The organism is Rhodanobacter terrae, from assembly GCF_042657005.1.
GTDB classification, from domain to species: domain Bacteria; phylum Pseudomonadota; class Gammaproteobacteria; order Xanthomonadales; family Rhodanobacteraceae; genus Rhodanobacter; species Rhodanobacter terrae.
Map to the genome: position 1 here is coordinate 1 of NZ_JBHSNG010000009.1, position 55,859 is coordinate 55,859.

Consider the following 55,859-nt stretch of genomic DNA (forward strand, 5'->3'; position numbering starts at 1 on the left):
GCCGGTTTCGACTGCACGACCTGCTGCCGCGGCTGACGCGCGCGATGGTGCTCTGCAAGCCTTGCCCGGAGCCGATGCTGCGCTTGGCGAGTAATTTTCTTCACTGAGGTTCGACGCTAATCAGGTTCTTTCTTCTGGCGACAATGGGCTTGATCGGACTCGCTGGGCGCGCCCAGGCAACACTGAACCAGTCGCCGCCGTCGGGAAACGTGATTTACTCTCTCACCGGCCAGACGATCAGTAGGGCCTATCAGACGGCCACAATTAATTTCACCCCCACCGGCACCACCACCAGTCTTTCGTTTGCCTTCCGCGAGGATCCTGCATTCCTCGAACTTGCCAACGTCGTCCTGGTCGATTCGACCACGAGCAGTGGGAACCTCCTGACCAACGGCGATTTCTCGCTAGGCTTGGGTGCGTCTGCGCCCCCCGGCTGGACCTATCTGAATACCTTCGGGGCCGCAGCTGGCGGCCGGGTGCTCTCCGGTTGCGGTCCGCTGGGCGGCAACTGTTATTTCGATGGCGCGGTCGGGGCCTACGACGCGATCACGCAGTCGACCTCGACCACGCTCGGTGACATCTACACGCTTAACTTCCAGTACGCCGATACCTATGGGTTTGGGACTTACCAGCCGCTCAACGACAGTAGCGGCCCGGGGATTGATATGTTCGTCTATGCCGGCGCGTTACCGACTCGGGTCGTGCCTGAACCTGGCTCGCTTGCTATGCTTGGCTTGGGCGTCATCATGATCGGCCTGCTGGGCTTCGCTGCTCGCCGTCGCGCCTGACGCCGCTTCGGTCGAGACATGGGGCGTTACCTTCATGATGAGATGGAGTTGCCGGACTATCCAATTTGCAACTCGATAGCAAGAAACGAGGATGCAGCCCGACAAATCGCTGCAGCCAACCGTCATCCCGCTACGCAGGCTACCGGCGGTTGAGATCAGGCGTTGAATGGCTGCTTGGTCGATAGTGTTGAAAAAATCGCTTTGAAAATTTGAGCTTGATCGAAGCGAGAAAATCCGGCCGCGACAATCGCTTTCTGTCCGCCTGAATAAGCAAATTTGTACAGAATTGAATTGTCACGACCGCCGCGATCCAAAATTTGGACGTCCATTCGTTAAGGCGAAGCTTTTCAACAGAATCGGCCGATATCAGACATGTCCTAATATCGAATAGCCGTCCAATACTGTCCACAGTTTGCTCTCGCAACCGTGCGGCGGTAGCGCACCGTGTGCGGGCCAGGATGGCCCGCTGCTCTACCGAGACCCTGTGCGGCGGCGAGCGCCAAGCGGGGTGGCCCTTCTCTTTGGTTATCTTTCTCTTTGGCCACGCAAAGAGAAAAGTAACTCGGCTGCCGCAGGCAGACGAAAGCTCTTCGATTTGAATTGGCCAAGCAGGGCGACGAAGCGACAGAGCATCGTCCGCTAGCAGGCTTCTACAAGGGCCTCGTCGGCAGCGCTCGCTGCATCGGGATGCCCCGACGCTGAGCACGAACCGATTGTCCCGCCCGAACAACCGCTGATCACAGCGAATACCCACTCATCACAAAGCGGCAGCTATGCGCCGCCGTCCCCGCGCAGACTCGACCGCACCACCGTCCCGTCGAGCAACACGCATGCCCCAGCGCCCGCGCACCCTGTTCGCCTGCAGCCTCCTCGCGCTGACCCTGTCCGGCACCACCGTCGTCCGCGCCGCCGACACGGCACCCACCCCAACTGAGATCTTCGCCCCCGGCACGATCTCCGGTCCCGCGGGCGTGGATTGCCTGACCTTCACGCCCGATGGCGCCACCGTGTTCTTCGACCAGCAGGCCGGATGGAACGGCTTCATCATGGAATCGCACCGCGTCGACAGCGGCTGGTCGACGCCACGGATCGCGTCGTTTTCCGGGCAGTGGCTGGACCACGATCCGGCGATGGCTCCGGACGGCTCGTTCCTGGTGTACACCTCAAACCGCGCCGACGTGCCCGGCGGGCCGGCGCTGCACGGCGGCCACCTGTGGCGGGTCGACCGCAGCGGCATTGGCTGGGGCGCCCCGGTGCGGCTGCCCGACGCGGTGAACGATGCCCCCCACATCTACGCGCCCAGCGTGGCGGCCAACGGCGAAGTGTACTACCAGCGGATGGACGAGCCCGGGCACCAGTTTCATCTTTATCGCACGGCCTACCGCGACGGCCACTACCAGCCGCCGCAGCGGCTCGCGTTGGGCGATCCGGCCGCGCACGAGCTGGACCCGGCGATCGCGCCGGACCAGTCGTTCATCGTGTTCGACGCCAACTACGCCGGCAAGGACAAGCCCGACCGGCTGTACATCGCCTTCCGCCAGGGCGATGGCTGGAGCGCACCGGTCGACCTCGGCGATGCGGTGAACCGCTACGAACCGTGGGGTTCGCACCTGAGCCCGGACGCCCGCACCTTGTACTTCACCAGCAACTACACGACGAAGGTGCACTACCCGCGCTCCTCCGCGCAGGCACGCACCGACCTTGAGCGCATGCGCGTCTGGGACAACGGCAACAACCACATCTGGAGCGTGTCGCTGGCTCCCTGGCTGGATGCACATCGCGCGATGTGATTTCGCCCCGGCCGGCGTGCCGCCACACCCTTTGCGGCCCCCACTCTTCAGGAGATTTCAGTGAATTTGCGAAACCTCGCCCTGGCCGTCTGCATCGCGGCAACGTACGCCGCATCGGCCGCCGTACCGGCGACCGGCGGCGAACTGGTAGGCCCCGGCGTCATCTCCACCGGCTTGCAGGAAACCTCGGCCGCGCTGACGCCGGACGGCCATACGCTGTATTTCATGCGCTCGGATTTTGCCGAGGCGGACGACACCATCATGGCCTCCCGGCGCAGCGGCGATCACTGGTCGACAGCGCAGGTGGCCACGTTCTCCGGCCGGTGGCACGACTCCGAGCCGACGCTGTCGCCTGACGGCAAGCGCTTGTACTTCGTTTCCAATCGTCCGCCGCATCCGGGCGATGCGCCGGTGGTGGCGCAGATGGGCGAACGGAAATTCGCCGGCACCAACCTCTGGTACGTGGAGCGGCAGCCAGACGGTGCATGGGGCCCGCCGGTGCACATCGACGGCGCATTCAACGACGGCGCGATGATCTACAACCCGTCGGTGGCAGCCAACGGCGACATCTATTTCTCCGCGCATCGCGCCGACTCGGGCAAGGCCTACCAGATCTACGTGGCCCACCGCCGCGCGCACGGCTACACGTCACCGCAGCGCGTGGAACTGGGCGACCTCGCGCACAGCCGCATGGACCCGGCCGTGGACGCGCAGGGTCGCTTTCTGGTCTATGCCGGCAACGAGGGCGATACATTGGGCAGTGCCGACATCTACATCGCATTCCGTCAGGCCGACGGCAGTTGGGGCAAGCCGCAACATCTGGGCGACGGCGTCAACAGCCCCGCGCTGGAGAACGCACCGTCGCTGGGGTCCGCGTTCGGCGAACTGTACATATCCAGCGCGCGCCGCGATGAAATGCACTTCCCGAAGCCACGCGACAACACGACCACGCTGCAGCGGCGCCTGCAATCGCCGCTCAACGGTTCACGCAACCTGTGGCGCTTTGATATCTCGGATGTGCTGCGTGCCCACGGCATCGCGCCGGCGCACGGCCCGCACCCGGCCAACGCGTCCTGAGCCCCACCGAGGAACTTGCATGAAATCACCGATCGTGGCGCTGCTGATGGTGTTCGCCGCCACTTCCGCGCAGGCGCTTGGCGCGGAATCCGCCGCCGCTTATCTGACCCCCGCGTTCCGCGACGGCGCGCTCTATGCCGACGTGTTCTCGCGCGCGATCGCCTTCGACGCCGCGGGTTTCGACGGCAGCGTGCGGCGGGTCAGCGGCTCCGCCATCTACCACAGCATCACCGGCGCGGCGGCGCATCCGCGTCTGCGGATCGACTATCACTACGACGGCCGACCGCCGGGCGACGGCATCGTCGAATTCCGCGACGACGGTGCCACCTCCTGCTTCGACGGCAAGTGCACGCCGAACACCGACGCCAGCGGACTGGCCTGGAATCCACGCCTGTGGGGCAGGCCTCCGGGCACGCTGCGGGTCGGCCAGAGCTGGATCGCAGACATCGCTGCGCCGTGGGAACTGGGCACGCCAGGAAGACAGACGGTGACAGTGATTGCACTGGATCCCGTCAGCCACAGCGTGACGCTGAAACGCGAGGGTGATGGTGACGGCGCCTATCTCGACGATCCACTCGAGACCATACTGGTGCGCGACGGTCACTCGTATTCGGTCACCGTGCAGCCCGGCCGCTCGCACTGGTACGGCTACACCACCTTCAGGGCCGGCGTGGTAGTCAGCGACGAACTGATGGTCGAGCGGCCGGTGATCCTGGTATCCGGTCAGCTGGGGCGCATCGCGGCGCGCCAGCGCGAGTACATCCTGCTCGATGCGATGCCGCCTGCGTAGAATGGATCAGAGCATCCCTAGCGCTGCACGATCACCGCGAACCAGTGCCAGCTGGGCACGCGCTGGGCGATCAGCTTGGTGCAGGTCAGCATCGGCACCGCCAGCAGCGCGCCGGGAATGCCCCACAGCCAGCCCCATACCAGCAGCCACAGCAGGATCGCGATCGGGCTCAGCCGCATGCTGGCGCCCTGGATCATCGGCGTGACCAGGTTGCCTTCCACCGCGGTGATGCCGGCGAAGGTCAGCGCCGGCAGGAACACGCCGAGGTTCGCGTCCTTCGCATACAGCATGCTCACCACGGCCAGCAGCGCGGTGGTGACGATCGCGCCGACGTAGGGAATGAAGTTGGCGAACATCGCCACCGCGCCCCACAGCAGCGGATCGGGCACCTTGTACAGCCACAGCATGCCCGAGGTGAGCGCGCCCAGGCTGGCGTTGATCAGCAGCGCAGTGAGCAGGTAACGCGACACTTCGGTCTGAATGCCGCGCACGATCGTCACCGCGTGTCGCTTGTAGGCGAAGCCGGGCGTGATCTCCACCAGCCGGCGCAGCATGGTGTCGCCGTAGATCAGGAAAAAAAACACCAGCAGCAGCACGCTGAGTACCGCGGCCAGCACCTTCGGCGTGGTCGAGACCACGTCCCAGGCACTGATCGACATGGGCGCGGGTTGGCCGGTCGTCTCCGCGTGGGTGAAATTGTTGCCGTTGACCAGGGTCTGGGTGGCGCGATTGGCCGCCTCCAGTGGCTGGGTGAGGTGCCTGAATTTCGGCACAAAACTCCTGATCGCCGCCGGTGCGCCATGAAACCAGCCGATCGCCGGCTGCGCCAGCAGACCGACACCGCTGCCGATACCGACGATCAGGCCGATCATCAGCACACTGGCAGTCAGCCAGCGCGGCAGGTGTAAACGCGCGCCGGCGGCGACGATGGGATTCAGCGCCAGCCCGAGGAAAGCCGCCAGCACCAGCGGGATCAGCAGTGCCTTGGTCAGGGTGATGGTGTACATCAGCGCCAGAAACAGCATCACGTTCAACAGTACGCGAACCGCCCGCAGATGCCGACGTATCCCGCGTGTCGTCTGCAATCCGCGCGCCAGCTGTCGCGGCGGATAGCGTGGCTCGGCTTCCCCGGGCTCAGCTTCGCTGGGCGCGGCCTCTCCGATCGGCATCGACGGCCCGACGCTGTCGCCGCCGGCGATGTCCGTATGGAGCGGTGCCGGCTCGCTCATGAGCGTCCGCCATCTTCCGTATCGGGTGCGCGCGTGTCCCGTCCGGCGCCGGCGAGGCCCGCCGCGCCCAGCTCGGCGATCAGGCGCGTGCCAAACGCCACCGCATCGGCCAACCCGCCGCTGAGCAGGGGACCCACGCCCGGCACCCGCAGCGGATGCACGTCGAGGCTGCCCAGCACGAAACCGGCGCCGGCCGCCGCGCCCACCGTGGTCAACGGATACGCATGCCCCCGCGCCAGCAGCGCCCCCGCGGGCGTACTCAACGCCTGCCGCGCCGCACTCACGCGCAACTGCGCGGCCTGCACTTTTGCGAACTGATCGAAAACGCTCACGGCCGCCCTTCCTCCTCGTTGCCCCGCCTGCTCTCCGCCTCGATCTCGGTCTCGGCCTTGCGCAAGGTGTCGCGCATCATCGCATTCCATTCGCTGCGCGTGACCGGCAGGCTCATCCAGTGCATGCAGCGGCGGAACAGCAGGATCGAACCGGACAGAAACAGCACCTGCAGCACGGCCAGCGTCAGCAACGCCCAGATCCACGAGCCGAACCATGCCGCCAGCACGACGCCGAGCAGGCCCAGCACGGTCAGCCCGAAGCCGACACCGGCCACCGTCGCGGCCAGGGCCGCCAGCAGCATCCACGACACCGCGCTGCGTGCCAGCCCCAGTTCCGCCGCCAGCAGATGCAGCTGCGCGCCGAACAGTCGCTTGACCGCGCGGCCGAGCTGACCGATCTCGGCCAGCAGCCCAGACGACGACGGCGCCGGATCCGGCGCCGCCGCTTCGCGGGGTAGTTCACCCTCGTCGTGCATTCCTTAGCTCCGCCATCGTATGGCTCAACGTCGCAGGATGCGGCCAAGCAGCCAGCCGGCGCCTAGCGCGATGGCCACCGACTGCACCGGTTTCTCGCGCACGTAGTCGCGCGCCTGTTCCAGCCAGGCGTCCGCGCGATCCATCGTCTGGTCGTAGACCTCGCGGCCGCGCTCGCCGATTTCGGCCGCCTTGTCGGTCGCGCGATTGGCGGCGTCGGCCGCCTTGTCGGTGGCGCGATGCAGGCCTTCCTCGACCTGGTCGGCCGCGCGCTCCACGGTTTCCTTGGTGCTGGCCACGACATTCGAGGTGGCCTGCTTGATCCGCTCGGCGCGCTCATCGATGCGGCTGGCGGCGATCGGTTCGGGGTTCTCTACCTGCTTGTTCATGTCTTGCTCCTGAAAGGAATCACTATGGCGCGATCGGCTTCAGCATACGACCATCAACTGGCGCGACGGAAAAACGCGATGATCGCCAGGATCAGAAAGATGATGAACAGGATCTTGGCGATGCCGGCGGCGGCGCCGGCGATGCCGCCAAAACCCAGAACGGCGGCAATAATTGCGATGACCAGAAAAACCAGGGCGTAATGGAGCATCGGGGCATCCTCTTTGTCGATGAAAGGCAGCACGCGGCAGGGCGGCCGCGTGCACCATTCACCCACAGCCCGTGCCATGCGAGCGTGAAGAGAGCCGGCGTCGCCATGCACGCGAAGCCGACGTTTGCTCAGCCCGATACCGCCGGATTGAGGCTGTAGGTGCCGATCAGCTCGGCCTCGTCCAGCACGTGGCCGACCATCGCCGCGCGCAGTTCGATCAGCGAAAAGCCCTTGACCAATCGCAGCGATGCCACGTCGAGCGCATACAGCTTGAAGTGATAGTGATGCAGCAGCGAGTCGTTCCATGGCGGACACGGTCCGTCGTAGCCGAGATACTCGCCGTCCATCTCGGGGTCGCCCGCAAACCAGCCGGTGTAATCGTTCACACCTTGCACGCTGCCGGGCGGTCCGAACGGCTCGCGCTTGCCGCGCGGCGTGATTTCGTCGCTGCAGGCACCGGCGGCGAGCTCGCCGCATTCGGCCGGGATATTCGCCATCAGCCAATGCACGAAATCCACCCGCGGCAGATCCGCCGGCACCGTGCGGCCTTCCTTGTTCACGTCGTCGCCGCTGCTAGGCACGTCGGGGTCGACGCAGGTGAGCACGAACGACCGGGTAGCCGACGGCGCCTCCTTCCACGCCAGGTGCGGGCTGCGATTGTCCGATAGCGCAAACGGCCGCGCCTGCTTGCCGAAAGCGAACTCGGCGGGAATCGGCCGACCGTTTTCGAAATTGTCGCTGCGTAGTTGCATGACTGTCTCCGTCTAACTTCAAATCTCGTCATTCCTGCGAAGGCAGGAATCGCATTTCGGTTCAACAGCGTCACTGACCACTACAGAATAGTTGGATACAGATCGCCCCATTCGGGGTTCTCACTTTCGATCAGTCGTATCTTCCAGGCACGCTTCCAACCTTTGAGCGACTTCTCGCGCAGGATCGCTGACTCCATCATTGGGTGAAGCTCGTACCACACCAACGTATGCACGCCTTAGCGGTTGGTAAAGCCCTCCACCACATCGTTCTTGTGCTGCCAGCTGCGTTTGGCCAAGTCGCTGGTAACACCAATGTAGAGAACACCGTTCTTCTTGCTTGCCAGTATGTAGACGCAGGGTTGTCGCCTGTCCATGGCATTGACTCTCGTGGGGAAAAGCTCCTCCGGCCTTCGCCGGAATGACGAAAAAAGAGCGACCCCCGCGAATATCATCCCACGGTCGTCATTCCGGCAAAGGCCGGAATCGCTTCACAATAGCGAAGCTGGTCATCGCACTTCGCAGCAACACAGGAATGACATGGACGGGCTCATGGCTTGTACGTCACCCGGTACACCGCTCCAGCCAGATCATCGCTGACCAGCACGCTGCCATCCGGCAGCGGCTGCACGTCGGCGGGGCGGCCCCAGGCGCTTTCGTTCTGTTCGAAGCCGGTGACCAGCGGCTCGTACGACAGCACCTTGTTGCCTTTCAGGCGCACCGACATCACACGGTAGCCGGATTTCCTGGTGCGGTTCCACGAGCCGTGCTCGGCGATGATGATCGCGCCCCTGTAGCTGGGCGGAAACTGCTTGCCCTCGTAGAAGCGCATGCCCAGCGAGGCCACATGTGCGCCCAGCTTCAGCACCGGCGGTACGTAGTCCTTGCAGCTCTTGCCCTTGCCGAACTCGGGATCAAGCGTGTCGCCCTGGTGGCAGTATGGATAGCCGAAGTGTTCGCCGGGGCGGGCGATCTCATTCAACTCGTCGCTGGGCATGTCGTCGCCCATCAGATCGCGGCCGTTGTCGGTGAACCACAGGTGTCCGGTACCGGGCTGCCAGTCGAAACCGACCGTGTTGCGGATGCCTCGCGCCACGTCCTCGATGTCGGTGCCGTCCGCATTCATGCGGGTCAGCTTGGCGTGGGCCGGACCCGGATCGCAGATATTGCACGGCGCGCCGATCGGCACGTACAGCTTGCCGTCCGGGCCAAATGCGATGAACCTCCAGCCGTGAGCGGTTTCGCGGGGCAGCTTGTCGGTGACCACAACGGGCTTCGGCGGATTATCCAGATGCTGCTCGATATCGCGCAGCACGTAGATACGGCTCACCGCGGACACGTACAAGTCGCCGTTCTTGAACGCCACGCCCACCGGCAGCTCCAGCCCGCTGGCGATCACGCGGACCTTGTCGGCATGGCCGTCGCCGTTCGTGTCGGTCAGCGCATAGACCTTGCCGGCGTCGTTGGAACCGACGAACACTGTGCCCTTGGCACCCAGTGCTATCTCGCGCGCATTCGGCACCTGATCGGAATACACCGCGATATGGAAACCCTTCGGCAGGCTCAGCTTGTCCAGCTGCGGCGCGGCTGCCACCGGCAGCGACGAAACAGCCAGCAACAACGACAGCAGCAAGCGCATGGCGACTCTCCTCGACCTGGGGAGCGCCCAGCGTATAACCGCAGACGTGAAGCGGGAAGCATGGCCGCTCTGCTAACGTGATGTCCTTCGCAAGGGGACGACATGAGCGAGTTGGACGATCTCACCACGCTGGTGCGCGCAGCCACGCCGCTGCTGGTGATCGAGACGGTGGACGAGCAGCGCGTCATCGAGTGTTTCCGCCACGTGATCGCGCGGGCGCTGCATCCGCTGTGGCGCTGGACGCTGACGGACGGCCTGAGCCGGCTCGACTTTGCCCAGCTCGACGGCGAGATCGCGCCGGACGCCACCGCCACGCTGGACGCGATCCGCGCGCAGGGCGAGCGCGGCATCTACCTGATGTTCGATTTCCACGGCCTGCTGCGCTACGCGATGAGCCTGCGCCAGATGCGCGAGATCGTGCAGCGGCAACGCTCGGCCGCGCACACCATCGTGCTGGTCGGCGCCAGGATCGAGTTGCCCGAGGAGCTCGAAGCGCTGGCCTTGCGCGTGCCGCTGTCGCTGCCCGACATCAAGGAACTGGCCGGCATCATGCGCGGCGAAGCAGCGGCCTGGCAGCGCGAGCAAGGCCGCAGGATCGAAGTGGACAACGACGCGGCGCGCACCATCGTGCGCAACCTGCTCGGCCTGTCCGCGCCGGATGCGCGGCGCATCGTGCGCAAGCTGATCTACAACGACGGTGCGCTCGGTCCGCAGGACCTGCCCGAGCTGATGCAGGCGAAGTTCGAACTGCTCAACCACTCCGGCCTGCTGCACTACGAATACGCCACCGCCAGCTTCGCCGACATCGCCGGCGTCAGCCGCGTGCGCGAGTGGGTGCAGCGCCGGCGCGCGGTGTTCCTCGATCCGTCCGCCACGCCGATGCTCGATCCACCCAGGGGCGTGCTGCTGCTCGGCGTGCAGGGCTGCGGCAAGAGCCTCGCGGCGAAAGCCATCGCCGGCGGCTTCGGCGTGCCGCTGGTGCGGCTGGACTTCGGCACGCTGTACAACAAATACCAGGGCGAGACCGAGAAGAACCTGCGCGACGCGCTGGCCAGCACCGAGCTGCTGGCGCCGTGCGTGCTGTGGATCGACGAGCTCGAGAAAGGCCTCGCCGGCGGCGGCGATGACGGCGGCGTGTCGCGCCGCGTGCTCGGCTACCTGCTGACCTGGATGGCCGAGCGCAAGGCCAAGGTGTTCGTGGTCGCCACCGCCAACGCGGTGCATGAGCTGCCCGCCGAACTGCTGCGCAAGGGCCGCTTCGACGAGATCTTCTTCGTCGACCTGCCGCGGGCTTCGGTACGCAGCGAGATCTTCGCGATGCACCTCGTCCGTCGCAAGCTCGATCCCGCCGGCTTCGACCTGCCGGCGCTCGCCAGCGGCAGCGAGGGTTTCTCCGGCGCCGAGATCGAGCAGACCATCGTCAGCTCGCTCTACGATGCGGCGGGCAGCGGCGCGCCGCCGGATCAGGCGACGCTGCTCGATGCGCTGAAACAGACGCGGCCGTTATCGGTACTGATGCACGAGCAGGTCGAGCAGCTGAGGACATGGGCCGCCGGCCGCTGCGTAGCCGCCGACTGAGCCGGAATCGGGCCGGCGGTGCTCGAGTCGACAAACGAGACCGCTTTCGCGCCCAGGGCCACATGTAACCCGGCAGCAACAATTCGCCGGCGACTTGGACACGCAACGGTAACGGTTCTGACTTGTGCGGGCCGAAAACTTGACCGCTTGTGCGGCACGTCTTTCGCCACCTCCCAAGGAACCTCCAATGAACCGCCCTCATGCAGCGCGACGCTCCATGCTCGCTACCGCCGTAGCCACCGCCCTGGGCCTGATGACCGCCGGCCTGTTGCCGGCCGGCGCGGCATCGGCCGCCGATGTCGCCGACGCCGCTGCCGCGACACCGCCCACCACCACGACCGGCACCATGGGCAGCAACACGCGCATCGTGCAGCTGAAGAAAGTGGAGGTGAAGGCGGGCACCGAGACAACCGGCGATCAGGCGCCGTCCCAGGCCTCGCTGGTGGCGACCGAGCCGCAGTCGATCATCGGCAGTCGCTACATCGAGAACGTGGCCGCCTCGACGGCCAACTACAGCGATATCGTGAAGATCGCGCCCAGCGTGTCCGACGTCGATCCGAACGGCCCGGGCCTGATGGAGTCGCAGGGGCTGTCGGTGCGCGGTTTCCAGAACGGCGAGTACAACGTCACTTTCGACGGCATTCCGTGGGGCGATTCGAACGACTTCACCCAGCATTCGACTTCGTACTTCATGCCGCAGGATATCGGCCAGGTCACCATCGACCGCGGCCCCGGCAGCGCGCGCACGCTGGGCAACGCCACCTTCGGCGGCACGCTGTCGGTGGACTCGAAGGACCCCGAGCCGGTGATGGGGATCAACCCGTTTTTCAGCGTGGGCAGCTTCAACACCCAGGTCGAAGGCCTGCGCTTCGATACCGGCACGATGAACCAGTACGGCGGCACCACCGCCTACTTCAGCGCCAAGAACCTCAGCTCGGATGGCTACCTGACCAACGCGGCGCTGGATCGGCAGAACTTCTTCACCAAGATCGTGCAGCCGCTGGGCGAGAACACCACGCTGACCTTCGCCAGCAACCTCACCCGGCTGCACCAGAATGTGTCGCTGGGCGCCACGCGGGCGCAGATCGAGCAGTACGGTCCCGACTACGGCCTCAGTGCCGACCCCACCAGCCAGTCCTTCTACGGTTACAACTTCGACAAGATCACCACCGACTTCGAATACCTGGATCTGGAAACCCGGTGGGACGGCTGGAACATCGGCGACAAGCTGTACACCTATGGCTATCGTCACAAGGGTTACAACGGTTCCGATCCCAACGGCGAGCAGCCCAACGGCACCGTCTACGGGCCGAACGACGTGCCGGGCCAGCGCATGCGCATGGACTATCGCTCGGTCGGCGACATCCTGCGCCTGAGCCACGACCTTGGTCCGGGCGAGATCCACCTCGGCGGCTGGGCCGATCGCCAGACCAACCACCGCCTGCAGTATGAAATCGACTGGAGCAACGGCGGCGCGCTCAACGCCGTGCCGACCAGCGCCGCGATCGATCGCCTGATGAACGACAGCCTCACCGACATGCAGACGTACGCCGAGTACGAGTGGCATGCCACCGACAAACTCGACATCACCGGCGGCGCGAAATACGTGAACTTCCGCCGCACGCTGGATGCGCAGGTGAACCAGAAGACCGGCCTGCCGATCCACTACGCGCAGACCTGGACACGGGCGCTGCCGTCGGTGGACATGCATTATGGGCTGAGCGACCACTGGAGCGCCTACGCGCAGTGGGCCAAGGGTTTCCTGGCGCCCAATCTCAACACGTTCTACACGGCCGATCCCGCGGCCAACCAGGTCAAGCCGGAGGGAACCACCAACGAGCAGATCGGCACGGCATGGAACAGCGACGGCCTGACTCTCTCGTTCGATGCCTACCACATCGATTTCAACAACAAGATCGAGAGCCGCAAGATCGGCACCGTCACCCAGTACTACAACGCCGGCGGCGCCATCTACAAAGGCGTCGAGGGCGAGGCGACGGTAGCCATCGCCGACGGCTTCAGCGTGTACGCGAACGCCTCGCTCAACGACGCCAAGGTGAAGGGCACGAACGAGTGGCTGCCCAACGCGCCCAACCGCACCGCCGCGCTCGGCCTGTTGTTCGACAGCGGTCCGTGGTCGCTGTCGCTGATCGACAAGTACGTGGGCGTGCGCTACGGCGATAGCGGCCAGACCCAGCGTTTGGGCGGCTATGCCAGCGCGGACTTTGCCGCCAGCTATGCATTCATGCATCCGCTGCAGGCAATGAAGGATGTCGAGGTGACCTTCAAGGTCGCCAACCTGGGCGACAACAAGTCGATCTATGCGCTGGCCGGCTACACCAGCCAGGACAACAACCCGCTGTACTGGACGATCCCCGAGCGCAGCTTCGAGCTCGACGTATCGGCTCACCTCTGAGTGCGCCCCGCCGTGCGATCTGCTCCCACGGCAGATCGCGCGGCGACCTTGCGCCCGCACGCACCCGACGGATTACCTCGATGAAAGACCTGCTTGCCGCGCTGGCTGCCGTCGGCGCGATCCTGTGGCTGGCTGCGCCGGCACACGCCGCGGGCCGCGGACCCGCGATCCGCCACGTGCTGGTGATCAGCATCGACGGCCTGCACGCGACCGACCTGCAACATTATCTGGCGGCGCATCCGCACTCGGCGCTGGCAACCCTGGCCGCCGACGGCGTGCGGTACGCCGATGCGCACGCCACCGTGCCTGCGGACTCCTTTCCCGGCCTGCTCGGCATGATGACCGGCGGCACGCCGGCGGTCACCGGCGTGTATTTCGACGTCAGCTACGACCGCGATCTGGCCGGCTCGGAGGCCGATTGCAAGCTTGGCCGGCAGGGCACCCGGGTGGCCTTCGACGAAGCCGCCGACGGCCGCGACCGGCGCACGCTCGATCCCGCACGGCTGCCGCACCGGCCGGGATCATGCGCGCCGGTGTACCCGCACGACTACTTGCGCACCAACACCGTTTTCAACGTCGTGCACGACGCCGGCGGGCATACGGCGTGGATCGACAAGCACCCCGTCTACGAGATCCTCGACGGCCCGGACGGCCACGGCATCGACGACTTGTACACGCCGGAGATCGGCGGCGACTACGAGGGCAGCACGGCAGCGCCGCAGGATCACATCACCGGCTCGATCCAGCGTACTGAACACTACGACAGCCTGAAGGCCGACGCGCTGCTGAACCAGATCGATGGCTGGACCCACGATCATGCCGCGCGTGCGCCGGTACCGGCCCTGTTCGGCATGAACATGCAGGCGGTCAACGTAGCCCAGAAGCTGGCCGGCTATGTCGACGCCCGCGGTGCGCCCACGCCAGGGCTGACGGATGCGCTGGCCCACTGCGACACTTTGCTCGGCCGCATGCGGCAGGCGCTGCAGCAGCGCGGGCTGCTCGACTCGACCCTGTTCGTGGTGACCGCCAAGCACGGCAACGCGCCGATCGACCAGCGCCTGTTGCGGCACGTCGAGAAGAAGGCGCTGGCACAAGCCGTCGCCGCCGCCGCGCCGCACGGGCTGGCGCAACTCACCGCCGATCAGGGCGCGCTGGTGTGGCTGCACGATCGCACCGAAGCCGCGCGCGTGGCCGCCGCACTGCGCGCCGCCCCCGCATCGCTGGGCATCCGCAAGGTCATCGCCGGTGCCGATGCGGCCCGCTATTTCGGCGCGGGCGGCAACGACTCGCGCACCCCCGACCTGGTGGTGATACCGCAGCCGGGATTCATCTACGGCAAGTCCGACGATCGCAAGCTGGCCGAGCATGGCGGCTTCGACGATGACGACACGCACGTAGCCTTGCTGCTCAGCAACCCGCAGCTGCCGCGGCGCGGCCAGAGCCTGACGATGCCGGTCAGCACCACCCAGCTGGCGCCGACCATGCTCGTCGCGCTGGGGCTTCCGGCGCAGCGCCTGCAAGCCGTCCGGGCGCTGCAGACGCCCGTGCTGCCGGAGCTGGTATGGGACAGGCCGTGAGTTCGCCGGCGGCTTCGGTGTGCCGCCGTAACAGGCAACCCTGCTTCAGGTGATGAAGCAAACCCGGCTGATACGGGTACCGATGCGCGAGCAGGTTGAGAGACACCGCAAGTGTGGGCACAGGGGCGATGCGCGGCGGCCGGTTGAAGCCCGGTCTGCTCGCGGCATGGAGCCGGGGCTACACTACGTGCGGAACCCGAATCGCACATCGGCGCGCCATCGCGCCGCGAGGCCACGCCCATGCTGCTTGATCTGTTGCAAGCACAAAGAGATTCCATTCATGCCGCATGCCGTCAGTATGGCGCGCGTCGAATTCGCGTATTCGGTTCGGTGGCCCGAGGTGAGGAACGCCCGGACAGCGATATCGATTTTCTGATCGATTTCCCGCGGGGCTATGACTTGTTCGCCCAGCGCCTGCCCCTCGCCGAACGACTGGCTGAAATCACCGGTCGACGCCTCGACCTCATTCCCGAACATGAACTCAATCGCCATCTGCGCGACACCGTGCTGAGAGAGGCGGTGGATCTGTGAGCGAGGCATGGCGGGCCTATGCGCAACATATCCTCGACGCCGTCGAGAAAATCCGACGTATCCAGCGACGCGGTGACCTGACTCAGGATGAAGTGCTGTACGACGCCACCCTGCGCAATTTGCAGACGCTGTCCGAGACCACGCAACGTTTGCCCGATGAACTCAAAAAGCCCTATCCGATCATTCCCTGGCAACAGATCAGCGGCTTCCGCAATATTCTTGTACACAACTATCTGGGCGACATCGACGCCCAGACGGTTCAGGCTATCGTGCAGCAGCATCTGCCACCATTGGAAGCCGCCGTCCGCAGCATGCTCGCCAGCTAAGCGGGCTCGGGAATCGGTCGACACCCTGGATTTCTAAAGCCGGGAGCCATTCTGGCCTGTCGACCGAGCTGAATAGCCGCCCGGTTTCGGCGTAGTCTTGGACGCCCATCGTCAGGAGGGTCGCATCATGTCTCCTCGTACCTGCAAGCTGCTCATCCCGCTGCTCGTGGCGTTGCTGCTCCCCGCCGCCGCCAGCGCCGTTACTGCCACCGCACCCGACAGCACCGCCACGGCACTGCAGCAGGCGGTGAACGGGCACTGGCGCTCGCCCGCCAACCGGGCGCGCGACCAGTACCGCCATCCGGTCGAGACCTTGCAATTCTTCGGCATCAAGCCGGACATGACCGTCGTCGAACTGTCGCCCGGCGGCGGCTGGTACACCGAGATCGTCGCGCCCTTCCTCTACGCGCACGGCCACCTGATCGAGGCCGCACCGGCGACGTCGGCGAAATTCAGTGCCAAGCTCAAGGCGGATCCGGCGGTGTACGGACACATCGCGAAAATCGTCCCGTTCGCACCGCCGTATCAAGTGAACCTGGGCGCCGACAATTCGGCCGACATGGTGCTCACCTTCCGCAACACGCATGACTGGCTCAACCACAGTCCGGCCACCCTCGATGCGGTGTTCCAGGCCGCGTTCCACGTGCTCAAGCCCGGCGGCGTGTTCGGCGTCACCGAACACCGCGCCAAGCCCTTCGCCGATGCCGTGGACAGCGCCAAGGCGCTGCACCGCCTGCCCGAGGATTACATGATCGCGCTGGCGCTCAAGACCGGCTTCCGCGTGGCCGGCGTGTCGGAGATCAATGCCAACCCCGCCGATCCGGAAGACGTCAACGTGCACCGCCTGCCGCCGGATCTGGCCGGGCCGGACGACGAGCACGCGAAGATGAAGGCGATCGGCGAGTCGGACCGGATGACGTTGCGGTTCGTGAAGCCGTAAAGGACTGGTTGCCCGCAACTCCCCATGCTGGTGCTACCTGGCCATTGTCCGCCACCGCGCCGCACACCCCGCTTCTGGATCGAACCATGCACGAACTCCCGCCGTTCCATCTCGCCTTCCCGGTGACCTCGCTGGCCAACGCCCGCGCGTTCTACGGCGACTTGCTCGGTTGCCCCGAAGGCCGCTCCAGCGACAGCTGGGTCGACTTCGATTTCCACGGCCACCAGATCGTGGCGCATCTGGCGCCAGAGGAAACACGCGCCATAGCAGCGCACGATGTGGACGGCGACAACGTGCCGGTGCGACATTTCGGCCTGGTGCTGGAGATGGACGCGTGGCAGGCACTGGCCGAGCGGTTGCAGGCGGCCGGCACGCGTTTCGTGATCGCGCCACATATCCGTTTCAAGGGCCAGCCGGGCGAGCAGGCCACCATGTTCCTGCTCGATCCCTGCGGCAATGCGCTGGAGTTCAAGGCGTTCGCGGATCGCGCCCAGCTGTTCGCGAAGTGACGCGGCGGGAACGACGAGAATGGAAGCGGAAGACTTGCCCAAGCTGGTGAGCGTGCGCATGCCGTACGGCAAATATCAGGGCCGGCTGATCGCGGACCTGCCCGGCGCGTATCTCGCGTGGTTCGCGCGCAAGGGATTTCCGAAGGGCGAGCTGGGCCGGCTGCTGGCGCTGATGCTGGAACTGGACCACAACGGCTTGTCGTCGCTGCTCGAACCGCTGCGCAAGCACTGACACCGTCGTGCGTCGCTACACTGGCGCCCGATGAATACTCGCTCGCCGCAGTTCCACGACATCGCCACCGCACTGGCCGACGAAGGCTGGTGCGTGGTGCCGGGTTTTCTTTCGGCCGCGCAGACGCAGGCGCTGGCCGACGAGTGCCTCGCGCTGCGCGACGCGCAGCGGCTGACGCCGGCGCGCGTCGGTGCATTGCGTACGGCCACGCCACTGCGGGGCGACAGCACGCACTGGTTCCAGGCCGATGCGCCGAGCGCGCCGCAGCAGGCGTTCACCGATCGCATCGACGCGTTGCGGGTGACGCTCAATCGCGAACTGATGCTGGGGCTGGTCGAATGCGAATCGCACTACGCGGTGTATCCGCCCGGTGCCGGCTACACACGGCATCTGGATCGCCTGCGCGACAGCGATGCGCGGTTGGTGTCGGCGGTGTTCTATCTCAACCCCGCGTGGCGGGTGGCCGACGGCGGCGCGTTGCGGCTGCATCTGGCCGATGGCTCCTCGCGCGACATCTTTCCGCACGCCGGCACCTTGCTGCTGTTTCTCTCGGCGCAGTTCGAACACGAGGTACTGCCGGCCACGCGCGAGCGCATGAGCATCGCGTGCTGGATGCGGCAGCGCACGCCAGGCTCGGTGTTCTGACCGCACTCAGGCCCTGTCTGCGATCGCGTTGAAGCGCGCAGCAATGTAGTCGTCGGTGAAGCTGGTCATGCCGTAGCCGCGGATGAAACCGCAGTGGCCGCCGTAGTCGGCGATGTCGAGCTCCACGTTCGGCGGCAGCTCCAGCTTCTCGAAGGCATCGACCGGGATCACCGGGTCGTCCTTGGCGGTGAGGATGGTGGCGGGGATCTGCAGCGCCTGCATGGCATCGCCTGCCACCGAATAGCCGTCCAGATACTGCTGCAACGACGGAAAGTCGGTATGCCGCAGCACCATCGCCTCGGTGAGGCCGCGCAAGTTCTGGTTCAGCTCGGACATCTCGAAATACTGGTGCTGCGGAAACGCTTTCTGCTTGGCCTGCAGCGAGTGCCGCCACTTGCGCATGAAGTAGGCCTGGTAGAACCACGGCGCGGATTCTTCCAGCGAGAACAGGCCTTCGCCGGGATCGATGATCGGGCACACCGCCAGCACATAGTTCAGCGGAATGCCGACGCGTGCGGTCTGCATCGCGGCGCGCAACGCGAAGTTGCCGCCCAGCGAGAAGCCGGCCAGCGCGATGGTGCGGGCCGGCCAGCGCTGCGCGATATCGCTGAGGGCGTGCACCACCTCGTCGATGCGGCAGGAGTGGAACAGCGCCTCGTTGAGGTTGTAGCTGTCGCCGTGGTCGCGGAAGTTCAGGCGGAAGATGTCCCAGCCGTCGGCGAGCAGGCGGCTGCCGGTCTGCAGCACATAGGTGGAATCGACGCTGCCCTCCCAGCCATGAAACAGTATGGCCAGGCCGCGGGGTTGCGGCCGGGCCCTCTGCGCGGTGTAGGCACCGGTGAGACGCACGCCGCCACCACCGTCGACCACCACTGGCTCGGCACCTTGCGTCACCGTTTGCGCGGCGCGCGGCAGCAGCATGCGGCGCACGCCGCTGGACGAAAGCATGGTCTGGATGTGGCCGCTGCGCAGCGGCCAGGGCGGACGGAAGTCCTTTCCGTACGGCAGGCTCATTCCGCCCGGTCTTCCAGCGCCGCACCGATGCGCTCGCGCGACAGCTCGGCCATGCGCCGGCGCGCGTCAGGACTGGCCGGCACCGGCGTGAGGAAATGCACTTCGGCATCCACCGGCGCCTCGCCCAGCAGGCGCACGATGTTGTGCACGAAACTCTCGTCCTCGCGAAAGCCGGTGTCGATGACGCGGCGGCCGTCGCGGGCGAAGCGCAACGCCACCGGCTGCACCGCCACCCCGGCATCCAGCGCGGCCTGGAAGATGCGCGCGTGGAATGTCTTCAGCACGCCGTGGTAGCCGGTGCCGCCTTCCGGGAACACCGCCACCGAACGGCCGCCGTGCAGCCGCTCGACCATCACCTGCATCACCGTGGACAGCGAATGGTTGCTGCCGCGACGATGGAAAATGGTGCCGCCGGTCGCGGCCATCCAGCCCACCAACGGCCAGCGCGCAATCTCGGCCTTGGCCACGAAGCAGGCGGCACGCTGGCTGTGCAGCAGCTCGATGTCTATCCACGAGGTGTGATTGGCGACGAACAGCACCGGATCGGCCAGCGGCTCGCCGAAACGCACCGAACGCATGCCGAACACGCGCAGCAATTGGGTCGACCACCAGCGGATCATCCGGTGCGCAAAGGGTTCCTTGCCATTCTCCATCACCACGTGCTGGTTCCAGCTGAGCATCAGCGAACACAGCAGGATGCCCAGCAGGATGTGCAGCAGCAGCAGCGGTACGCGCCACATGTAGCGTAGCGGGCGCAGCGGGTCGCGTTCGTAGACAGTGGCAGTGTCGATGCTCATCAGTCGGTTAGTTTAGCGTTAGTTGAAGCGGCTGCGCCGCTCAACGTTCGAGCTGGGTCAGCGGCAGCGACGGCGATCGTTTCACCGTGCGCAGCACGAAGCTGGAGTTGACATCGGCGACCCCTGACGCGTTCAGCAGATGATCGAGCAGGAAGCGCGAGAAGTCCTTGAGGTCGGCCACGTAGACATGCAGCAGGTAATCCATGTCGCCGGTCAGCGCGTGGCAGGCGACCACTTCCTCCCAGTCATTGACGTGCTCGACGAAACCCTCGATCGCCGCGCTCTCATGGTTGGTCAGCTGGACCCGCACGAACGCCTGCAGGCCCAGGCCGACCGCCTGCGGGTCGATCTGCGCCGCGTAGCCGGTGATGATCTTGTCCGCTTCCAGCCGCTGCAGTCGGCGCAGGCACGCCGACGGCGACAAGCTGACCCGGTCGGCCAGTTCCGCGTTGGTGATGCGGCCCTCGCTCTGCAGTACGGCGAGCAGGCGCAGGTCGGTGCGATCCAGTGTCGTCATGAGCAATAAACCTCCGTGACTTACTTTATTAGCGCAATTATAATGCGTTCGAGGCGGGAATTTGGTCAATAAAACAAGCTTCATGCGGGCGAACCGCCGTAAGCTTGCTGCTTGATCAGCACACACCCGCTCCGGAGCTCGCCATGGATACACCACGCAAAGTCGAACATCAGCAGACCGACCGTGGTTACGTACCGGTGTACGCCACCGGCGTAGTCGAACAGCCGTGGGCCAGCTATAGCAAGACCGATCACGAGGTATGGGACACGCTGTTCCAGCGCCAGCGCGACCTGTTGCCAGGCCGGGCGTGCAACGAGTTCATGGCCGGCGTGGAACGCTTCGGCCTGGGCGATGGCGGCATTCCCAAATTCACCGAATTGAACAAGGTGCTGGGCGCCGCCACCGGCTGGGAGGTGGTCGCGGTGGAAGGCCTGCTGCCGGACGAAGTGTTCTTCGATCACCTGGCCAATCGTCGTTTCCCGGTCAGCTGGTGGATCCGCAAACCCGACCAGCTCGACTACCTGAGCGAACCGGACCTGTTCCACGACCTGTTCGGCCACGTGCCGCTGCTGCTCAACCCGGTGTTCGCCGATTACATGCAGGCTTACGGCCGCGGCGGCATGAAGGCATTCGCGATCGGCCCCGAAGCGCTGATGAACCTCACGCGGCTGTACTGGTACACGGTGGAGTTCGGCCTGATCAACACCGACGAAGGCATGCGCATCTACGGCGCCGGCATCGTCAGCTCCAAGGGCGAGTCGATCTACTGCCTGGATTCGCCGTCGCCGAACCGCATCGGCTTCAGCCTCGAGCGCGTGATGAGCACGCGCTACCGCATCGACACCTACCAGCAGACCTATTTCGTGATCGACAGCTTCGACCAGCTGTTCGAGGCGACGCACCCGGACTTCACGCCGATCTACGCGAAGCTGCGCGAGCTGCCCGCGCACGCCGCCGGCGACGTGCTGGACGACGACCGCGTATTCACCCGTGGCGATCGCGAGGGCTGGGCGACGGGCGCGGATACCTGAGCTGCCAGTTATCTCACGTTGATGTGGGAGGGCCGGCCATAAGGCCGGCCATTACGTTTCCGGATTAGCGTCCAACCTCCTCTCGTCATGCTCTTTCTCGTCGTCCCGGCGAAAGCCGGGACCCAGTGACTTTCACCGCCTCGAAGGCGCTGGACCCGGCCTTCGCCGGGGCGACGCCGCGTATAGCTGGGGCCGGACGCTAGTCGGGTTTTGTTACCAGCCCGACTGTGCATTGATGTCGATAGCGAAAACGAATGCTCAGACGCTCTCCACTAGCCCGGAACAAATCGGGAGATCGGCCAAGGCATGGTAGACGGGCAGGCCCAGCTCTTTGGCCTGATGGACATCATCGTCCGCACCCTTGGAAGCACCATCGATCCGCAATACCGCGTCGCAACAGCGTAGTAGTCGCCGCGCTACCGGGTAGAGGAATGACTCGCTGACTACGTCGCCCAACCTTGACGAGCCAGCTTCGCGCGCCAACGGCAACGCCAGCCACTCGCCGATTACCGGAACATGGCCGCGTCGATATACAGCTAGGGCGGCTTGTTCAAGGGTTCGCAGATTGCGTGCGATCTTTGCCCGATCGCCATCGGTGCCGCTGCGATATGGACCCGCGATGAGTATCAGCTGTGGGTTCACGCCCCTCGCTCCGGCGTGACGAACAAATGCATCGCTGCGTACTGGAGCAACATGATGGTCTTGCCGTCGACGATGTCGCCGCGACGAACCATCGCCAACGCTTCTTCAAACGACAGCTCCAGCACTTCGATGTCCTCGCCTTCGGCCTCGATGCCTCCGCCTGCACTCACCTTTGATGCCGCGTCGTATTCGGCAACGAAGAAGAAAAGCTTTTCGGTGACGGATCCCGGGCTCATGAACGCCTCGAAGACTTTGCGTACCTCGCCGACGCGATAGCCAGTCTCTTCCTCCACTTCGGCCCGAATTCGCGCCTCCGGGGTTGCCTGATCAAGCAAACCGGCAGGTGCCTCGACCAGCATGCCGTCATGCCCGTTGACGAAGGCCGGAAACCGGAACTGCCGGGTCAGGACCACGCGCCGCGAGTTCGGCTGGTAAAGCAGCAGGGTCGCGCCGTTGCCACGCTCGTATGTTTCCCGCTGCTGGCGTTGCCATGACCCGTCAGCACGGCGGAACTCGAATACCGTCTTCTTCAGGAGATACCAGTCGTCGGATAGGACCCGGCTCTCGATCACCCTGACGCGTTCGGCGGTTTCGCTCATGGCACCGGATCTCTTCTGGACAAGGAGTGTCCAAGACCGTATCGTGCAATTCCGTGCAATGTCAATTATTTTCGTGCAAGCACCATGCTGACTATCCATCGTAAACAAGCCATTCTGGCCGTGCTCAAGCAAGAGGGGCAGGTCATCGCCAAAGCGCTCAGCGAAACCTTCGGTGTGTCCGAAGACACCATCCGACGCGATTTGCGTGAGTTGGCAGCTGAAGGATTGCTGCAGCGGGTGCACGGAGGCGCTCTGCCCTCGTCGCCAGCTGTTGCCGACTTTTCGCAGCGCAAGCACATCAGCACAGCGGCAAAGTCAGCCATCGCACGCAAGGCGGCTGAGATGATTTTGCCGGGACAGGTCGCGATTCTCGACGGCGGGACTACCTGCGTCGAGCTGACGCGACATCTTCCCATGACGCTTCAGGCCACTGTTGTCACACACAGCCCCAGCATTGCGGTTGAACTGGTCGACCATCCCGGCATTGAGGTGGTGCTGATTGGTGGTCGCCTGTTCAAGCACTCGATTGTGACCGTCGGCGCCGCGGCCATCGAAGCCATCGGGCATATTCGCGCGGATATCTATTTCATGGGCGTAACCGGCGTCCATCCCGTGGCGGGGCTGAGCACCGGAGATCTCGAAGAGGCGTATATCAAGCGCGCCTTGGCCGCTCGTGCTGCAGAGGTCGTGGTGCTGGCCTCGTCGGAGAAGATCAACGCCGCCTCTGCTTATGTCATCGCAGAAGCCAAGGCGGCAAATACCATCGTGGTGGAACGCGAAACGCCGGCGGCATCGACCAGGCCACTGGCGGCCCTTGGAATCAACATTCTGCGGGCGTAGGTTCGCCGCGCCGGTGCTCAGAGAGCGACTGGTTTAGCGCGGCACTGCATCCACCCACGGCTTGATGATGCCGATCCACAACAAGTAACCCTTGCGGTTCATGTGCAGGCCGTCTTCACCGAAAAGATCGGGCTGCGGGGCGCCGTCCCTGAGCATGGGCGTAAAGACATCCAGGTACGCCACGTCTTTCTGGGTTGCGGCATAGGCCCGGACCAGCGCATTCGCCTGGCGAATCTTCGGCAGCAGCACGGCGCGCGCCACGCTGGGCTTGATCGCGATGAAGGCGATCGGCACGCCCGGGTCGACCGCGCGTGCCTTGCGCACGAAGGCGGCGAAATCATCGCGTACCTGCTCGGGGCTGTTGCCTTCCTGCAAGTCGTTGTCGCCCGCGTACATGACGATAGCGCGCGCATGGTAGGGCGCCACGATGCGATCGGCGAAGAAAGTCGAGTCGCTGATCACCGAACCGCCGAAGCCGCGGTTGATGACCGTCACTTCCGGAAAGTCCGCCGCCAGCGATTTCCAGTGCTCGATCGACGAGCTGCCGATGAACAGGATGGAACCCGGTGCCGGTGCGTAGGTTCGATCGGTCGCCTCGAACGCGGCGATGGCCGAATTCCACCGCGCATGATCGTTCTCGCGTGCCTGCCCCAGCAACGGCAGCAACGCGAACAGCAGGATGATCAGTCGTTTCATGGTTACACTGACGTCTGCGGGACAAGCCCCGAGATTACCGCGGACGCGAGAGCGCCGACACTTTGAGCACCATCGCGATGTGCTTTCCGTTCCAGCGATAAATCATGTGCTCGGACTGCACGCACGGCGCCACCAGGTCCGGATAGAAAACCGCCACGCATTCGCCGGCATGACGGGCGCTGTTGTAGACGATGCCGTTGGAGCCCGCCGTGCGCAATTGCCGCGCCAGCGCCACGCTGGCGACGTAGCTGTCCGGATCCTGCGCTTCGGGCCACCCGCCACGCAGATCGTGCAGCTTGCCGGCGATGCTGGTGCGGTAGCAGCGCATCTCGACGTCGCAGGCCGGCTCGGCGGTGGCGGCAAGGAACTGCTCGCGGTGGTACACCGTTTCCTCCACCGCGGTGGCGACGCTGTGCGCGGCGTAGAACACGCCCCAGCTGCCGTCGGAGAAACGGCTGCCGGCGGGATTGAGATGGGTGAACGCGGCCATCACCGGGGTGGAACCCGGCCCGCTGATGCGGCGCTCCCGCGGCACCAGTGCCAGCGCCCCAGCCTCTTCGCGCAGGCGTGGGTTGGTCAGCGCCTCGATCGCGAACACCGCCTCGAGATCGGCCGGATCGGCGATGCGGTCGTACACGCCGATCGGCGGAAAGCGGCTGGGCACGATGCGATAGGCGTGAGTCCAGCGAATGCGCTTGATCGGTGGAGGGTTCGTCGGCATGTGGGATCCGGAGAGCGCTCTTTCGTGAAAGCCACTTCAGTCGCGATACCGCCGATTCACGGTTTTCGCCGCTCGGCGGCCATCGCGGCTGAAGCCGCTCCCACCATGCATGTCAGGCAACATCGCAGACGCGCGTCTCGGCGATCGCGACGGCGCGCTCAACCTCGCTGCGCATCCAGATACTGGCGCACCACATACAGGTCGGCGACGTTGCCCGACAGCATGCGTTCCAGCGCGGAGTGGCCGCCGAACGGCGGCGCCTGGTTCGGCTTGTGCAGCCATGCGTCGGCCTGTACCGGATCGGGGAACAGGATCTGCAGCGACTTCCAGATGCCCAGCAGGTAGCTGATCCGCTCCAGCGTGTCGCGTCCCAGGACTCCGCCCTGCTGGCGCTTCCACTTGTAGAAGGTCGACTCCGGCGGATCGCCGAGCAGTCTTCGCTGGTCGGCGATCCGCAGTTTCCACTGCTCGGCGAGCTTGAAGAACGTGCGCAGCGCCGGGTCGGCGAGCGTATTCGGCGACGCATGATGAGGCGCGGCTTCGACAACGCGGATCGAATGAGCGGTCATTGCGCATACTCTCCCTGTGTAGTTATTACTAATAATACTCCACAGATATAGTAAAGCCAACGATCCACCATTCCGGCTCAACGCCCCGGAGCGTCCTTCGCCTTCGCACAGTCGCACGCGTAGTCCGGCTCCGGACCGCCCTCGGCGATGAAACGGTCGATGCGCTGCTCCAGCACCGGCAGCGGCACCGAACCGGTCGACAGCACGGTGTCGTGGAAGTGCCGGATATCGAACTTCGCGCCCAGCGCCTTTTCCGCCTTGGCGCGCAGTTCCAGGATCTTCAGGTAGCCGAGTTCGTACGACAGCGCCTGGCCGGGCCAGCTGATGTAGCGATCGACTTCGTTGGCGATCTCGCGCGCGGACAGCGCGGTATTGACGGTGAGGTAGTCGATCGCCTGCTGGCGGCTCCAGCCCAGGTGATGGATGCCGGTGTCTACCACCAGCCGGCAGGCGCGCCACATCTGGTAGGTGAGGTAGCCGAAGCGCTGGTACGGCGTCTGGTAGATGCCCATCTCGTTGCCGAGATATTCCGAGTACAGACCCCAGCCTTCGCCGTAGGCGGAGATGTAGCTGTTGCGGCGGAATTCCGGCTGGCCATGCTGCTCTTCGGCCAGCTCGAGCTGCAGTGCGTGACCCGGATAGGACTCGTGCAGGGTCAGCGCCGGCATGTTGTACAGCGGCCTCGACGGCAGGTCATACGTGTTGACCAGATAGACGTCCGGGCCGCCGCGACCGGAGGTGTAGTACGGCGCGATATCGTCCGGCACCGGCTGGATGGTGAAACGCAAGCGCGGCAGGTGGCCGAAAAACTTCGACATCTGGCCGTCCACTTCCTTGGCCACCCAGGCACTGCGCATCAGCAGTTCCTCCGGTGTCTTCGCGTAGAACTGCGGATCGCTGCGCAGGAACTGCAGGAACTCCGCGAAGCTGCCCTTGAAGCCGCTGTCCTTCATCACCTCCAGCATCTGCGCGTGTATCTTCGCCACCTCAGCCAGGCCGATCTGGTGGATCGCATCGGGGCTGAGGTCCAGCGTGGTGTACTCGTGGATCTGCTGACGATAGAACGCGTTGCCGTCCGGCAACGCCTCGGCGGCCAGCGTGGTGCGCGCCTGCGGCACATACTGCTGGCGGAAGAACGTCAGCAGCTTCGCATACGCCGGGATCACCTCGTCGCGGACGATCTGCAGCGCCCGGCCCTGCAGCACCTGCGCCTGGTCGCCAGGGATCGATGCGGGCAATTGCTTGAACGGTGCATAGAAGCTGCTCTGGGTCGGGTCCTTCAACTCGGCCACCGCGGCAATCGATGCATCGCGCCCCTTGAGCACCTCGCGCGGCACGCTGAAACCGCGCTGCAGGCCGAGCTGCATGTTGGCGATCTGCTGATCGATGTACGCTGGAATCTGGCCTAGCCGGTCGAGGTACCTGTTGTAGTCGGCAGCGGTGCGCATGCGGTCGGCGCCGAGCTCGTAGCCGATGTCCGACCAGAACGCCGAGTCGCTGTTGAACGGCATCTGCCAGTTCTTGAATTCCTGGTCGGCCACGAAGTTGCCGATCTGCTCGCGATAGATCGCATAGTTGACCTGGTTGGCCGGCGACAGTTGCGCCACGTCGATGCCTTCGAGCTGCTTGAGCACGCCTTGCCAGTAGTCCAGCCGCTGCTGCTGGCTGGCCGCGTCGACCGCGTCGAGGCGGCCATTGTTCGGCTGCGCCTCGCCCGACGCGCTGACTCCGGCCTGGCCCGTACGCCATGCCCACTCGGTGGTGTAGATCTGCTTGAAGCGCGTGTTGCTGTCCTGCGCGCCCCAGACCGGCGCGGTCAGGAGCGCGGCGCCCAGCAGCAGCCATGGCATGCCCGTAATGATCTTCACTGCAAAAGTCTTCCTGTCGGTTGCGGCGCGGGTGCAGCCGCCGTGGCGGCATCTTCCACGCTCCAGAAGTCGAGCGTTTGTGGCGAAAGCTGAGGCAGTGCCGCCCGCAGCAGCAGCTCCCGCACGGTATCCTTCAATCGTGCCACGCGCAGCGTGATGTCGCGAGCGCCGAGCCAGACCGAAAAATCAGCCAGCGCCTCCAGTGCGGTGCTGTCCAGATTGGGCGATTCCTCCAGGCTGAGCACCACGACCCGGATGCCGGCATGGTGCTCGAGCTGCTGACGCGCCAGCGCCAGCAGCGATTCCGCATTGGCGAAGAACAGCGGCTCCTCTGGCCGCAGGATCAGCACGCCTTCCGGCTCCACTGCCTGCGGATGCAGTTCGACACTGACGAAATCGTGGCCGCCGTCGAGCCGGCCCAGCACACTCAGGCGCGGCGTGGCGAACTGGCGCAACAACATCACCAGACTGAACGCAATGGCCGCCAGCAGGCCATCGAGAATGCCGAGCGCGAGCACCGCGAGTACCGCGGCCAGCGCCACCAGCCGGTCGCGCCTCCATTGCAGGTACGGTTTGAATACCGCCAGTCGCCACGACTTGCTCACCGCGTGGATCACGATCGCCGCCAGCACCGGCTCGGGAATGCGCTCAATCCAGCGCAGCAGCAGCAACACCATCAGCAACACGCTGCCTGCGGCAACCAGGCCGGCCAGCCGCGAGCGGGCTCCGGCCGCCTCGTTCGCCGAGGTAGCGGAATAGCCCGCACCCAGCGGCATGCCGTGCAGCAGACCCGACAACGCGTTCGCCACGCCAAGCACCAGCAGGTCGCGATCCGGGGTGACCGGATCGCCGTGCTTCAGCGCAAACGCGCGGATCGAGCCGTACGATTCCGCGTACAACACCAGCAACAAGGCTGCGGCCAGCTCGATGCTGGGCGCCCACTGGCTGCTCGCGGGCCATGCCGGCAGCGACCATTCCGGGATCAGATTGATCGCACCGGTCAGCATGACGCCGCGGTGCGCCAACCAGCCGGAAGCCGCCACCCCCAGCACGATCACCAGCAGGCTGCCGGGCAACCGGCGCACGCGCTCGCACAGGAACAGCAACAGCAGGGCGACGACGCCGGCGCCCATCGTGGCCGGCTGGATCCGGTCGATCGACTTGACCAGTGTCATGAGCAACAGCGGCACGAAATCGCCACGCAATCCCGGCAGGCCGAGCAGATTCGGCAGCTGCTTCAGCGCGATCACACAGGCCAGACCAAAAGCGAAGCCGCGCAGCACCGGTCGCGCGATCAGGTGCGACAGACCGCCGAGACGTGCGACTCCTGCGATCAGGAAACAACCGCCGGTGAGCAGCACCAGGGCCGCTGCCACCGCCGCACGCGACGCACCCGTCGGACCCGTCAGTGCGAGTGTTCCGGCAGCCAGCACCGCCGCCGAGGACGAAGTGGCCGAGACGATGGCGTAGCGGCTGCGGCCGAGCAGGCCGTAGCCGCTCAGACCGACCAGCAGCGCGATCACGCCGGCCTGCGGCGGCAACCCGGCAATGCCCGAATACGCCACCGCCTCGGGCAGCAACAGGCCGGCGATCGATAGCCCGGCCAGCACGTCGACGCCGAGCGTGGAGCCCTGCCCGGCGGCAGATGCCGGATTCACGTTCATTCGATCATCCCGCTCCAGCCCGGCAGGTACGCCGTGTCATGGCTGTGCGCAAGCAGCAGCGCCTGCTGCAGCAGCTTCGCGCTGATCTTGCCGCCGGGCAACTTCAGATGCCGTCGGTAGAAATCCGCCCACAGGAATTCCGCGTATGGCGTAGCGTCCTTCGCACAACCGCCCGCCACGCGCACCCGCGCGGCCAGTGTGCGGTAGGGGTCGTCGGCCATGTCGACGAGGCCGGCCGGGATGGCCGCATAGTCGGTACGGTTACCGTGCTGATCGTACGGATGCGCCCAGCGGCTGAATTCCATGGTGCGCCAGAACACGTCCGGCTCCAGCCAGGAGAAGTCGCGCTGGATCATCACCGGCACGCTCTTCACGCCTTCCTCCATCAATGCCAGGCCGAGGTGATGGTGATCGACGATATAGACGCGCTGCTTCGGCCCCAGCACACCGGGAAACCAGTGCGCCTCGAGCAGCTCCTTGCGCTTCTTGCGGCCGAGCTTCTCCCACTCCGCGCGCTTGGCCGCGACCTCGGCCTTGCCGACGGTCAGCTGGGTCGGCCGCAGCTTGGCCGGGGCTATCGGCAAGAACGGGTGATGCAGACCCGACGGCATGGCACGACTCCCTGGGACGGACGCAGTGCTGCCGAGGGTACCCGAGCGGGCCGGCGATGGGTCATCCGCCACACGCGATTTTTGCGGTGCCGGGCCTGGGGATGCCGGTTTTTTCCCCTCATCCCGGAATCGCGAAGCGATATCCGGGACCCAGTGCCCTTGTTCATCACGGCACTGCGCGAAAGGCACGGGATGACCAGCCCTTCGGCTGTCGAGAGCCCCGCCTTCGCGGGAGGTTGATCAGAGCATTCCTAGTCCATGCCGGCGTAGTAGCCGCGCATCGCCAGCAGATAAGCGTCCAGATTGCGGCCGTCCAATTCGTCGAACACCTCGCCGGTTTCGGCGAATTCGTCGATGCGGTCGGGGCGGAAATTACGGAAATCCTCACGCAACCGGCACCACGCGCCGAGCGTCCACTTGCCGCCCCAGAACGCCAGACACAACGGTTCGACCTCGCGCGTGCTGACGCTGCCCGCCTCATCGCGATAAGCCAGCTGCAATACCTGGCACGCTTCGATCGCCGCATGCAGCCGATCGATCCGCGCCGCGAACGCCAGCTTGTGTTCATCCCGCCAGACCGGCGCATAGATGCGTGTGCGCGCCGAGCGTTCGCGCAGCTCCGGCGGCAGCACCGCCTCGATCTTCATCAGCGCGGTCTGCGCACCTTCGGCCAGTTTGGCGCCGGCGAAGGCGCGCACGAAGCGCGTGCCGACCACCAGCGATTCGAGCTCGTCGGCGGTGAACATCAGCGGCGGGATGTCCGAACCCTTGCGCAGCACGTAGCCGACCCCGGCCTCGCCCTCGATCGGCACGCCGGACAACTGAAGATCGGCCACGTCGCGATAGACCGTGCGCAGCGAAACCCCCAGCGTTTCGGCGAGCTGGCGTGCCCGCAATGCGGTACGGCGCCCGCGCAAGGCGTTGATGATGAGGAACAGACGATCGGCTCGACGCATCCGCACATCATCGCCGAGACCGGCAAGGGCGAACAGCGCCGAATGTCACGGCTCATCGCATCGGACCCGATCGGATTCAGGCCGCCTGCGCGGCGGCCAGTTCCGCATCCGCCGCCACCGCACGCCGCATCGCGGGTCGCGATGTCACCCGATCGATGTATGCGCGTATCACGGGCAGCTCCGGCACCAGCTCGAACATGGTGAAATAGTTCAGTGCGCAGCCCCACAGCACGTCGGCGGCACTGAAAGTTTCGCCGAGCAGGTAGGGACCTTTTTCCAGCTGGTCGGTGATGGTCTTGAGCATGGTGTCGTAGTCGCCGTATCCGCAGGTCGAGGGCGACGCCGGTTCGCGCCGCATCGCCTTGTCGAGCACCGTCGGTTCGCAGCACGAGCCGTAGAACACCATCCAGCGCAGGTACGGCCCGCGCAGCGGATCGCCGATCGGCGGCGCCAGCTTCGCCTCGGGGTACAGATCCGCCAGATACATGAAGACTGCCGGCTGCTCGGTGATCAACGCGTCGCCATGGCGGATCGCCGGCACCTTGCCCATCGGATTGATCGCCAGGTATTCCGGTCGGCGCTGCTCGCCGGCCTTGAGGCTGAGCACGTGCAGGTCGTACTCGACGCCGAGTTCCTCGAACAAGGCGCGGGTGCCGCCGGAGCGGCTCTGCGGGGCATGGAAGAAGGTGACGCGCGGTGTGGTGGTGGTCATGGTCAGCTCCGTTTGGAAAACAGGTGATGATGCAGGCCGGTCAACGCGAGCAGCAGCATGCGGGGACGGGTCGAACGGGAGGGTGCCCACGGTTCGTTCGGCGCATCGAGAACAGGCAGGCGGTACTGTCCGTCCCGCAGCAGGCCATGCGGGTACAACGGACGGTATGCCTTCAACGCGCGGTGCAGGATCGGGTGCATGCTCGGTTCCTTATGCGGCCATCGCTTCGCCGACGCACCACGGCGGCAGCTGGGCATGCTTGAACAGGCGGTACCAGTGTTCGCGGTCGCTGGGGCTGTACAGATCCAGCGTGTGGATCACCTCGCGGGCGAACTCCACGCTGCCGAGGTGGCTGGCGGTGATCGTGCCGCCGTCGCTCACGGCCAGCACGCTGGCGTCGTACTGATCGCCGCCAGCGTAGCCAGGCACCTGGCTGGCGATCTGCCCTGCCCAGTTGCCGGTGTGACGGCAGTCGTCCAGCAAGCCGGCACGGGCCAGCGCCAGCACGCCACTGTCGATGCCGGCGACCGGTGCACCACCCGCATGCAGCTGCCGGATCGCCGCCACCGCGGGCCCGCCTTCGCCACGCTGCCACAGATGGCCGCCAGGCACGATCAGCAACGCCGCACGCTCCACATCGAGTTGCGCCAGCGACAGCTCCGGCTGCACGTCGAGGCCGCCCATCGACACTACCGGCTCCCGCGAGAAACCCACCGTCTGCACCTGCCAGTCGCCGGGGCGACGGATCTCGCACAACGCCAGCGCGGCCTGCCAGTCGGCAAACCCGTCAAACACCAGGAAATAAACCGTATCGCGCATGTCGTATCCCTCCGCTATGGAGGTACAGCTTGGCGGCCCCCTGCTGCCAACATGCTGTCAGTAGCCGGCCCGGAGGGTGACCGCTCGGGCCATCCGTCGGCGACGTGCTGGCGCTGTTCAGCCGGAGCCGGGACAATGCGCCATTCTTTCGACGGACCCGACATGAAGCCCATCTCGCTGATCCAGTTCCTGATCGAGGAACGCCGCGCCGGTCACATCAACGCCGAGCTTTCGCTGCTGATCGAAGTCGTCGCGCGCGCGTGCAAGCGCATCGCGGTGGCCACCGGCAAGGGAGCGCTCGGTGGCGTGCTGGGCATGGCCGGCACCGACGATGCGCTGAGCGTGAACATCCAGGGCGAGGCGCAGAAGAAGCTGGATGTGATTTCGAACGAGATCCTGCTGGAAGCGAATGCCTGGGGCGGCCACCTCGCCGCCTGCGCGTCGGAGGAGATGGAGGACCCGCAGCAGATTCCCGATGGTTATCCGAAAGGCAACCACCTGCTGTTGTTCGATCCGCTGGACGGCAGCTCGAACATCGACGTCAACATCTCGGTCGGCACGATCTTCTCGGTGCTGCGCTGCCCCGACAACGTGACCGAACCGAAGGCCGCCGATTTCCTGCAGCCGGGGACCACCCAGCTGGCCGCCGGCTACGTGGTGTACGGCCCGGCCACCGTGCTGGTGCTGACATTCGGCCACGGCACGCACGAATTCACGCTGGAGCGCGAGGTGGGCAGCTTCATGCTGAGCCGGCGCGGCATCCGGATTCCCGAAACCGCCACCGAGTTCGCCATCAACATGTCGAACCAGCGCCACTGGCAGCCGCCGATGCAGCGCTACATGGGCGAACTGCTGGCCGGCAAGGATGGTCCGCGCGGCAAGGATTTCAACATGCGCTGGGTCGCCTCGATGGTGGCCGACGTGCACCGCATCGTGACCCGCGGCGGCGTGTTCTATTACCCGCTGGACGCGAAGATCCTCGAGCAGGGCGGCAAGCTGCGGTTGATGTACGAGGCGAACCCGATGGCCTTCATCATCGAACAGGCCGGCGGCGCGGCGACCACCGGGCGCGAGCGCATCATGGCTCTGCAGCCGACCGGACTGCACCAGCGCGTGCCGGTATTCCTCGGCTCGAAACAGGAAGTCGAGCTGGCCACGCATTACCACCGCGAGGCGGACGGCGCGCAGAACTGATCCACTGCCGCTTCCCTGCAAGCAGGAGAGCGGCCAGGCAGGAACAGCAAGTACACGGCCCCTTTCCCGCCCCGACCGCGCCATGAGTCGGCCATAGACTCGCACCCACCCATCCTCATACGCGCGGCACACCGCCCATGCCTTTTCGCCGTTTCCTGCTGCCCCTGCTGGCTGCGCTCTCGCTGAGCGCCTGTTTCGGCGGCAGCAAGCCCATTGTCCCGGCGCCGGTCGTCGTGCCACCGCCGGCGCCGGTGAAGTTGAAGATCGGGCTCGCGCTCGGTGGCGGAGCCGCGAAAGGGTTCGCGCATATCGGCGTGATCAAGATGCTGGAAGCCAGCGGCATCCACCCGGACGTGGTCGCCGGCACCAGCGCCGGCAGCGTGGTAGGTGCGCTGTACGCCGGCGGCATGGATGCGTTTGCATTGCAGGAAACCGCGTTCGGCCTGGATGAGGCGAAGATCCGCGATGTGCGGCTGTTCTCCGGCGGCCTGGTGCAGGGCCGGGCGTTGCAGGATTACATCAACCTGCTGCTGCACCAGCAGTCGATCGAGCACCTGAAGCTGCCGTTCGCCGCCGTCGCCACGCAACTGGAAACCGGCCAGCGCACCGTGTTCGTGCGCGGCAATACCGGCCAGGCGGTGCGCGCGTCCTCCAGCGTGCCCGGCGTGTTCGAGCCGGCGGCGATCAACGGCAAGCATTACGTCGACGGCGGCGTGGTCAGTCCGATTCCGGTGGATGCGGCGCGCCAGCTCGGCGCGGACTTCGTGATCGCGGTGGACATCTCGACCAGACCCAGCGGCAGCAATCCGCAAGGCATGGTGAACATCGTCGGCCAGACCATCGCGATCATGGGCCGGCAACTGGGCGCGCAGGAAACCGCGCGCGCCGACGTGGTGATACGGCCCAACCTCGGCGGCATCGGCCCCACCGATTTCGAGCAGAAAAACCAGGCGATCCTCGAAGGAGAGCGGGCGACGCTGGCCGCGATTCCCGTCATTCGCGCCAAGCTCGCGGCAATGATTGCGGCGCGACAGATGGCCGCGGCGGCGACGCCCACGCATTGAATCGCGTTCCGTTATCGCACCACCGACGTGCATGCCGTCCCGCACTTGGCGCTTGCGAACTTCTGGTTGTAGCGTGTGGATTCCCTGCGTCGGAGTTCCCCATGTCGAAACGCTCGTACCTGCCCGCCCTGCTGCTGCCGTTGCTGGCCATCGCACTGGCACCCGGCGCGTTCGCCGCCCCACCCGGCGTCGACCCGCGCATCGAACAGCTGCTGACCGAGCTGGGCAAGGCGCGCGACATCGAGGCCGTAGCGATTTCACCGGACGGCAAACAGCTGGCCTGGGTGATCGAGCGACAGGGCAAGCCGTCGATCGACGTGGCCGCGGCCGACGGCAGCCACGCCCGCCGCATCAGCGCGGCCGCCAAACCCGGCAGCTGCGCCGAATCCGACATCGCATGGGCGCCCGATTCGCGCCACCTCGCCTTCGTGTCCAACTGCAGCGTCGACCTGACCAGCACCCAGGTGATGCAGAACGACATCTACCTGGCCGACACCGGCCAGAGTGACGGAGCGCCCGCGCGGCTGGCCCGGTTGCCGGGTTACGCGCACGCATTGCGCTGGACCGGCGACGGCAAGTCGGTCGGTTTTCTGTACGTCGCTGGCGCTACCCGCCGCGCCAGCGCGCTGGCTGCGGCCAAGCCTGCCGCTGGCGAAGTCGGCGTCACCGGCGTGGAGGTGCAGCGCGTGGCCAGCGTCGACGTCGCCGGCGGCGCACTGCATGAGCTGACTCCCGCCGGCATGTACGCCTACGAATTCGACTGGTCGCCGGACGGCACCCGGATCGCCTACACCGCCGCCCAGCCGCCGGGCGACAACAACTGGTGGATCGCCAGGCTCTACGTGCAGCCAGCACAGCCGGATGCTGCCGTCACGCTGCTGGTCGACCCGACCCACCGCGACAGCGGGTCGCTGCACGGCCTGCAGATCGCCTTGCCGCGCTGGTCGCCGGACGGCGCACGGATCGCCTTCATCGGTGGCCTGATGAGCGATCAAGGCGCCACCGGCGGCGACATCTACGCCGTACCGGCCAGGGGCGGCACGCTGACCGACCTCACCCCCGGCATCCACGTCACGCCGGCGTGGCTGAGCTGGACCGAGCCGCAGTCGATGCTGGTCAGCCAGGTCGGCAACGGCCAGAGTCAGCTGGCAGATTACGCGGTGTCGGCTACGCAGGCACAGCAGCGAAACGTGCACTTCAGCGTGCCGGCCAGCTTCGGCGACGGCAGCGCCTCGATGGCGGTGTCGCTGTCCAGCGACCGCCGGCGCATCGCCTTCGTGCAGAGCTCGTACGCCGTGGCTTCCGAGGTGCACGTCGGCGCACTGGACCAGTCCGCACCGGCCGCGGTGACCTCGTTCAATGCCGCGCTCAAGCCGGCCTGGGGCAAGGCCGAATCGGTCGAATGGAACAACCAGGGTTTCCATGTGCAGGGCTGGCTGCTGTACCCGGCCCACTACGATCCGAAGAAGACCTACCCGATGGTCGTGATGGTGCACGGCGGACCGTCGAGCGCGGTGATTCCGCGCTGGCCAGGCGTGGGTTACGGCGCCGCGCCGCTGTCCGCGCTGGGCTACTTCGTGTTCGAGCCCAACCCGCGCGGCAGCTTCGGCCAGGGCGAGAAGTACGTGCAGGCCAATCGCAAGGACTTCGGCTACGGCGACCTGCGCGACATCCTCGCCGGCGTCGACACGGTGGAGAAGAAAGTACCGGTCGACGACAAGCGGCTAGGCCTCACCGGCTGGAGCTACGGCGGCTTCATGAGCATGTTCGCGCCGACCCAGACCCAGCGCTTCCGCGCGGTGGTGGCCGGTGCCGGCATTTCGAACTGGCAGAGCTATTACGGCGAGAACCTGATCGACCAGTGGATGCCGCCGTTCTTCGGCGCCACCGTATACGACGATCCGGCGGTGTACGCGAAGAGTTCGGCGATCAACTTCATCAAGCGAGTGAAGACGCCTACGCTGATCGTGGTCGGCGACCGCGACGCCGAATGCCCAGCGCCGCAGTCGTTCGAGTACTGGCACGCGCTGCGCGCGCAGGGCGTGACCACATCTCTGGTGGTGTACCCGAACGAGGGCCATCACTTCGTCGATCCCGCGCACCAGCGCGACGTGCTGCAGCGGGCGCTGGGCTGGTTCCAGAAATACCTGCCGGCAACGAACTGAGCCGGTATTTCCGCATATATCTATTCAATATTTCTTCTGATCGTATTTAACTCATTGAAATTGAAGCACTTGATTTAATATATCCATTCATGTATCTATTCGATTCATGGTTGCTCGTCACCCGGCGTCAGACCATCTGCTCGGTGCATTGCGCGCGCGGTGGCTAGCCAGCGCGCGCGAACTCGGCAGTACGCTCGGTGCCAGCCAGCCGAGCATCTCGCGGTGGCTGGCCGGCGCTGGCGATCAGATCGTTCGAGTGGGGCGGGCACGCAGCTCCCGCTATGCCGCCGTGCGCAACGTGCGTGGCCTGGGCCACCGCTGGCCGCTGTACCGCATCGACGGCAACGGACAGCTACACGCGTTCGCCCGGATGACCGCCCTGCACAGTGGTGGTTGCCTGATCACTACGGAAAACCCGCCCGATTGGCTGCGCGACGAGTTCAGCGAAGGTGTCTTCTCGGGTCTGCCATGGCTCCTCGACGGCGCGTTGCCGCTGCCGTTGGCCCCCAGCTACGACATGCTGCCGATGCTGTACCGTCCCGCCGCCAACGGCAGCACCGTACCGCGCGAATACCAGCCGCCTACGCCGCTGCCCACTTCGCTTGCGTACTGGCAACAAGCGGCGACACGGGCCGGTACGTTCTGGCAACGCGTAGTGGCGCACCCGGAGGTGAGTGCGGACTTTCGCCGCATCGCCGAGGACAACCAGGCACAACTGACCGCGCTGCGTCACCGCTTCGGTGCAAATGGCGCAACCGCATAAACCTCGTCCTGTTCGACTTCGATACCGGGATAGCCACACAAGCACCTTCCGGATCGACTTGCCCGGCGCGCGAGGAAACCTTCACTGCATTCTCGTAGGAGGCGAGCCGCCGTGTGTAGTCTGGCCAGCGCGCCACTCAGAACAATTCACCTTGAGGCGAAACTTTCTTCGGCGGTACAAAACGCGAGGTATCGAGCATGAGTTCGCGGGCGCGGCCGAAGCCGTGCTTGCGGCAGGCGACTTCGAAGCGGCGGCGCAGCAGGTCGGCGAATACACCTTGCCCGCGCATGCGGGTGGCGAAGTCGCTGTCGTAGTCGCGCCCGCCGTTCATCTGCTGCACCAGGCTCATCACGTGTTCGGCGCGTTGCGGCGCGTGCAGCGCCAGCCATTCGCGGAACAACTGCTTCAATTCGTGCGGCAGGCGCAGCGCGGTGTAGCCCGCGCAGCGTGCGCCGGCGTGGGCGGCCTGCGCCATCACCGCTTCCATGTCGCGGTCGTTCAAGGCGGGAATGATCGGCGCCACCAGCACGCCGACCGGCACGCCGGCTTCGGCCAGCGTGCGGATCGCCTTGATCCGCCGGTGCGGCGCGCTGGCGCGAGGTTCGAGTTTCGCGGCCAGATGGTTGTCCAGCGAATTGACCGAGACGAACACCTGCACCAGTTGTTCGCGCGCCATCGGCACCAGGATGTCGAGGTCGCGTTCCACCAGTGCGTTCTTGGTGACGATGGTGCACGGATGATGGCATTCGGCGAGCAGTTCCAGCGCCGCGCGGGTCAGTCGCCACTGCTTCTCGATCGGTTGGTAGGGATCGGTATTGCTGCCGATGTTGATCGGGCTGATCACGTAGCCGGGCCGGGCCAGCTCGGCGCGCAGCACGTCGGCGAAATTGCCCTTGGCGCGCAGCTTCGTCTCGAAGTCCAGCCCGGGCGAGAGGTTGAGATAACTGTGCGACGGCCGCGCGAAGCAGTAGATGCAGCCATGCTCGCAGCCGCGATACGGATTGATCGCCTGGCTGAAAGCGATGTCGGGCGAATCGTTGCGGCTGATCACGTTGCGCGCACGTTCTTCGGTGACCTCAGTGCGGGGACGCGGCGCATCTTCGTCCAACAGCGCGCTTTGCCAGCCGTCATCTTCGGCCTGATGGCGGATCCTCTCGAAGCGGCCCTCGGGATTGGAGGCGGCACCGCGACCCTTGATCATCCGGCCAGCCCGGACCTGATCACCGGCTCGGGCCTGATCATTCGAGCTCGTCGGTGGCAGCGAATCGTCCATCGGCGCAGTTTGCCTCGGCCACGTCTCAGCTGTCGCGACACCCGGTCGCGGGCGGGAACCGGCTCACGTCAGGGCGGTTCCGGCGGCGCTATGATGCGCGCATCCGGCCGCCGCAAGCGGTACGTCAACGTGCATTCGAGGCCCGCCATGCGCTGGTTGCTGCTCGTCCTCACCGTGTTCGCATTCATGCTGTGCTTCACCCGCCACAGCGCCGGCGCCTGGGGCTTCTGGCTGCTGGTTGGCGTGATCGGCGTCATCGGCACCACACTGGCGTTCGCGCAGGCGCGCATCGCCGGCAACGCGCGCGGCGACAGCCTGACCGAATACGACCTGAAGCGGCTGCGCGAAGGCAAGGATCCGCTCAATCACGACCGCTCCACATCCGGACGCTGACTCTTGGCTGGCGCGATGGCGGAATCCCGCATCGCGACCCTCCCCACGTTCCATCAGGAGTTCGTCATGACTGCAAGCGGCTTGATCGTCTTTCTGCTCATCGGTGCGATCGCCGGCTGGCTCGCCGGCCTGATCGTGCGCGGTTTCGGCTTCGGTCTGCTCGGCAATATCGTGGTCGGCATCATCGGCGCATTTCTCGCGGGCTGGTTGTTGCCGATGCTCGGCATCGGTTTCAGCCTGGGTAGCCCGATCGTCACCAGCATCGTCTACGCGATGATCGGCGCGATCGTGCTGCTGGTGATCATCGGCCTGATCAAGCGCGCCTGACTGCCTTTGTACAACTCCGGCGAAGCACGGTCGGCGGTGAGGGCCGACCGTGCTTCGCCGCGCGGTATCGATCGTCCGCTTCTCAGCTGGCGCGTGGCGCCCCCACCGGCAGCACGGAGCGCTGCTGCGATTCGTTGATCACCTCGGCCGCGGACAGATAGAACGCCAGCACTGCCGTAACCAGTCCGGCATAACCGCCGGCCACGTGCAGTGACGCCATACCCGTCCATTCGCCGGCCGCGAGCAGGAAGAAGGTGATCCATAGCGCCAGGAACACCAGCTGCAACGCTCGCGGCGCGCGGAACGTGGCCAGCCACATGTAGAACGTGAACACGCCCCACAGGAACAGGTACCAGCCGACGAACGCTCCCGGCACCTTGTCGTGCAGGAACAAGACGAACAGCGCGAACGACCACCAGAACGCCGCGTAACTGAGGAAGGCCGTGGCACCGAAGGTGTTGCCGCGGGGCAGTTCCATCACGCCGGCGATTGCCTGTGCGGTACCGCCGTAAGCCAGCGCGCAGGCCAGCACCATGTTCATCGCCTCGCCGCCGAACCAGCCGGCATTGATCATGCTGAGAAGCCACGTGGTCAGCGCGAAGCCGGCCAGGCCCAGCGGTGCCGGATTGGCGAATTTCACCTGTGTATCTGCGTTGCTCATCTGGAAACCTCCCCATCAAGTGAATCGGAACGTACCCGTGGTCGCGCACCGCCGCCGGAACGGGCGGCGGTGCGCACTGGCGGCGCTGCCGCCAGGTTCAGAAGTGATAAAGCGCGTTGAGGCTGACCTGGTTGCCGGTAGTGGTCTTGCGGTTCACGCCGTTGCTGGTGGAGTCGAGCTTGTCGTGCATCCATTCGGCGCTGAGGTCGTAAGAACCGGCGGTGTATTGCAGGCTGAGCGCGGCCTGGCGATTCCGCAGCAACCCGGTGGAACCGTTGCCCAGCCAGGTGACCACGTCGTTGGTGTTCGGCTTGCTGTAGGCGTAGAGCGCGTAGAGGCTCCAGTTCGGCGTGAAGCTGTAGCCGGCCTGCACGAAGCCGCCGCTTTCCTTGATGTCGCCGAACTGCGACATCGCGCCGAAGATCTCGCCCAGACCGTTGCCGGTGTAGGCCAGTCCCTTGAACGTCCACGGACCGGGTTTCCACTGGCCGCCGACTTCGTAGCCCGTGCTCTTCACGCTGGACTGGATCGGCGTCGGCGCGGTGCCGCCCACGCCGCGCAGATCGACCTGGCTGTAATGCGCCGCGAAATACGCCAGCCAGTCCTTGTCCTGTACGTGCAGCCGCGCCTCGATCTGCGGGCGGAATCCGGCGTTGCCGGCGGTCTTGTAGTTGGTGTTGTTCACCGCACCGTCTGGCCCGCTCCACGAACCCTCGAACGCACCGACATCCAGCCGCCACTGCGCGCCGGTGCCGCCGTGGTTGAGATCCTGCATCACTACCACACCCGGGAAGCGCCAGCCGCCGTAGCCGGCTGCGAAGCCCAGCGGGAACGCGATATGCGCCAGCGAGGCCGGCGTATTGTCGACCGGGAACATCAGGTCCCACTGCTGGCCGATGCGCACCGTGGTGCCGGACTCGGGATTGACCAGGTCCATATAGGCCTGGCGCAGGCGCGGCGTCGGCTGCTGCTGGCTGTATGCGCCGACACCGTTGAAGCCGCCGAAGAAGTCCATCTCGATACGGCCGCCGCCGGTCCAGTCGCCGGCGAACTTGGCGCCCTTGAAATCGAGCCAGAAGCGCGTGTTGCGCACGTCGACACCGCTGAGCGAACCGGTCGAGCCGGGCACCGGGAACAACGCGTTCTGGCCGTTGCCGTAGGTGAAGCTCTTGTTCTGGCTGAATGCGCTGGCGCTGATGAAGCCATGCAATGCCACCGACACGCCCGGCGCGCTGCTGAACACCGGTGCCGCCGGTGCCGGTGCGGCTGCCACGTTCTGGACGGCTGCCGGCGCGGGCGCCGTCTTCTGCGCCTGGATCATCGCCTTCAGCTCATTCAACTGCTGCTCCAGCTGCGCCACGCGCTGCTCCAGTTGCTGCTCGCGCGCGTCGTTCTGTGCGTGGGCGGTCAGCGGCATGGCCAATGCGCAGGCCAGGCTGAGGGCGAGCGCCTTGTAACGGTTTGGATATCGCGTCGTCATGCGTGCGTCTCCCCAGGGTCAATGACGGGCCGAGCATGGCCATGCTGCGGCGCGCGCGCCTATTCGCCTTTGGTCGAAGTTCGACCAAAGTCGATGCCTGCCAGCGCCGCAACCATCGTGACGATCGGGCTACACTCGAAACCCGCACACGGCCGGACGCTGATGCCTGCCGCGGTTTTCCCTGTCGCCACTTTCGACGCCGAGCCAGCAGGAGCCCAGTCATGTCCACGCTCTACCCGGTCAATCCCGCCTTTGCCGCCAAGGCGCGTCTGCGCCACGACGACTACACGCGTCTGTATGCCGAGTCGGTCGGCGACCCGGAGGGTTTCTGGGGTCGCATCGGCCAACGGCTGGACTGGATCAAGCCACCGACCAAGATCAAGGACGTCTCGTTCGACCCCAAGGATCTGCATATCCGCTGGTACGAGGACGGCGAGCTCAACGTCAGCGCGAACTGTCTCGACCGCCAGCTGGCCACGCGCGGCGACAAGGTGGCGATCATCTTCGAAGGCGACGACCCGAACGACTCGCGCAAGATCACTTACCGCGAGCTGCACGCCGAAGTGTGCAAGTTCGCCAATACGCTGAAGAACCTCGGCGTGGTCAAGGGCGATCGCGTCGCGATCTATCTGCCGATGATTCCCGAGGCGGCGGTGGCGATGCTGGCCTGCGCGCGGCTGGGCGCGATCCACTCGGTGGTGTTCGGCGGCTTCTCGCCCGACTCGCTGGCCGGACGCATCGCCGACTCCGCCGCGAAAGTGGTGATCACCGCGGACGAGGGCGTGCGCGCCGGCAAGCGCATTCCGCTCAAGGTGAACGTGGATACCGCGCTGGAACGGCCCGGCACCAACAGCGTGGAAACCGTCATCGTGGTGCGCCGCACCGGCGGCGCGGTGGCGATGCAGTCGCCGCGCGACCGCTACTACCACACCCTGATGGAAGGCCAGTCGGCCGACTGCCCGCCCACGCCGGTCGAGGCCGAACACCCGCTGTTCGTGCTGTACACCTCCGGCTCCACCGGCAAGCCGAAAGGAGTTCTGCACAGCACCGGCGGCTACCTGGTGTTCGCTAGCTACACGCATGAGCTGGTGTTCGACCTGCGCGAAGACGACATCTACTGGTGCACCGCCGACGTCGGCTGGGTCACCGGGCACAGTTACGTCGTGTATGGCCCGCTGGCCAATGGCGCGACCACGGTGATGTTCGAAGGTGTGCCGAATTATCCCGACGTGAGCCGCTTCTGGCAGGTGATCGACAAGCACCAGGTGACCTTGTTCTACACCGCACCGACCGCGATCCGTGCGCTGATGCGCGAGGGCGAGGCACCGGTGAAGGCATGCTCGCGCGCCAGCCTGCGCCTGCTCGGTACGGTCGGCGAGCCGATCAACCCGGAAGCATGGACCTGGTATCACCGCGTGGTCGGCGACGAGCGCTGCCCTATCGTCGACACCTGGTGGCAGACCGAAACCGGCGGCATCATGATCTCGCCCCTGCCCGGTGCGATTGCCACCAAACCCGGTTCGGCCACGCTGCCGTTCTTCGGCATCAAACCCGCCATCGTCGATATCAACGCCGAAGTGCAGGAAGGCGCGGCCGAAGGCAACCTGCTGATCACCGATTCCTGGCCCGGCCAGGCGCGCACCATTTATGGCGATCACCAGCGTTTCATCGAGACCTATTTCAGCGCCTACCCCGGCAATTACTTCACCGGCGACGGCGCGCGCCGTGACGAGGACGGCTACTACTGGATCACCGGCCGGGTCGATGACGTGATCAACGTCAGCGGCCATCGCCTGGGCACCGCCGAGGTGGAGAGCGCGCTGGTGGCGCACCCGAAAGTCGCCGAAGCCGCCGTGGTCGGCTGTCCGCACGAGATCAAGGGCCAGGGCATCTACGCCTATGTCACCTTGATTGCCGGCGAAACCGGCAGCGAAGAGCTGCGCAGGGAGCTGATCGCCTGGGTGCGCAAGGAGATCGGTCCGATCGCCACGCCGGATTACCTGCAGTGGGCACCCGGCCTTCCGAAGACCCGCTCGGGCAAGATCATGCGTCGCATTCTGCGCAAGATCGGCGAGAACCTGCCCGACCAGCTCGGCGACATCACCACGCTCGCCGATCCCGGCGTGGTGAAGAGCCTGGTGGACGAGCGCCTGATCAAATGAGGAAGCCTGTGTAGGAGCGCACTCGCGCGCGATGCTCTCCCACCTACCACTGTAGGAGCGCGCTTGCGCGCGATGCTCTTACGTAACGTGCCGAAGAGCATCGCGCGCAACCGCGCTCCTACACACCCAGCGAGTCCCATGTCCGACATCCTGATCGCCGATGACCATCCGCTGTTCCGCGATGCACTGCAGCGTGCGGTGCTGGCCGCGGTGCCGCAGGCACGGGTGCACAGCGCGGACAGCGTGCACGCGCTGCTCGGCCTGGTCGAGCAGTTCCCCGATGCCGAGTTGCTGCTGCTAGACCTGCATATGCCCGGTGCGCGGGGCTATTCCGCGCTGGCGCATATCCGCGGCCAGTACCCGGGGCTGCCGACCATCGTGGTGTCCGGCCACGAGGAAGCGCAGGTGGCGCGCCGCGCACTGGCGCATGGCGCATCGGCCTATATCCCGAAATCCACCTCGAGCGATGACATCGTCGCGGCGATCCGCGCCGTGCTCGACGGCGACGTCTGGCTGCCGCATCCGCAGCTTGGCGGCGCCAGCGAACTCAAGCCCGATGAAGCCGCCGCCGCCGCGCAGATCGCCACGCTGACACCGCAGCAGTTCCGCGTGATGGCGATGATCGCCGAAGGCCTGCTCAACAAGCAGATCGCATGGGAACTCAGCGTCTCCGAGGCCACCATCAAGGCGCACATGACCGCCATCATGCGCAAGCTGGGTGTCAACAATCGCACCCAGGTCGCACTGATCGCCAGCCATCTGGCGCTGGATCAGGAAAGCATGCCCGCGCGGCCCGGCGGCGAGAATCGAGGCGGCGAAGAAGAATGCGGCCGCTGAGGGATGCGGTCGCTAGCGGCGCAGCAGGGCCGTCAGCAAGGCACGCAGCGCGGCCGGCCGCACCGGCTTGTGCAGCACCGGATAACCCAGCGCACGCGCCTGCTGCTTCAGCTCGCTGCTGCCGTCGGCGGTGATCATTGCCACCGGCGGCAGCCCGCCGAGCACCGCGCGCAGTTGCTGCAATGCCTGCAAGCCATCGACGCCATCGGCCAGATGATAGTCGGCCAGGATCAGGTCGATCGGGCCGCGCGCCAGTTCCCGGCCGGCCTGCTTTACATCCAGCGCGATGCGGCAGTCGACACCCCAGCGACTGAGCAGCGCTTGCATGCCATCGAGGATCGCGGCGTCGTTGTCCAGGCACAGCACGGTCAATGGCAGCTGTTTGTCCGGGCCGCTGCGCTGCACTTTCTGGCGACGCACCGGCACCGCTTCATTGCGCGGCACGCTCACCGCGAAACAACTGCCGCGGCCGACTTGCGAATGCAGATCGAGTCGATGGCCGAGTATGCCCGCCAGTCGATCGCAGATCGACAGCCCCAGCCCCAGTCCTTTTTCGCCCCAAGGCGACGGCTGCTCCAGCCGCTGGAACTCGTCGAAGATCCGCGCGCGTTGTTCCGCCGCGATGCCGGGGCCGGAATCCCATACCTCGATGCGCACCTGGTCGCCGACCCGCCGCGCACCCAGCAGCACGCCGCCCTTGCTGGTGTAGCGCAAGGCGTTGGAGAGAAAATTCTGCACGATCCGGCGCAGCAGCTGCGGATCACTGCGTACCGCCAGCGTGGTCGTCGCCACGCGCAGGCGCAACCCGCGCTGCTCCGCCACCACCGCAAACTGCCCCTGCAGCGAATCGAACAACTCGGCCAGCGCGAAGCCGCCCACGTCCGGCCGATAACTGCCGGCATCCAGCCGCGAGGTATCCAGCAAGGCGTCCAGCAAGTCCTCGGCCGCACGGAACGACGCGTCGATGCGCTCGGCCAGTCCGCTCGCCTCCGCGTCCAGTCCCGGATGCTGGCGCAGCGCCGAGGTGAACAGCCGTGCCGCATTCAACGGCTGCAGCAGATCGTGGCTGGCGGCAGCGAGGAAGCGCGTCTTGGAGATGTTCGCCGTTTCCGCGGCCCGCCGCGCATGCGCGGTGGCGACCAGCGCCTCGGACAGCTCGGCGGTGCGCTGTTCCACCCGCTGTTCCAGCGTCTCGTTCACTTCGATCAGCGCCTGTTCGGCATGCTTGTACGCGGTCACGTCGGTATAGGTGGTGACATAGCCGCCGCCGGGAAGCGCTTGCCCGCGCATCTCGATCACCGTGCCATCGGGGCGGATACGCTGGAACAGATGCGAGGAGCCGGCCTGCATGTAATCGATGCGTTTGGCCACATGCCCGTCCACTTCGCCCGGTCCGCATTCGCCCAGTTCGGCATTGCGGCGAATCAGGTCGGCCACCGGCACGCCGACGTACACCATGCCGTCGGGGTAATCGAACAGTTCCAGGTAGCGCCGGTTCCACGCCACCAGCCGCATCTGCGCGTCGACCACGCTGATGCCCTGCGACACGTTCTCCAGCGTGGTGGAGAGCAGCGCGCGGTTGAAGCGCAACTCCTGCGAAGCTTCGTCCATCAACGCCATGGATTCGGCGACGTCGAGCCCGCTGCCGGACAACGCACCGATGAGGATGCGTCGTGCGTTGGCGGCACCCACCGCCGAGGCCAGCAGGCGCTCGGTGTACTGGATCAGCGCGCGGTCGGCCGCCTCGCCGGCCAGCAGCGGCCGGCCGCGACGCTGGGCGTATTCATCGAACGCGCGCGTGCTGCCGCGTTCGCCGACGATGCGCTCGGCGATGGTGCGCAGGTCGGCCACCGCCACGCGACCGCGCCAGTCGCCGGCGCCATGGTGGCTGTCGGGACCGGCCTCCATGAATACCGCCGCGTGCAGGCGTTCCTCCAGACTTGGCCGAAAGCGCAGCGAGATGAAGACCAGGCAACCCACGTTGACCAGCAACGACCAGAACACACCGTGCATCACCGGGTCCCAGCCGCTGAGATGGAACAGCGCCTGCGGGCGCAGCCAGTCCCAGCCGAACGGACCTTGCTGCAGCCATGCGGAAGAGCGGCTGACCGCCGGCAGCAGCAAGGTATACAGCCATACCGCAAAACCGCCCAGCAAGCCCACCACGACACCGCGGCGGCTGGCGCCGCGCCAGTACAGCGCGGCAATCAGCGCCGGCGCGAACTGGGCCACCGCGGCGAACGCCAGCAGCCCGGTGGCGGCCAGGCTTTCCGCATCGGCGGCCACCCGGTAGTACACATACGCCATCAGCGCCAGCACCACGATCGCCACCCGCCGCACGCGCAGGACCAGTTGCGACAGATCGCTGCGCCGCTCCAGGTTGAGCCGCGGAATGCGCAACAGCGCCGGCATCACCAAGTCGTTGCTGATCATCGTCGACAGCGCCACCGAGGCCACGATCACCATGCCGGTCGCGGCGGAGAATCCCCCGACAAAAGCCAGCAACGCCATGCTGCGGTCGCCGTGCGTCATCGGCAAGGTCAGCACCCATGCATCGGCGGCACCGTCGCGCACCTGGGGGACATGCATGCCGGCGGCCACGATAGGCAGCACCGCCACGCTGATCACCGTCAGGTACAGCGGCAACATCCAGCGCGCCCGCTTGAGATCGCTGGCGTCCTCGCATTCGACCATGCCGATCTGGAATTGACGCGGCAGGCAGAACATCGCGCAAAACGCGAGCATGGTCTGCGCCAGGAACCCCGGCGACAAGCCATGGCGCAACTGCGCCAACGGCAGTTGCGCCGTGCTGACCAGCCCCGGACCGCGCCACAGTGCGTAGCCCGCCAGCACCACGAAGGCGAACAGTTTGATCAGCGATTCCAGCGCGACCGCCAGCACCATGCCGTGGTGGTGCTCGGTCGCATCGATGCTGCGGGTCCCGAACAGGATCGCGAAAACGGCCAGCAACATCGCGCACCACAGGGCGCTGTCTATACCCCCAGCAACGGTGGCGCCTTGGGCGGTACCGCTGAGCACGCCGAACGACATCGCCACCGCCGTGAACTGCAGCGCGATGTACGGCACCACCGCGATCACCGCGATCACCGCCACCAGAGCCGCCAGCCCGTGCGACTTGCCGAACCGGGCACCGATGAAATCGGCGATCGAGGTGATGTTGCGCTGCCTCACCACCAGCAGCAGCCGGCGCAACAAACCGATGCCGAACACGAACAGCAAGATCGGGCCCAGATAGATCGGCAGATAGGCCAGGCCGTCGCGTGCTGCGGTGCCGACCGCGCCATAGAACGTCCACGACGAGCAATAGACCGCCAGGGACAGGCTGTAGACAATAGGCCGCAGGCGCGGCTGGCGCGGATACAGCGGCCGACGGTCGCCCGCAAACGCCACCACGAACAGCAGCCCGACATACAACAGCGACACCAGCAGCAGCAGCCAACCCTGGATCAAGCAAGCTTTCTCCCCAATCGAACGGATGACCCGGTACCGTCCGGACCCACGGCGGACCGCGCAGACGCATGCCGGCATGCTTGTGTGCGGGCGCGGCGATCGGCACCATGCCCGGATGACCGCAACGCACGCACAGACGCTTGCCAACCTAGCAGAGCACCTGCGCGATGACGAGATTCATGTGTGGCAGCTGGACTACCGGCCGCCGCTTGGACGAAAACCGCTGCATGTCGTTTTGGGCGCCTACCTCGGCATCGAAGCCAATCGCGTCACGCTGATCGCCGGCGAGCATGGGCGGCCCGCGCTCGCCGCCGGCCATGATCGATCGCTGGGTTTCAACTGGTCGCACAGCGGCGACCACGCGCTGATCGCGGTCGGTCGCCGGGTCACTCCGGGGATCGATCTGGAGCAATTGCGCGCGCGGCCGCGGGCGATGGAAATCGCCCGACGCTATTTCAGCACCGCCGAGGCGGAAGCCCTGGCGGCGCTGCCGGTCACGGCTCGCGATGCCGCCTTTCTGGAAATGTGGACAGCGAAGGAAGCGGTGCTGAAAGCGCTGGGACGCGGCCTTGCGTTCGGCCTCGATCGCCTCAGCATTGCCAACGAGGCCGGGCAGCTGACCCTGCAGCGGCTCGAAGGCGACGATGTCGGTGCCTGGCAACTGCAACGACTGGCCGTTGATACCACGCAGGTGGCTGCACTGGCGTGGCGCGGTGATATGCGCCGGGTCCGACTGGGCACGCTTGCCAGCGGCGACTGATCGGCGCACTGTTTCCGGCCCATCGTGTCATCCCGCTGGTGGAAGATGTTTCCGTGCCAATGGCCTCCACTGCCTGAGATCGCTTGCCGACCATGACCCTGCTCAGCGTCAACCTCAACAAGATCGCCGTGCTGCGCAATTCGCGCGGCGGCCACGAACCGGATATGTGCGTCGCGGCGCAGACCTGCATCGAATCCGGCTGCGGTGGCGTCACCGTGCATCCACGACCGGACCAACGCCACGTGCGACCGAGCGACGTACGCGCACTGGCCGCGATGTTGCGTGGCCGGGTGGAATACAACATCGAGGGCAATCCGTTTGCCGACGCCCGCGGGGAGTACCCCGGGTTGATCGCCCTGGCGCGAGAAGTCCGCCCGACTCAGGTAACTCTGGTGCCCGATGGCGACGGCCAGATCACTTCCGATCACGGCTTCGACCTGCGACGCGACATCGCACGGCTGCGGCCTCTGGTGGGCGAGCTGTGCGATCTCGGTTGCCGGGTCAGCTTGTTTGTCGACGCCGGCAGCCGGGACTTCGATCTCGCGGCGGTGATCGGCGTGCAGCGCATCGAAATCTATACCGGACCCTATGCGCAGGCGTTCGCCGACGGCCGGCCAGAGGCGGCCCTCGCGGCATGCGCGGACACGGCGCGGCGCGCGCAGCAGGCCGGGCTGGCGGTAAATGCCGGGCACGATCTCAGCCAGGCCAACCTGGGTACCTTCAAGGCAGCGATTCCCGGTCTGGCCGAGGTTTCGATCGGTCATGCATTAATCGGCGAGGCGCTATACGAGGGCTTGGCCACGACCGTGCGCAACTACCTGCAGATCCTGCGCTGATCCAGCCACCTGGAGTGCGATCGCACCAACAAAAAACCCCGCATGAAGCGGGGTTTTTTGCGAATCCTGACAGACCGGCTTACTGGGCTTCGTTGAAGCCGATCTTGGTCAAGTTGTAGCTCTTCGCATCGGCCAGCACGATCGCCACATACTGATATGCCACAGCGTCATCGGCCGCAATCTGGATTTCTGGCTGATTGCTCTGCTGGGCAATCACTGCCAGCTGCGCCTTCAGGCCCAGTTCGTCGACCGGTGTGTCGTTCCAGTAGAACGCCCCGCTCGGGTCGATCTTCAAGTGGATCGGTTCCAGCGGTGTTGGTGGATTGACCACATTCGGATTCGGCTGCGGTAGGTCAACCTGGATCTTGTGCGCCAGCACCGGTGCCGTGATCATGAAAATGATCAGCAGCACCAGCATCACGTCGACCAGCGGCGTGACGTTGATTTCCGACATCGGCCCACTGGTTTTGGTAGTGAATGCCATCTCTGATCACCCCTTAGGCGCGTCGGTGGTCATGAAGCCGACATGCACCATGCCCGAGTCCTTGGCGATGCCGATGATCTTCTTCACGATCTTGAACTCGGTGGTCTTGTCCGCGCGAATCTGCAGCTCCGGTTGAGGCGTCTTCTGCGCATCCACCAAGAACTGCGCCCGCAACTCGGCCTCGGTGGCCGCGTGGTCGTTGAGGTACATGCTGCCATCCGACTTGACCGCCAGATCCAGCGGCGGCACCACCACTTCCGTATCCTTGGTCTTGGGATTCGCGGTAGGCAATTCGATCGTGATGGAGTGGGACATCAGCGGCGCCGTGATCATGAAGATGATCAGCAGTACCAGCATCACGTCGACCAGCGGCGTGACGTTGATTTCCGACATCGGGCCGCCGGAATTGCCACCTAGACTGACTGCCATGGGTCAATCCCTCACTTCTGGCTTTCGACGCGCGAACCGGTGGCGAAGAAGTCGTGCAGGTCATGCGCGAATTCGTCGAAACGGGCGTAGACCACGCGATTTGAACGGCTGAAGAAGTTGTAGGCGAACAACGCAGGAATCGCGGAGAACAGACCGAATGCGGTCATGATCAGCGCCTCGCCGACGGGACCTGCCACGGCGTTCATCGAAGCGTTGCCGGTGGCAGCGATGCCGATAAGCGCGTGGTAGATGCCCCACACGGTGCCGAGCAGACCGACGAACGGGGCGGCCGAGCCGACCGTCGCGAGCAACGTCATGCCGCCTTCCAGGCGCAGGCTCTCGCGAGCGACCGCCTGGCGCAGGGCGCGGTCGATGAACTCCGAGCGGCCCAGCGATTCGGCCAGGCGACCCGTGGTGCCGCTGGCGGTCTGCTGATGATGGGCGACCGCGGAAGCGGCATCGAGCGCGATCTTGGAGAACGGCTCGCTCTTGGGCTGGGCTTCCAGTTCGCGAATCGCGTCCTGGGTGGAGCCGTTGCCCCAGAAGCCGTCGATGACCTTGTCGGCGCGTGCCTTGATCGTGGCATTGCGAATGCCATTGGCGACGATGAAGTACCACGACAGGAACGACATCGCGACCAGCGTCACGAAGACGATCCAGCCGAGCGCATCGAAGTTCTGCATCAGGTGGCTGAAACCCATCGCCTTCATGGCTTCGGCGTTGGTGTTGCCACCCATGGCCTGTGCAGCATCGGTTGTTGCAGGAGTCTGTAAGAACATAACACTACCCTAGGAAAGTCAAGCGTGAACTGTAACTGTAATCGATTGAAGCCGGATTACAGCGAATTGAGATTGAAGTTGACCGGAACGCGAGCGTACCCCTCAACTTTTTTTCCATTTCGGATGGTCGGGTTGAAGCGCCAGTGCTGTGCCGCTTCCATCGCCGCACGATCGAGCTCGTGAAAACCACTGGATTGATCGACCTTGATGTCTTTCGGCGATCCATCCACGCCCACCAGGATCATCAGCACTACCGTACCCTCATGCCGTTGGCGGATAGCCTGCGGCGGATACTTCGGCTGAAGACGACTGTTGTAGCTGAGGTCCGAGCTGGCCGTGATGTCCGCTGGCGGTGCCGGTGGTGCTGGCGGTGCCGGTGGCGGTGCCTGGACCGCATTCTGCGACACCTCTTCCACCGGCGGCGGCGGTGTCGGCGGCGGCGGTGTCGGTGGCGGCTTGATCTGCTGAATGATCTTCGGCGGCGGCTGCTTCGGCGGCTCCGGCGGCGGCGGCGGTGGCGGCGGCGGCGGCGGCGGCGGCTCGATGAAGTTCACCTGGACGATGTGTTCTTTTTCTTTGTGGTTCTGCGTCGGTGGCGCCATCGGCGCCACGATCAACAGAAACGCAAATGCATGCAGCCCGATGGCAACTGCCAATGCCCAGGTGCGCTTCCAGCTAAACGGCTCGCGCCCATTTTCTTCGTTACTTGAGGCCATCTGTCACTTGTCTGAAGCTGATCAACGGGAAGAGAACGTTGCCGCAGGGCGTAACCCGAAACCGTCTGATGTCTGGACGGAACTCGCCGCTGGGGAGACGCAGGGAAAGGTTTTCAACGGTACAACAGCACATGACATTTGTATAGCACCGAGGGGGCAGATAAATGGACGTCCATCTGTCCCGCCGGTTGTCCAATCAATCCTGCCTCAGTTGCCGGCACCGGACTTCTTCAACCAGGCCTTGGCTTTCTCCGCGGTTTCAGGCTGCTGTGCGGCCATCTTCATCGCGGCAATCGCTGCCGGCTTGTTTTTCAGGCCACGCTCGCTCTCGGCCAGCATCATGTAGGCGGTGCCCTTGTGCTTCACGCCCTTGCCGATGGCCTGCTGGATCACGCCCTTGGCCTGGCTGAACTTGCTTTCGGTCAGCAGCAGCTGGCCGGCGCGCAGGGATGCCTCGCCATCGGTGGCGGTCGATGCGGCTTTGCCATAAGCATCAAGCGCCTTGCTGACGTTGTCAGCCAGCTCGTAGGACTGTCCGAGCAGCATCTCGTTGTCCGAGCTTGAGGTGATGACCCCCTTGGCCATGCCTTCCTCGAGCACCTGGCTGGCCTTGATAGCGTTCGGCTTGGTATCGCCACTGGACTGGCCCGTGATCAGGTACAGCTTGGCCAGATTCACGTAGTTGGATTCGGACTTCAGCGTTCCGTTGGCACGCGCCTTTTCCATCAGCTGGATCGCTTCGGGATCCTTCTGTGCCTGCATCAGCACGGCGACGGCATTGTTGAGCGCGTTCGGATCGTTCGGGTTGGCCGCGTAGTTCTGCTCGGCCAACTTCGAGGCCTGGTCGCCCTGACCGGATTCGGCATAACTGGCCATCAGGATCTGATTCCAGCTCGGCTCCGGCTTGTCGGTCAGCGACTGCGCCTTCTTGATGGCGGCGATCGCCTCCGCATACTTGCCCAGACGGTAATCATCGTTGCCTTCAGTCGCGTAGGAGCTGGCGGTTTCCTTCTTGCCCTCGGCGCGCCATTTGGCGAGGGTATCCAGCGACGCCTGATACTGCTCGTCCGCCAGCTGGAACTGCGCCAGCATGTACTGAAGCTGGAAATAGGTGTCGTTCGGCATCACGCCGTTTGCCAGCGAGCGTTGCAGCAGCGCGATCGCGCCCTTGTAGTCGCCGCCGTTGTACTTGATCGTGGCCAGGCCCTGCAGGGCCAGCGCCTGGGCATACTTGCTCTTGCTGCCGTCGACGAGCGGCTGCAGTATCTGCTCGGCCTTCGCCTTGTCGCCGGCGCTGACCGCATCCAGACCTTCATTGAGTTGCTTCTGTTCTTTCTCGCTGGTCAGATCGAGTTTCGGCGCAACGCGGGTTGCGTTGGGATACTGCGCTTCCTGCTTGGACTTGGCACCGTCCTTCGCCAGTGCCGGACTGGCTGCCAAGGTCAGCAGCAACGCCGTGCTCGCCAGCATCGTCAACCCACGGGCATGCTTCATGGTGATCCTCTGTCTGTCTGCGCGCGGGAAACCACGCGGGGGATTGCGGAGCGTAACCTGAGGCGGCAAGCGATAACAAGTCGCACCGCCGCATTAAAGATTGTTAAAAATCAATTACTTGGCGATTTTCCAGACAAGTGGCGCGATTATTCGCGCCACTCCGTTCGCTCTTCACGCAACATTCGCCGCCGTAAGCGCTGCTGCCATAGGTTCGGGAGCGATTACGGCATCCGGTAACCGACTCGACTGCAATGTGCCACCAGCCCCATGAGACGACTCAGATGTCCAGATTGGCGACCTTGAGCGCGTTCGCCTCGATGAAATCGCGGCGCGGTTCGACCGCCTCGCCCATCAGCATGGAGAACATCTGGTCGGCCGCGATCGCGTCCTCGATGCCCACTTGGAGCATGCGGCGGGTTTCCGGATTCACCGTGGTATCCCACAGCTGTTCCGGGTTCATTTCGCCCAGGCCCTTGAAGCGCTGGATGCTGCGGCCCTTCTTGGCTTCCTCGAGCAACCAGTTGCGGGCCTCGACAAAACTGAGGACCCCGCGAGAGGCATTGCCCCGGCGCGCCACTGCGTCCGGCTGGGTCATGCCGGCGATCTGCTGGCTGATTGCCAGGATCGGACGGTACTCGTTGCTGCTGAAGAAGGGTTGCGGCAGGAACCAGGTGTGACTGAGTCCGTGTTGTTCCTTCACCACTTCGATCGCGGCCGGTTGCTCGCCACTCGCCGGGCGCAGCAGCATCTTGTAGTGCGGCTTGCCCAGGCCGCTGGCGGCGAGCCGCTGAGTGGCCGCATCCAGCCATGCCTGCATGACCGTCGGGTCCGCCCACACCGATGGCTCCAGCGGGGTATGTTCGAGGAGCGAGTTCAATACCGCGGCATCGAAGCGATGCGACAGCTTGGCGATCTGGTCCAGCGCTTGCTGGTAGCTGCGCAGCAGCTTTTCGAGAGCCTCGCCGGTAATCGGCGGGGCATCCGGGCTGTAGGTCAGCGCCGCGTTGTCGACCGCGCTTGAAATCAGGTAGTCGTTCAGCGCGGTGTCGTCCTTGATGTACAGCTCCTGTTTGCCCTGCTTCACCTTGTACAGCGGCGGCAGGCCGATGTAGATGTGACCGCGCTCGATCAGTTCCGGCATCTGGCGGTAGAAGAACGTCAGCAGCAAGGTGCGGATATGCGAGCCATCGACGTCGGCGTCGGTCATCAGGATGATGCGGTGGTAGCGCAGTTTGTCCGGGTTGTACTCGTCCTTGCCAATGCCGGTGCCCAACGCGGTGATCAGCGTGCCTACCTCGGCCGAGGCCAGCATGCGGTCGAAACGCGCCTTCTCCACGTTGAGGATCTTGCCCTTCAGCGGCAGCACCGCCTGGGTCTTGCGGTTGCGGCCCTGCTTGGCCGAGCCGCCGGCGGAATCACCCTCGACCAGAAACAGTTCGCACAGCGCCGGGTCCTTTTCCTGGCAATCGGCCAGCTTGCCGGGCAGGCCGGCGATGTCCAGCGCGCCTTTGCGGCGAGTCATTTCGCGCGCCTTGCGGGCGGCCTCTCGCGCACGTGCGGCGTCGACCACCTTGGAGGCGATCGCCTTGGCCTCGTTCGGATGCTCCAGCAGGAACTCGCCGAGCTTCTCGTTGACGACTTGCTCGACCACGGTCTTGACCTCCGACGAGACCAGCTTGTCCTTGGTCTGCGAGGAGAATTTCGGATCGGGCACCTTGACCGACAACACGGCGATCATGCCTTCGCGCATGTCGTCGCCGGACAGCGCCACCTTGGCTGTCTTGGCCAGGCCGGACTTCTCGATATAGCTCTGCAGCGAACGGGTCAATGCCGCCCGGAAGCCGGTGAGATGGGTACCGCCGTCGCGTTGCGGGATGTTGTTGGTGAAGCAGTACATCGACTCCTGGTAGGAGTCGGTCCACTGCATCGCGACTTCCACCGTGATGCCGTCCTGTTCGGCGGTCAGGCTGATCACGTTCGGATGCAGCGCGGTCTTCAGCTGGGCCAGGTGCTGCACGAACGAGCGGATGCCACCTTCGTAGGCGAACGTGTCGTGCCGGCCTTCACCACGTTCGTCGTACAGATCGATGGTGACGCCGGAATTGAGGAACGCCAGTTCACGCAGGCGCTTGGCCAGGATGTCGTAGTGGAATTCGATATTGCTGGTGAACGTTGCCGGGCTCGGCAGGAAGCGCACCAGGGTCCCGCGCTTGCTCGACGGACCCACCACTTTCAGCGGATACAGCGGTTCGCCCAGCGCGTATTCCTGCAGGTACTCGTGTCCATCGCGGTAGA

At 65.3% G+C, this 55,859-nt stretch carries 57 protein-coding genes and 1 pseudogene (1 of these 58 running past the window's edge); 25 read left to right on the forward strand and 33 right to left on the reverse strand.

The genetic code is table 11. From position 1 onward, the window contains the following. The first annotated feature begins 149 nt into the window (after positions 1-149). From ACFPPB_RS10010 to ACFPPB_RS10025, 4 genes are all read left to right on the forward strand, one after another. A complete protein-coding gene (locus ACFPPB_RS10010; protein ID WP_377326623.1) occupies positions 150-788 on the forward strand; it encodes a PEP-CTERM sorting domain-containing protein in 639 nt (212 codons plus the stop codon). Between the two features lie 830 nt (positions 789-1,618). Further along, positions 1,619-2,578: a TolB family protein gene (locus ACFPPB_RS10015; RefSeq protein ID WP_377326624.1), complete on the forward strand. Its 960-nt coding sequence runs from the start codon at positions 1,619-1,621 to the stop codon at positions 2,576-2,578. 60 nt (positions 2,579-2,638) lie between these two features. Then, positions 2,639-3,655: a TolB-like translocation protein gene (locus tag ACFPPB_RS10020; RefSeq protein ID WP_377326625.1), complete on the forward strand. Its 1,017-nt coding sequence runs from the start codon at positions 2,639-2,641 to the stop codon at positions 3,653-3,655. A gap of 19 nt (positions 3,656-3,674) precedes the next feature. Beyond that, positions 3,675-4,445 carry a hypothetical protein gene (locus ACFPPB_RS10025; protein ID WP_377326626.1) on the forward strand — a complete coding sequence of 257 codons (771 nt, stop codon included), beginning with the start codon at positions 3,675-3,677 and terminating at the stop codon, positions 4,443-4,445. Between the two features lie 17 nt (positions 4,446-4,462). On the opposite strand, the gene ACFPPB_RS10030 is transcribed toward ACFPPB_RS10025, so the two are convergent. The 8 genes and pseudogenes from ACFPPB_RS10030 to ACFPPB_RS10065 form a co-directional block, all read right to left on the reverse strand. Further along, positions 4,463-5,674, reverse strand: a complete 1,212-nt coding sequence (locus ACFPPB_RS10030) for an AI-2E family transporter (protein WP_377326627.1) — start codon at positions 5,672-5,674, stop codon at positions 4,463-4,465. Then, positions 5,671-6,006 carry a hypothetical protein gene (locus tag ACFPPB_RS10035; RefSeq protein ID WP_377326628.1) on the reverse strand — a complete coding sequence of 112 codons (336 nt, stop codon included), beginning with the start codon at positions 6,004-6,006 and terminating at the stop codon, positions 5,671-5,673. The genes ACFPPB_RS10030 and ACFPPB_RS10035 overlap by 4 nt, the downstream gene beginning before the upstream one ends. Then, positions 6,003-6,482 (reverse strand): ABC transporter ATP-binding protein, encoded by a 480-nt coding sequence (locus ACFPPB_RS10040; protein WP_377326629.1) that lies wholly within the window; start codon positions 6,480-6,482, stop codon positions 6,003-6,005. The genes ACFPPB_RS10035 and ACFPPB_RS10040 overlap by 4 nt, the downstream gene beginning before the upstream one ends. A gap of 24 nt (positions 6,483-6,506) precedes the next feature. Continuing rightward, complete coding sequence (locus ACFPPB_RS10045; RefSeq protein ID WP_377326630.1) at positions 6,507-6,869, reverse strand: ElaB/YgaM/YqjD family protein; 363 nt, start codon at positions 6,867-6,869, stop codon at positions 6,507-6,509. 53 nt (positions 6,870-6,922) lie between these two features. Beyond that, a complete protein-coding gene (locus ACFPPB_RS10050) occupies positions 6,923-7,078 on the reverse strand; it encodes a DUF1328 family protein (protein ID WP_008439533.1) in 156 nt (51 codons plus the stop codon). A gap of 128 nt (positions 7,079-7,206) precedes the next feature. Next, complete coding sequence (locus tag ACFPPB_RS10055; protein WP_377326631.1) at positions 7,207-7,830, reverse strand: YbhB/YbcL family Raf kinase inhibitor-like protein; 624 nt, start codon at positions 7,828-7,830, stop codon at positions 7,207-7,209. 80 nt (positions 7,831-7,910) lie between these two features. After that, positions 7,911-8,204 (reverse strand): annotated as a pseudogene (locus ACFPPB_RS10060) (GIY-YIG nuclease family protein). A gap of 173 nt (positions 8,205-8,377) precedes the next feature. After that, positions 8,378-9,466 (reverse strand): PQQ-dependent sugar dehydrogenase, encoded by a 1,089-nt coding sequence (locus ACFPPB_RS10065; protein WP_377326632.1) that lies wholly within the window; start codon positions 9,464-9,466, stop codon positions 8,378-8,380. A 102-nt stretch (positions 9,467-9,568) separates the two neighbouring features. On the opposite strand from ACFPPB_RS10065, the gene ACFPPB_RS10070 reads away from it, so the two are divergent. The 9 genes from ACFPPB_RS10070 (at position 9,569) to ACFPPB_RS10110 (ending at position 18,220) form a co-directional block, all read left to right on the forward strand. Beyond that, positions 9,569-11,044, forward strand: coding sequence for an AAA family ATPase (locus ACFPPB_RS10070; RefSeq protein WP_377326634.1), 1,476 nt, complete (start codon positions 9,569-9,571; stop codon positions 11,042-11,044). A gap of 187 nt (positions 11,045-11,231) precedes the next feature. Continuing rightward, positions 11,232-13,460: a TonB-dependent receptor gene (locus ACFPPB_RS10075; protein ID WP_377326636.1), complete on the forward strand. Its 2,229-nt coding sequence runs from the start codon at positions 11,232-11,234 to the stop codon at positions 13,458-13,460. Between the two features lie 80 nt (positions 13,461-13,540). Then, entirely contained in the window at positions 13,541-15,037 is a 1,497-nt protein-coding gene (locus tag ACFPPB_RS10080) for an alkaline phosphatase family protein (protein WP_377326638.1), read from the forward strand. Positions 15,038-15,277: 240 nt separating this feature from the next. Continuing rightward, on the forward strand, positions 15,278-15,568 hold the full coding sequence (locus tag ACFPPB_RS10085) for a nucleotidyltransferase family protein (protein ID WP_377326640.1): 291 nt from the start codon (positions 15,278-15,280) through the stop codon (positions 15,566-15,568). Beyond that, positions 15,565-15,894, forward strand: coding sequence for a HepT-like ribonuclease domain-containing protein (locus ACFPPB_RS10090; RefSeq protein WP_377326642.1), 330 nt, complete (start codon positions 15,565-15,567; stop codon positions 15,892-15,894). The genes ACFPPB_RS10085 and ACFPPB_RS10090 overlap by 4 nt, the downstream gene beginning before the upstream one ends. A 127-nt stretch (positions 15,895-16,021) precedes the next feature. Then, positions 16,022-16,834 (forward strand): class I SAM-dependent methyltransferase, encoded by an 813-nt coding sequence (locus tag ACFPPB_RS10095; protein ID WP_377326644.1) that lies wholly within the window; start codon positions 16,022-16,024, stop codon positions 16,832-16,834. A gap of 86 nt (positions 16,835-16,920) precedes the next feature. After that, complete coding sequence (locus ACFPPB_RS10100) at positions 16,921-17,343, forward strand: VOC family protein (RefSeq protein WP_377326646.1); 423 nt, start codon at positions 16,921-16,923, stop codon at positions 17,341-17,343. Positions 17,344-17,362: 19 nt separating this feature from the next. Then, positions 17,363-17,575 (forward strand): DUF3820 family protein, encoded by a 213-nt coding sequence (locus ACFPPB_RS10105; RefSeq protein ID WP_377326648.1) that lies wholly within the window; start codon positions 17,363-17,365, stop codon positions 17,573-17,575. Positions 17,576-17,605: 30 nt separating this feature from the next. Further along, positions 17,606-18,220, forward strand: a complete 615-nt coding sequence (locus ACFPPB_RS10110; protein ID WP_377326650.1) for a 2OG-Fe(II) oxygenase — start codon at positions 17,606-17,608, stop codon at positions 18,218-18,220. Positions 18,221-18,226: 6 nt separating this feature from the next. Here the strand turns inward: ACFPPB_RS10110 and ACFPPB_RS10115 are convergent, their stop codons facing one another. From ACFPPB_RS10115 to ACFPPB_RS10125, 3 genes are read right to left on the reverse strand one after another with little or no spacing between them, the layout of a single operon-like run. Continuing rightward, a complete protein-coding gene (locus ACFPPB_RS10115; RefSeq protein ID WP_377326652.1) occupies positions 18,227-19,234 on the reverse strand; it encodes a YheT family hydrolase in 1,008 nt (335 codons plus the stop codon). Further along, positions 19,231-20,031 carry a lysophospholipid acyltransferase family protein gene (locus ACFPPB_RS10120; RefSeq protein ID WP_377326654.1) on the reverse strand — a complete coding sequence of 267 codons (801 nt, stop codon included), beginning with the start codon at positions 20,029-20,031 and terminating at the stop codon, positions 19,231-19,233. Before ACFPPB_RS10120 ends, ACFPPB_RS10115 begins: the two co-directional genes overlap by 4 nt. 40 nt (positions 20,032-20,071) lie before the next feature. Next, a complete protein-coding gene (locus ACFPPB_RS10125) occupies positions 20,072-20,548 on the reverse strand; it encodes an Lrp/AsnC family transcriptional regulator (protein ID WP_377326656.1) in 477 nt (158 codons plus the stop codon). A gap of 143 nt (positions 20,549-20,691) precedes the next feature. Between ACFPPB_RS10125 and phhA the strand changes: the two genes are divergently transcribed. Next, positions 20,692-21,579, forward strand: coding sequence for a phenylalanine 4-monooxygenase (phhA, locus tag ACFPPB_RS10130; RefSeq protein WP_377326658.1), 888 nt, complete (start codon positions 20,692-20,694; stop codon positions 21,577-21,579). A 258-nt stretch (positions 21,580-21,837) separates the two neighbouring features. Here phhA and ACFPPB_RS10135 read toward each other — a convergent pair whose 3' ends face one another. Continuing rightward, entirely contained in the window at positions 21,838-22,221 is a 384-nt protein-coding gene (locus ACFPPB_RS10135; protein WP_377326660.1) for a hypothetical protein, read from the reverse strand. Then, positions 22,218-22,820 carry an NUDIX domain-containing protein gene (locus ACFPPB_RS10140; RefSeq protein WP_377326662.1) on the reverse strand — a complete coding sequence of 201 codons (603 nt, stop codon included), beginning with the start codon at positions 22,818-22,820 and terminating at the stop codon, positions 22,218-22,220. The genes ACFPPB_RS10135 and ACFPPB_RS10140 overlap by 4 nt, the downstream gene beginning before the upstream one ends. A gap of 84 nt (positions 22,821-22,904) precedes the next feature. On the opposite strand from ACFPPB_RS10140, the gene ACFPPB_RS10145 reads away from it, so the two are divergent. Beyond that, positions 22,905-23,660: a DeoR/GlpR family DNA-binding transcription regulator gene (locus ACFPPB_RS10145; protein ID WP_377326664.1), complete on the forward strand. Its 756-nt coding sequence runs from the start codon at positions 22,905-22,907 to the stop codon at positions 23,658-23,660. A gap of 33 nt (positions 23,661-23,693) precedes the next feature. Here the strand turns inward: ACFPPB_RS10145 and ACFPPB_RS10150 are convergent, their stop codons facing one another. From ACFPPB_RS10150 to ACFPPB_RS10195, 10 genes are all read right to left on the reverse strand, one after another. Beyond that, positions 23,694-24,356 carry an SGNH/GDSL hydrolase family protein gene (locus tag ACFPPB_RS10150; protein ID WP_377326666.1) on the reverse strand — a complete coding sequence of 221 codons (663 nt, stop codon included), beginning with the start codon at positions 24,354-24,356 and terminating at the stop codon, positions 23,694-23,696. A gap of 34 nt (positions 24,357-24,390) precedes the next feature. Then, on the reverse strand, positions 24,391-25,077 hold the full coding sequence (locus ACFPPB_RS10155) for an RES family NAD+ phosphorylase (protein WP_377326668.1): 687 nt from the start codon (positions 25,075-25,077) through the stop codon (positions 24,391-24,393). 158 nt (positions 25,078-25,235) lie between these two features. Beyond that, positions 25,236-25,646, reverse strand: coding sequence for an MbcA/ParS/Xre antitoxin family protein (locus tag ACFPPB_RS10160; protein WP_377326670.1), 411 nt, complete (start codon positions 25,644-25,646; stop codon positions 25,236-25,238). Between the two features lie 77 nt (positions 25,647-25,723). Further along, complete coding sequence (locus tag ACFPPB_RS10165) at positions 25,724-27,496, reverse strand: DUF885 domain-containing protein (protein WP_377326862.1); 1,773 nt, start codon at positions 27,494-27,496, stop codon at positions 25,724-25,726. Between the two features lie 14 nt (positions 27,497-27,510). Continuing rightward, positions 27,511-29,178 (reverse strand): SulP family inorganic anion transporter, encoded by a 1,668-nt coding sequence (locus ACFPPB_RS10170; protein WP_377326672.1) that lies wholly within the window; start codon positions 29,176-29,178, stop codon positions 27,511-27,513. Next, a complete protein-coding gene (locus tag ACFPPB_RS10175) occupies positions 29,175-29,789 on the reverse strand; it encodes a ParB-like protein (RefSeq protein WP_377326674.1) in 615 nt (204 codons plus the stop codon). The genes ACFPPB_RS10170 and ACFPPB_RS10175 overlap by 4 nt, the downstream gene beginning before the upstream one ends. A 251-nt stretch (positions 29,790-30,040) precedes the next feature. Continuing rightward, positions 30,041-30,745: a helix-turn-helix transcriptional regulator gene (locus ACFPPB_RS10180; RefSeq protein WP_377326675.1), complete on the reverse strand. Its 705-nt coding sequence runs from the start codon at positions 30,743-30,745 to the stop codon at positions 30,041-30,043. 76 nt (positions 30,746-30,821) lie between these two features. After that, a complete protein-coding gene (locus ACFPPB_RS10185; protein WP_377326677.1) occupies positions 30,822-31,457 on the reverse strand; it encodes a glutathione S-transferase family protein in 636 nt (211 codons plus the stop codon). Positions 31,458-31,459: 2 nt separating this feature from the next. Beyond that, positions 31,460-31,657: a hypothetical protein gene (locus tag ACFPPB_RS10190; protein WP_377326679.1), complete on the reverse strand. Its 198-nt coding sequence runs from the start codon at positions 31,655-31,657 to the stop codon at positions 31,460-31,462. A gap of 10 nt (positions 31,658-31,667) precedes the next feature. Beyond that, entirely contained in the window at positions 31,668-32,276 is a 609-nt protein-coding gene (locus tag ACFPPB_RS10195) for a DJ-1/PfpI family protein (protein WP_377326681.1), read from the reverse strand. Positions 32,277-32,438: 162 nt separating this feature from the next. On the opposite strand from ACFPPB_RS10195, the gene ACFPPB_RS10200 reads away from it, so the two are divergent. The 4 genes from ACFPPB_RS10200 (at position 32,439) to ACFPPB_RS10215 (ending at position 37,462) form a co-directional block, all read left to right on the forward strand. After that, positions 32,439-33,470, forward strand: a complete 1,032-nt coding sequence (locus ACFPPB_RS10200; protein ID WP_377326683.1) for a class 1 fructose-bisphosphatase — start codon at positions 32,439-32,441, stop codon at positions 33,468-33,470. Between the two features lie 137 nt (positions 33,471-33,607). Beyond that, positions 33,608-34,534, forward strand: a complete 927-nt coding sequence (locus ACFPPB_RS10205) for a patatin-like phospholipase family protein (protein WP_377326685.1) — start codon at positions 33,608-33,610, stop codon at positions 34,532-34,534. Between the two features lie 101 nt (positions 34,535-34,635). Beyond that, positions 34,636-36,699 (forward strand): S9 family peptidase, encoded by a 2,064-nt coding sequence (locus ACFPPB_RS10210; protein WP_377326687.1) that lies wholly within the window; start codon positions 34,636-34,638, stop codon positions 36,697-36,699. Positions 36,700-36,805: 106 nt separating this feature from the next. Beyond that, positions 36,806-37,462, forward strand: a complete 657-nt coding sequence (locus tag ACFPPB_RS10215; RefSeq protein WP_377326689.1) for a hypothetical protein — start codon at positions 36,806-36,808, stop codon at positions 37,460-37,462. A gap of 136 nt (positions 37,463-37,598) precedes the next feature. On the opposite strand, the gene ACFPPB_RS10220 is transcribed toward ACFPPB_RS10215, so the two are convergent. Continuing rightward, a complete protein-coding gene (locus tag ACFPPB_RS10220; protein ID WP_377326691.1) occupies positions 37,599-38,735 on the reverse strand; it encodes a PA0069 family radical SAM protein in 1,137 nt (378 codons plus the stop codon). 90 nt (positions 38,736-38,825) lie between these two features. Here ACFPPB_RS10220 and ACFPPB_RS10225 point away from each other — a divergent pair, with 90 nt between their 5' ends. Further along, entirely contained in the window at positions 38,826-39,128 is a 303-nt protein-coding gene (locus ACFPPB_RS10225) for a hypothetical protein (protein WP_377326693.1), read from the forward strand. Between the two features lie 66 nt (positions 39,129-39,194). After that, entirely contained in the window at positions 39,195-39,455 is a 261-nt protein-coding gene (locus ACFPPB_RS10230) for a GlsB/YeaQ/YmgE family stress response membrane protein (protein ID WP_072759661.1), read from the forward strand. A gap of 82 nt (positions 39,456-39,537) precedes the next feature. On the opposite strand, the gene ACFPPB_RS10235 is transcribed toward ACFPPB_RS10230, so the two are convergent. After that, positions 39,538-40,116, reverse strand: a complete 579-nt coding sequence (locus ACFPPB_RS10235) for an acetate uptake transporter (RefSeq protein ID WP_377326695.1) — start codon at positions 40,114-40,116, stop codon at positions 39,538-39,540. Between the two features lie 97 nt (positions 40,117-40,213). Continuing rightward, positions 40,214-41,596 carry a hypothetical protein gene (locus ACFPPB_RS10240; RefSeq protein ID WP_377326697.1) on the reverse strand — a complete coding sequence of 461 codons (1,383 nt, stop codon included), beginning with the start codon at positions 41,594-41,596 and terminating at the stop codon, positions 40,214-40,216. A 221-nt stretch (positions 41,597-41,817) separates the two neighbouring features. Here ACFPPB_RS10240 and acs point away from each other — a divergent pair, with 221 nt between their 5' ends. Continuing rightward, positions 41,818-43,758 (forward strand): acetate--CoA ligase, encoded by a 1,941-nt coding sequence (gene acs / locus ACFPPB_RS10245; RefSeq protein WP_377326699.1) that lies wholly within the window; start codon positions 41,818-41,820, stop codon positions 43,756-43,758. 138 nt (positions 43,759-43,896) lie between these two features. Further along, positions 43,897-44,595 carry a response regulator transcription factor gene (locus ACFPPB_RS10250; RefSeq protein WP_377326701.1) on the forward strand — a complete coding sequence of 233 codons (699 nt, stop codon included), beginning with the start codon at positions 43,897-43,899 and terminating at the stop codon, positions 44,593-44,595. A gap of 12 nt (positions 44,596-44,607) precedes the next feature. Here ACFPPB_RS10250 and ACFPPB_RS10255 read toward each other — a convergent pair whose 3' ends face one another. Then, positions 44,608-48,066, reverse strand: coding sequence for a PAS domain-containing hybrid sensor histidine kinase/response regulator (locus ACFPPB_RS10255; RefSeq protein WP_377326703.1), 3,459 nt, complete (start codon positions 48,064-48,066; stop codon positions 44,608-44,610). Positions 48,067-48,181: 115 nt separating this feature from the next. Between ACFPPB_RS10255 and ACFPPB_RS10260 the strand changes: the two genes are divergently transcribed. Both ACFPPB_RS10260 and ACFPPB_RS10265 read left to right on the forward strand, forming a co-directional pair. Continuing rightward, positions 48,182-48,826, forward strand: a complete 645-nt coding sequence (locus ACFPPB_RS10260; RefSeq protein WP_377326705.1) for a 4'-phosphopantetheinyl transferase family protein — start codon at positions 48,182-48,184, stop codon at positions 48,824-48,826. A 92-nt stretch (positions 48,827-48,918) separates the two neighbouring features. Next, positions 48,919-49,662, forward strand: coding sequence for a pyridoxine 5'-phosphate synthase (locus tag ACFPPB_RS10265; protein WP_377326863.1), 744 nt, complete (start codon positions 48,919-48,921; stop codon positions 49,660-49,662). 79 nt (positions 49,663-49,741) lie between these two features. Here the strand turns inward: ACFPPB_RS10265 and ACFPPB_RS10270 are convergent, their stop codons facing one another. The 6 genes from ACFPPB_RS10270 to gyrB form a co-directional block, all read right to left on the reverse strand. Beyond that, a complete protein-coding gene (locus ACFPPB_RS10270; RefSeq protein ID WP_377326707.1) occupies positions 49,742-50,146 on the reverse strand; it encodes an ExbD/TolR family protein in 405 nt (134 codons plus the stop codon). Positions 50,147-50,152: 6 nt separating this feature from the next. Continuing rightward, positions 50,153-50,575: an ExbD/TolR family protein gene (locus ACFPPB_RS10275; RefSeq protein ID WP_377326709.1), complete on the reverse strand. Its 423-nt coding sequence runs from the start codon at positions 50,573-50,575 to the stop codon at positions 50,153-50,155. An 11-nt stretch (positions 50,576-50,586) separates the two neighbouring features. Next, positions 50,587-51,312, reverse strand: a complete 726-nt coding sequence (locus ACFPPB_RS10280; protein ID WP_377326711.1) for a MotA/TolQ/ExbB proton channel family protein — start codon at positions 51,310-51,312, stop codon at positions 50,587-50,589. A 98-nt stretch (positions 51,313-51,410) separates the two neighbouring features. Further along, the gene (locus tag ACFPPB_RS10285) at positions 51,411-52,070 is read right to left on the reverse strand and encodes an energy transducer TonB (protein WP_377326713.1); all 660 of its coding nucleotides are present in this window, start codon (positions 52,068-52,070) and stop codon (positions 51,411-51,413) included. Positions 52,071-52,277: 207 nt separating this feature from the next. Continuing rightward, the gene (locus ACFPPB_RS10290; protein WP_377326715.1) at positions 52,278-53,564 is read right to left on the reverse strand and encodes a tetratricopeptide repeat protein; all 1,287 of its coding nucleotides are present in this window, start codon (positions 53,562-53,564) and stop codon (positions 52,278-52,280) included. A 277-nt stretch (positions 53,565-53,841) separates the two neighbouring features. Further along, a protein-coding gene (gene gyrB / locus ACFPPB_RS10295; RefSeq protein ID WP_377326717.1) for a DNA topoisomerase (ATP-hydrolyzing) subunit B crosses the window boundary here: on the reverse strand, positions 53,842-55,859 show its 3' portion. Its footprint extends 415 nt past the window's final position; only the last 2,018 of its 2,433 coding nucleotides appear in the window; its start codon lies off the right edge, out of view; its stop codon occupies positions 53,842-53,844.

Bases quoted from the DNA above. Each gene is read 5' to 3' on its own strand.
- ACFPPB_RS10215 (WP_377326689.1), top strand. From the start codon at position 36,806: ATGGTTGCTCGTCACCCGGCGTCAGACCATCTGCTCGGTGCATTGCGC.
- ACFPPB_RS10250 (WP_377326701.1), top strand. From the start codon at position 43,897: ATGTCCGACATCCTGATCGCCGATGACCATCCGCTGTTCCGCGATGCA.
- ACFPPB_RS10185 (WP_377326677.1), bottom strand. From the start codon at position 31,457: ATGACCACCACCACACCGCGCGTCACCTTCTTCCATGCCCCGCAGAGC.
- acs (WP_377326699.1), top strand. From the start codon at position 41,818: ATGTCCACGCTCTACCCGGTCAATCCCGCCTTTGCCGCCAAGGCGCGT.
- ACFPPB_RS10150 (WP_377326666.1), bottom strand. From the start codon at position 24,356: ATGAAACGACTGATCATCCTGCTGTTCGCGTTGCTGCCGTTGCTGGGG.
- ACFPPB_RS10105 (WP_377326648.1), top strand. From the start codon at position 17,363: ATGGAAGCGGAAGACTTGCCCAAGCTGGTGAGCGTGCGCATGCCGTAC.
- ACFPPB_RS10140 (WP_377326662.1), bottom strand. From the start codon at position 22,820: ATGAGCGAAACCGCCGAACGCGTCAGGGTGATCGAGAGCCGGGTCCTA.
- ACFPPB_RS10280 (WP_377326711.1), bottom strand. From the start codon at position 51,312: ATGGGTGGCAACACCAACGCCGAAGCCATGAAGGCGATGGGTTTCAGC.
- ACFPPB_RS10285 (WP_377326713.1), bottom strand. From the start codon at position 52,070: ATGGCCTCAAGTAACGAAGAAAATGGGCGCGAGCCGTTTAGCTGGAAG.
- ACFPPB_RS10025 (WP_377326626.1), top strand. From the start codon at position 3,675: ATGAAATCACCGATCGTGGCGCTGCTGATGGTGTTCGCCGCCACTTCC.
- ACFPPB_RS10205 (WP_377326685.1), top strand. From the start codon at position 33,608: ATGCCTTTTCGCCGTTTCCTGCTGCCCCTGCTGGCTGCGCTCTCGCTG.
- ACFPPB_RS10165 (WP_377326862.1), bottom strand. From the start codon at position 27,496: ATGCCATGGCTGCTGCTGGGCGCCGCGCTCCTGACCGCGCCGGTCTGG.
- ACFPPB_RS10190 (WP_377326679.1), bottom strand. From the start codon at position 31,657: ATGCACCCGATCCTGCACCGCGCGTTGAAGGCATACCGTCCGTTGTAC.
- ACFPPB_RS10055 (WP_377326631.1), bottom strand. From the start codon at position 7,830: ATGCAACTACGCAGCGACAATTTCGAAAACGGTCGGCCGATTCCCGCC.
- ACFPPB_RS10145 (WP_377326664.1), top strand. From the start codon at position 22,905: ATGCTGACTATCCATCGTAAACAAGCCATTCTGGCCGTGCTCAAGCAA.
- ACFPPB_RS10160 (WP_377326670.1), bottom strand. From the start codon at position 25,646: ATGACCGCTCATTCGATCCGCGTTGTCGAAGCCGCGCCTCATCATGCG.
- ACFPPB_RS10200 (WP_377326683.1), top strand. From the start codon at position 32,439: ATGAAGCCCATCTCGCTGATCCAGTTCCTGATCGAGGAACGCCGCGCC.
- ACFPPB_RS10220 (WP_377326691.1), bottom strand. From the start codon at position 38,735: ATGGACGATTCGCTGCCACCGACGAGCTCGAATGATCAGGCCCGAGCC.
- ACFPPB_RS10045 (WP_377326630.1), bottom strand. From the start codon at position 6,869: ATGAACAAGCAGGTAGAGAACCCCGAACCGATCGCCGCCAGCCGCATC.
- ACFPPB_RS10085 (WP_377326640.1), top strand. From the start codon at position 15,278: ATGCTGCTTGATCTGTTGCAAGCACAAAGAGATTCCATTCATGCCGCA.
- ACFPPB_RS10100 (WP_377326646.1), top strand. From the start codon at position 16,921: ATGCACGAACTCCCGCCGTTCCATCTCGCCTTCCCGGTGACCTCGCTG.
- ACFPPB_RS10065 (WP_377326632.1), bottom strand. From the start codon at position 9,466: ATGCGCTTGCTGCTGTCGTTGTTGCTGGCTGTTTCGTCGCTGCCGGTG.
- ACFPPB_RS10155 (WP_377326668.1), bottom strand. From the start codon at position 25,077: ATGCCGACGAACCCTCCACCGATCAAGCGCATTCGCTGGACTCACGCC.
- ACFPPB_RS10275 (WP_377326709.1), bottom strand. From the start codon at position 50,575: ATGGCAGTCAGTCTAGGTGGCAATTCCGGCGGCCCGATGTCGGAAATC.
- phhA (WP_377326658.1), top strand. From the start codon at position 20,692: ATGGATACACCACGCAAAGTCGAACATCAGCAGACCGACCGTGGTTAC.
- ACFPPB_RS10290 (WP_377326715.1), bottom strand. From the start codon at position 53,564: ATGAAGCATGCCCGTGGGTTGACGATGCTGGCGAGCACGGCGTTGCTG.
- ACFPPB_RS10115 (WP_377326652.1), bottom strand. From the start codon at position 19,234: ATGAGCCTGCCGTACGGAAAGGACTTCCGTCCGCCCTGGCCGCTGCGC.
- ACFPPB_RS10225 (WP_377326693.1), top strand. From the start codon at position 38,826: ATGATGCGCGCATCCGGCCGCCGCAAGCGGTACGTCAACGTGCATTCG.
- ACFPPB_RS10080 (WP_377326638.1), top strand. From the start codon at position 13,541: ATGAAAGACCTGCTTGCCGCGCTGGCTGCCGTCGGCGCGATCCTGTGG.
- ACFPPB_RS10050 (WP_008439533.1), bottom strand. From the start codon at position 7,078: ATGCTCCATTACGCCCTGGTTTTTCTGGTCATCGCAATTATTGCCGCC.
- ACFPPB_RS10110 (WP_377326650.1), top strand. From the start codon at position 17,606: ATGAATACTCGCTCGCCGCAGTTCCACGACATCGCCACCGCACTGGCC.
- ACFPPB_RS10260 (WP_377326705.1), top strand. From the start codon at position 48,182: ATGACCGCAACGCACGCACAGACGCTTGCCAACCTAGCAGAGCACCTG.
- ACFPPB_RS10265 (WP_377326863.1), top strand. From the start codon at position 48,919: ATGACCCTGCTCAGCGTCAACCTCAACAAGATCGCCGTGCTGCGCAAT.
- ACFPPB_RS10070 (WP_377326634.1), top strand. From the start codon at position 9,569: ATGAGCGAGTTGGACGATCTCACCACGCTGGTGCGCGCAGCCACGCCG.
- ACFPPB_RS10175 (WP_377326674.1), bottom strand. From the start codon at position 29,789: ATGCCGTCGGGTCTGCATCACCCGTTCTTGCCGATAGCCCCGGCCAAG.
- ACFPPB_RS10120 (WP_377326654.1), bottom strand. From the start codon at position 20,031: ATGAGCATCGACACTGCCACTGTCTACGAACGCGACCCGCTGCGCCCG.
- ACFPPB_RS10015 (WP_377326624.1), top strand. From the start codon at position 1,619: ATGCCCCAGCGCCCGCGCACCCTGTTCGCCTGCAGCCTCCTCGCGCTG.
- ACFPPB_RS10195 (WP_377326681.1), bottom strand. From the start codon at position 32,276: ATGCGCGATACGGTTTATTTCCTGGTGTTTGACGGGTTTGCCGACTGG.
- ACFPPB_RS10040 (WP_377326629.1), bottom strand. From the start codon at position 6,482: ATGCACGACGAGGGTGAACTACCCCGCGAAGCGGCGGCGCCGGATCCG.
- ACFPPB_RS10240 (WP_377326697.1), bottom strand. From the start codon at position 41,596: ATGACGACGCGATATCCAAACCGTTACAAGGCGCTCGCCCTCAGCCTG.
- ACFPPB_RS10095 (WP_377326644.1), top strand. From the start codon at position 16,022: ATGTCTCCTCGTACCTGCAAGCTGCTCATCCCGCTGCTCGTGGCGTTG.
- ACFPPB_RS10170 (WP_377326672.1), bottom strand. From the start codon at position 29,178: ATGAACGTGAATCCGGCATCTGCCGCCGGGCAGGGCTCCACGCTCGGC.
- ACFPPB_RS10180 (WP_377326675.1), bottom strand. From the start codon at position 30,745: ATGCGTCGAGCCGATCGTCTGTTCCTCATCATCAACGCCTTGCGCGGG.
- ACFPPB_RS10075 (WP_377326636.1), top strand. From the start codon at position 11,232: ATGAACCGCCCTCATGCAGCGCGACGCTCCATGCTCGCTACCGCCGTA.
- ACFPPB_RS10030 (WP_377326627.1), bottom strand. From the start codon at position 5,674: ATGAGCGAGCCGGCACCGCTCCATACGGACATCGCCGGCGGCGACAGC.
- ACFPPB_RS10235 (WP_377326695.1), bottom strand. From the start codon at position 40,116: ATGAGCAACGCAGATACACAGGTGAAATTCGCCAATCCGGCACCGCTG.
- ACFPPB_RS10230 (WP_072759661.1), top strand. From the start codon at position 39,195: ATGACTGCAAGCGGCTTGATCGTCTTTCTGCTCATCGGTGCGATCGCC.
- ACFPPB_RS10210 (WP_377326687.1), top strand. From the start codon at position 34,636: ATGTCGAAACGCTCGTACCTGCCCGCCCTGCTGCTGCCGTTGCTGGCC.
- ACFPPB_RS10125 (WP_377326656.1), bottom strand. From the start codon at position 20,548: ATGACGACACTGGATCGCACCGACCTGCGCCTGCTCGCCGTACTGCAG.
- ACFPPB_RS10270 (WP_377326707.1), bottom strand. From the start codon at position 50,146: ATGGCATTCACTACCAAAACCAGTGGGCCGATGTCGGAAATCAACGTC.